45 protein-coding genes and 1 other RNA gene (2 of these 46 cut by a window edge) are annotated in these 57,671 nt (G+C 34.8%); 21 read left to right on the top strand and 25 right to left on the bottom strand.

Going from position 1 to position 57,671, the window contains the following annotated elements; translation table 11 throughout:
* The 6 genes from traM to H1R17_RS09725 all read left to right on the top strand — a co-directional run.
* Positions 1 to 505 carry the end of a conjugative transposon protein TraM gene (traM, locus tag H1R17_RS09750; RefSeq protein ID WP_163432650.1) on the top strand. The gene continues 839 nt to the left of window position 1, outside the view, so only the last 505 of its 1,344 coding nucleotides appear in the window; the start codon falls outside the window, past its left edge; it ends in the stop codon at positions 503 to 505.
* Positions 506 to 532: 27 nt separating this feature from the next.
* A complete protein-coding gene (gene traN, locus H1R17_RS09745) occupies positions 533 to 1,426 on the top strand; it encodes a conjugative transposon protein TraN (RefSeq protein WP_163432649.1) in 894 nt (297 codons plus the stop codon).
* 11 nt (positions 1,427 to 1,437) lie between these two features.
* Positions 1,438 to 1,998, top strand: coding sequence for a conjugal transfer protein TraO (locus H1R17_RS09740; protein WP_163432648.1), 561 nt, complete (start codon positions 1,438 to 1,440; stop codon positions 1,996 to 1,998).
* 12 nt (positions 1,999 to 2,010) lie between these two features.
* Positions 2,011 to 2,454 carry a DUF3872 domain-containing protein gene (locus H1R17_RS09735; RefSeq protein WP_163432647.1) on the top strand — a complete coding sequence of 148 codons (444 nt, stop codon included), beginning with the start codon at positions 2,011 to 2,013 and terminating at the stop codon, positions 2,452 to 2,454.
* 351 nt (positions 2,455 to 2,805) lie between these two features.
* Positions 2,806 to 7,692, top strand: coding sequence for a PKD domain-containing protein (locus tag H1R17_RS09730; RefSeq protein WP_163432646.1), 4,887 nt, complete (start codon positions 2,806 to 2,808; stop codon positions 7,690 to 7,692).
* Between the two features lie 329 nt (positions 7,693 to 8,021).
* Positions 8,022 to 9,854, top strand: a complete 1,833-nt coding sequence (locus tag H1R17_RS09725; protein ID WP_163432645.1) for a T9SS type A sorting domain-containing protein — start codon at positions 8,022 to 8,024, stop codon at positions 9,852 to 9,854.
* 212 nt (positions 9,855 to 10,066) lie between these two features.
* Here H1R17_RS09725 and H1R17_RS09720 read toward each other — a convergent pair whose 3' ends face one another.
* The 6 genes from H1R17_RS09720 to H1R17_RS09695 all read right to left on the bottom strand — a co-directional run bounded on the left by H1R17_RS09720 (position 10,067) and on the right by H1R17_RS09695 (position 14,236).
* A complete protein-coding gene (locus H1R17_RS09720) occupies positions 10,067 to 10,882 on the bottom strand; it encodes a PRTRC system ThiF family protein (RefSeq protein WP_163432644.1) in 816 nt (271 codons plus the stop codon).
* Positions 10,882 to 11,604 carry a PRTRC system protein B gene (locus H1R17_RS09715; protein WP_163432643.1) on the bottom strand — a complete coding sequence of 241 codons (723 nt, stop codon included), beginning with the start codon at positions 11,602 to 11,604 and terminating at the stop codon, positions 10,882 to 10,884. The genes H1R17_RS09720 and H1R17_RS09715 overlap by 1 nt, the downstream gene beginning before the upstream one ends.
* A gap of 10 nt (positions 11,605 to 11,614) precedes the next feature.
* Positions 11,615 to 12,769, bottom strand: a complete 1,155-nt coding sequence (locus H1R17_RS09710; protein WP_163432642.1) for a hypothetical protein — start codon at positions 12,767 to 12,769, stop codon at positions 11,615 to 11,617.
* 18 nt (positions 12,770 to 12,787) lie between these two features.
* Entirely contained in the window at positions 12,788 to 13,006 is a 219-nt protein-coding gene (locus H1R17_RS09705) for a PRTRC system protein C (protein ID WP_163432641.1), read from the bottom strand.
* A gap of 21 nt (positions 13,007 to 13,027) precedes the next feature.
* Positions 13,028 to 13,645, bottom strand: coding sequence for a PRTRC system protein E (locus tag H1R17_RS09700; protein WP_163432640.1), 618 nt, complete (start codon positions 13,643 to 13,645; stop codon positions 13,028 to 13,030).
* Positions 13,646 to 13,846: 201 nt separating this feature from the next.
* A complete protein-coding gene (locus H1R17_RS09695; RefSeq protein ID WP_163432639.1) occupies positions 13,847 to 14,236 on the bottom strand; it encodes a single-stranded DNA-binding protein in 390 nt (129 codons plus the stop codon).
* Between the two features lie 535 nt (positions 14,237 to 14,771).
* Here H1R17_RS09695 and H1R17_RS09690 point away from each other — a divergent pair.
* Positions 14,772 to 14,933 (top strand): hypothetical protein, encoded by a 162-nt coding sequence (locus H1R17_RS09690; RefSeq protein WP_163432638.1) that lies wholly within the window; start codon positions 14,772 to 14,774, stop codon positions 14,931 to 14,933.
* Between the two features lie 18 nt (positions 14,934 to 14,951).
* Positions 14,952 to 16,529 (top strand): recombinase family protein, encoded by a 1,578-nt coding sequence (locus tag H1R17_RS09685; RefSeq protein WP_163432637.1) that lies wholly within the window; start codon positions 14,952 to 14,954, stop codon positions 16,527 to 16,529.
* Here the strand turns inward: H1R17_RS09685 and ssrA are convergent.
* The 10 genes from ssrA to ychF form a co-directional block, all read right to left on the bottom strand.
* Positions 16,480 to 16,876, bottom strand: a transfer-messenger RNA (tmRNA) gene (gene ssrA, locus H1R17_RS09680). The two genes, H1R17_RS09685 and ssrA, sit on opposite strands and share 50 nt — an antisense overlap.
* Positions 16,877 to 17,164: 288 nt before the next feature.
* Positions 17,165 to 17,812 (bottom strand): response regulator, encoded by a 648-nt coding sequence (locus H1R17_RS09675; RefSeq protein WP_163432636.1) that lies wholly within the window; start codon positions 17,810 to 17,812, stop codon positions 17,165 to 17,167.
* A 121-nt stretch (positions 17,813 to 17,933) separates the two neighbouring features.
* A complete protein-coding gene (locus H1R17_RS09670; RefSeq protein ID WP_163432635.1) occupies positions 17,934 to 20,585 on the bottom strand; it encodes a DNA gyrase/topoisomerase IV subunit A in 2,652 nt (883 codons plus the stop codon).
* Positions 20,586 to 20,595: 10 nt separating this feature from the next.
* Entirely contained in the window at positions 20,596 to 22,449 is a 1,854-nt protein-coding gene (locus tag H1R17_RS09665; RefSeq protein WP_163432634.1) for a DNA topoisomerase IV subunit B, read from the bottom strand.
* A gap of 55 nt (positions 22,450 to 22,504) precedes the next feature.
* Positions 22,505 to 23,464: a YihY/virulence factor BrkB family protein gene (locus H1R17_RS09660; RefSeq protein ID WP_163432633.1), complete on the bottom strand. Its 960-nt coding sequence runs from the start codon at positions 23,462 to 23,464 to the stop codon at positions 22,505 to 22,507.
* 2 nt (positions 23,465 to 23,466) lie between these two features.
* A complete protein-coding gene (locus H1R17_RS09655; RefSeq protein ID WP_163432632.1) occupies positions 23,467 to 24,144 on the bottom strand; it encodes a TIGR02117 family protein in 678 nt (225 codons plus the stop codon).
* Between the two features lie 51 nt (positions 24,145 to 24,195).
* Complete coding sequence (locus tag H1R17_RS09650; RefSeq protein WP_163432631.1) at positions 24,196 to 24,729, bottom strand: hypothetical protein; 534 nt, start codon at positions 24,727 to 24,729, stop codon at positions 24,196 to 24,198.
* 1 nt (position 24,730) lies between these two features.
* Positions 24,731 to 25,825: a hypothetical protein gene (locus H1R17_RS09645; protein WP_163432630.1), complete on the bottom strand. Its 1,095-nt coding sequence runs from the start codon at positions 25,823 to 25,825 to the stop codon at positions 24,731 to 24,733.
* A gap of 8 nt (positions 25,826 to 25,833) precedes the next feature.
* A complete protein-coding gene (locus H1R17_RS09640; RefSeq protein WP_163432629.1) occupies positions 25,834 to 26,925 on the bottom strand; it encodes a hypothetical protein in 1,092 nt (363 codons plus the stop codon).
* Positions 26,926 to 26,998: 73 nt separating this feature from the next.
* Positions 26,999 to 28,093 (bottom strand): redox-regulated ATPase YchF, encoded by a 1,095-nt coding sequence (gene ychF, locus H1R17_RS09635; RefSeq protein WP_163432628.1) that lies wholly within the window; start codon positions 28,091 to 28,093, stop codon positions 26,999 to 27,001.
* A gap of 126 nt (positions 28,094 to 28,219) precedes the next feature.
* Between ychF and H1R17_RS09630 the strand changes: the two genes are divergently transcribed.
* Positions 28,220 to 28,864, top strand: coding sequence for a hypothetical protein (locus H1R17_RS09630; RefSeq protein WP_163432627.1), 645 nt, complete (start codon positions 28,220 to 28,222; stop codon positions 28,862 to 28,864).
* A gap of 3 nt (positions 28,865 to 28,867) precedes the next feature.
* On the opposite strand, the gene H1R17_RS09625 is transcribed toward H1R17_RS09630, so the two are convergent.
* The 4 genes from H1R17_RS09625 to H1R17_RS09610 all read right to left on the bottom strand — a co-directional run bounded on the left by H1R17_RS09625 (position 28,868) and on the right by H1R17_RS09610 (position 31,463).
* Positions 28,868 to 29,071, bottom strand: coding sequence for a (4Fe-4S)-binding protein (locus tag H1R17_RS09625; protein ID WP_163432626.1), 204 nt, complete (start codon positions 29,069 to 29,071; stop codon positions 28,868 to 28,870).
* A gap of 203 nt (positions 29,072 to 29,274) precedes the next feature.
* Positions 29,275 to 29,532, bottom strand: a complete 258-nt coding sequence (locus tag H1R17_RS09620) for a hypothetical protein (RefSeq protein WP_163432625.1) — start codon at positions 29,530 to 29,532, stop codon at positions 29,275 to 29,277.
* Between the two features lie 365 nt (positions 29,533 to 29,897).
* Positions 29,898 to 31,058, bottom strand: a complete 1,161-nt coding sequence (locus tag H1R17_RS09615) for a PQQ-binding-like beta-propeller repeat protein (RefSeq protein WP_163432624.1) — start codon at positions 31,056 to 31,058, stop codon at positions 29,898 to 29,900.
* Positions 31,059 to 31,085: 27 nt separating this feature from the next.
* Positions 31,086 to 31,463 carry a hypothetical protein gene (locus H1R17_RS09610; protein WP_163432623.1) on the bottom strand — a complete coding sequence of 126 codons (378 nt, stop codon included), beginning with the start codon at positions 31,461 to 31,463 and terminating at the stop codon, positions 31,086 to 31,088.
* 97 nt (positions 31,464 to 31,560) lie between these two features.
* On the opposite strand from H1R17_RS09610, the gene H1R17_RS09605 reads away from it, so the two are divergent.
* The 10 genes from H1R17_RS09605 (at position 31,561) to H1R17_RS09560 (ending at position 51,151) form a co-directional block, all read left to right on the top strand.
* Positions 31,561 to 32,001, top strand: a complete 441-nt coding sequence (locus H1R17_RS09605) for a hypothetical protein (RefSeq protein WP_163432622.1) — start codon at positions 31,561 to 31,563, stop codon at positions 31,999 to 32,001.
* 11 nt (positions 32,002 to 32,012) lie between these two features.
* The gene (locus H1R17_RS09600; protein ID WP_163432621.1) at positions 32,013 to 32,603 is read left to right on the top strand and encodes a T9SS type A sorting domain-containing protein; all 591 of its coding nucleotides are present in this window, start codon (positions 32,013 to 32,015) and stop codon (positions 32,601 to 32,603) included.
* Between the two features lie 529 nt (positions 32,604 to 33,132).
* Positions 33,133 to 33,915: a hypothetical protein gene (locus tag H1R17_RS09595; protein WP_163432620.1), complete on the top strand. Its 783-nt coding sequence runs from the start codon at positions 33,133 to 33,135 to the stop codon at positions 33,913 to 33,915.
* A complete protein-coding gene (locus H1R17_RS09590; protein ID WP_163432619.1) occupies positions 33,912 to 34,937 on the top strand; it encodes a hypothetical protein in 1,026 nt (341 codons plus the stop codon). The genes H1R17_RS09595 and H1R17_RS09590 overlap by 4 nt, the downstream gene beginning before the upstream one ends.
* A 5-nt stretch (positions 34,938 to 34,942) precedes the next feature.
* A complete protein-coding gene (locus H1R17_RS09585; RefSeq protein ID WP_163432618.1) occupies positions 34,943 to 37,003 on the top strand; it encodes a hypothetical protein in 2,061 nt (686 codons plus the stop codon).
* Positions 37,000 to 40,512, top strand: coding sequence for a DUF6603 domain-containing protein (locus H1R17_RS09580; protein WP_163432617.1), 3,513 nt, complete (start codon positions 37,000 to 37,002; stop codon positions 40,510 to 40,512). Before H1R17_RS09585 ends, H1R17_RS09580 begins: the two co-directional genes overlap by 4 nt.
* 40 nt (positions 40,513 to 40,552) lie before the next feature.
* A complete protein-coding gene (locus H1R17_RS09575; protein WP_163432616.1) occupies positions 40,553 to 43,519 on the top strand; it encodes a hypothetical protein in 2,967 nt (988 codons plus the stop codon).
* 25 nt (positions 43,520 to 43,544) lie between these two features.
* Positions 43,545 to 48,317 carry a hypothetical protein gene (locus H1R17_RS09570; protein ID WP_163432615.1) on the top strand — a complete coding sequence of 1,591 codons (4,773 nt, stop codon included), beginning with the start codon at positions 43,545 to 43,547 and terminating at the stop codon, positions 48,315 to 48,317.
* A 4-nt stretch (positions 48,318 to 48,321) separates the two neighbouring features.
* A complete protein-coding gene (locus tag H1R17_RS09565) occupies positions 48,322 to 50,136 on the top strand; it encodes a hypothetical protein (protein WP_163432614.1) in 1,815 nt (604 codons plus the stop codon).
* A gap of 235 nt (positions 50,137 to 50,371) precedes the next feature.
* Positions 50,372 to 51,151 carry a hypothetical protein gene (locus H1R17_RS09560; RefSeq protein ID WP_240453364.1) on the top strand — a complete coding sequence of 260 codons (780 nt, stop codon included), beginning with the start codon at positions 50,372 to 50,374 and terminating at the stop codon, positions 51,149 to 51,151.
* Positions 51,152 to 51,326: 175 nt separating this feature from the next.
* On the opposite strand, the gene H1R17_RS09555 is transcribed toward H1R17_RS09560, so the two are convergent.
* From H1R17_RS09555 to H1R17_RS09545, 3 genes are all read right to left on the bottom strand, one after another.
* Positions 51,327 to 51,746: a hypothetical protein gene (locus H1R17_RS09555; RefSeq protein ID WP_163432612.1), complete on the bottom strand. Its 420-nt coding sequence runs from the start codon at positions 51,744 to 51,746 to the stop codon at positions 51,327 to 51,329.
* Positions 51,747 to 51,841: 95 nt separating this feature from the next.
* Positions 51,842 to 52,816, bottom strand: coding sequence for a DUF5712 family protein (locus tag H1R17_RS09550; RefSeq protein WP_163432611.1), 975 nt, complete (start codon positions 52,814 to 52,816; stop codon positions 51,842 to 51,844).
* Between the two features lie 4 nt (positions 52,817 to 52,820).
* Positions 52,821 to 53,369 (bottom strand): BfmA/BtgA family mobilization protein, encoded by a 549-nt coding sequence (locus tag H1R17_RS09545; RefSeq protein ID WP_163432610.1) that lies wholly within the window; start codon positions 53,367 to 53,369, stop codon positions 52,821 to 52,823.
* A 1,327-nt stretch (positions 53,370 to 54,696) separates the two neighbouring features.
* Here H1R17_RS09545 and H1R17_RS09540 point away from each other — a divergent pair.
* Together H1R17_RS09540 and H1R17_RS09535 are read left to right on the top strand one after the other, a co-directional pair.
* On the top strand, positions 54,697 to 54,993 hold the full coding sequence (locus H1R17_RS09540; protein ID WP_163432609.1) for a helix-turn-helix domain-containing protein: 297 nt from the start codon (positions 54,697 to 54,699) through the stop codon (positions 54,991 to 54,993).
* Positions 54,990 to 55,271, top strand: coding sequence for a helix-turn-helix domain-containing protein (locus H1R17_RS09535; RefSeq protein WP_034979496.1), 282 nt, complete (start codon positions 54,990 to 54,992; stop codon positions 55,269 to 55,271). The genes H1R17_RS09540 and H1R17_RS09535 overlap by 4 nt, the downstream gene beginning before the upstream one ends.
* Positions 55,272 to 55,369: 98 nt before the next feature.
* Here H1R17_RS09535 and H1R17_RS09530 read toward each other — a convergent pair whose 3' ends face one another.
* On the bottom strand, positions 55,370 to 56,620 hold the full coding sequence (locus tag H1R17_RS09530; RefSeq protein ID WP_163432608.1) for a site-specific integrase: 1,251 nt from the start codon (positions 56,618 to 56,620) through the stop codon (positions 55,370 to 55,372).
* A gap of 314 nt (positions 56,621 to 56,934) precedes the next feature.
* On the bottom strand, positions 56,935 to 57,671 hold the 3' portion of the coding sequence (locus H1R17_RS09525; protein WP_163432607.1) for an aminoacyl-histidine dipeptidase. Its footprint extends 730 nt past the window's final position; only the last 737 of its 1,467 coding nucleotides appear in the window; its start codon lies off the right edge, out of view; the stop codon is at positions 56,935 to 56,937.

Genomic DNA, 57,671 nt, shown 5'->3' with positions numbered 1-57,671 from the left:
TGGGATAGATGATTCCTTAAAATCTGTACAACCTAAAAACAGTATTAACGCTTGCATACATGTTACACAAACAGTAATCGATCATTCAAGTGTTCAGTTGAGACTATTAGAAGATGCACAAATAGCCAGTCACATCATTCCAAAAGGCAGCCTTTTAACAGCTATCACAAAATTTCAAGAAGGGAGATTACAATTAAAAGTCAACACCTTTGAAATAAACGGTACGATTATCCCTGTAGAGCTAACCATTTATGATTTAGACGGACAAGCAGGTTTATTGATACCCTTTTCTCTAGAACGAAATGCTGCAACAGATATTATAGCAAATATGGGTAATGTTACAGGATCTAGTTTTAGTATGAGCTCCTCCACAGGTCAACAACTTACTTCTGACTTAAGCAAAAGTGCCCTCCAAGGTATTTCAGGATACTTTGCGAAAAAAGTCCGTACACCAAAGATTACCCTAAAAGCAGGACATCAGGTATTTCTTGTATCAAAAAAATAATACCGTAACATTTTAAAAATCAAAACTATGCAAAACATCATTAAAACCTTCTGGGCATTTGTCATTACACTGCTATTTTCAACAGCTTCATATGCTCAAGATACTCTTAACTTTCCACTCATTCTAGGTAAAATTGAGCCCTATAAATTAGAAGTGACTTATGATAAAACCACACATCTCATCTTTCCCTCCTCAATTCGCTATGTTGATTTAGGCAGTGAATATCTTATTGCCAGTAAAGCAGAAGATGCAGAAAACGTATTGCGAATAAAAGCCACTACAAGAGATTTTGAAGCAGAAACCAATTTCTCAGTCATTACAAAAGAAGGTTGCTTTTATAATTTCAATGTTATTTACAACGATGAACCAGAAGCCTTGAGTTATGATTTAAATAAGTTGCAAAAAACAAAAGATAAAACGGAAAACAATCCCATTTTGTTTGAAGAATTAGGTACCAATTCCCCTTCTTTAGTTCATTTACTATTAGAAACCATTTACAAAAATAACAAACGCACCATTAAGCACTTAGGTTCTAAAAGCTTTGGCATTCAATTTACAATGAAAGGATTATACATACACAACGGAAACTACTATGTTCATTTAGAAAGTAAAAACAAAACCAGTGTACCATTTCAAATTGACTTTATGACATTTAAAAAAGTAGATAAAAAAATAGCCAAACGAACTGCAATACAAGAAAAAACAATCATCCCAAAAACCATCTACAAGCCGCTAACAGAAATACCTTCACAAAGTATTGATCGAAATATTTTTCTATTGGAAGCATTTACGATTGCAGATGACAAAGTATTAATTATAGAGCTCTTTGAGAAAAATGGTGGTCGTCATCAATCTTTTCAAGTAGAAAATACAGATTTAGCAAAAGCGACATTAATTGATCAAATGCACTTAATATTATAAAACGATTACATATGAACTATTATATTTTCACACTATTATTGCTCATCTTAAACACCCCTAAATTACATGCTCAACGTCTGTTACCCAATCAAAAAGGATTAGAAATAAAGACAGGCATAACAGACAAAGGCAAAATAGAAAACAGCTATTTCATCAACCTTGCCATAACAGTAAACACTAAAAATGGTAACTATCATATTTGGGGAATTGAATACACCTATAAAAACCATTTCTACAATAACATTCGTATTCCACAAGAAACCTATACCGCTGAAGGAGGCTATAGTTTTTTTCTCTTAGGCGATACTCAAAGAAACATTACGTTGAATTTTGGAATAACAGGAGTTGGAGGATACGAAAGTATTAACCGAGGTAAAGACCAACTGCAAGATGGAGTAAAATTAATAAGCAAAGATCATTTCATCTATGGAGTTGGAGGACGACTAACATTTGAAACCTATTTATCAGACCGGTTGGTATTCTTGCTTCAAGGAAGATCAAAAATCTTATGGGGAACTGATTTACAACAAATTCGTCCATCAGCTGGCTTAGGATTAAGAATTAACTTTTAAAGAAAAAAACCAATGAATATACCATATGCTCAATCTACGATAAGATCATTTTCAAGATCTTTAATTTTATTACTACTAATAATCTTTTGTACTTCTTGTAATAAAGAGGATCAACTTGAAATACAAGACAATTTCCCATTTGAAGTTCAAGTACTGCCTGTACCCAAAGACATAGCCAATGGAAAAACAGTAGAAATACGCCTAACAATACAACCGAGTGGTTTGTATCAAAATACCAGCTACTACCTCCGTTATTTTCAATTTGATGGACAGGGTACTTTGCAGTATTACGATGAACCACCCTATGTTCCTAATGACTTATACCCACTACCAGAAAAGCAATTTAGACTGTATTACACCTCAACCTCTTCCGTCACACAAGCTTTTGAGATTTGGATTGTAGATCATTTTGGAAATGAAAAGCATCTAAAATTTAAATTTAACACTACCAATTAAAAAAGTAAGGCTGTTTTAAAAAAGCCTTACTTTTTACAATTCAAACACTTTCTGTTTTCCAAAATCATACTCAAACTTTAACTTTTTGGGTAGCGTTGCTACAGCAATCATTTGTTAACGTTTACTTAATTTAGTAAAATAACTAATTAAAGTTCACTTTAATTAACATCTAACCTTAATTTTTAACTAATATTCAAGTTTTTTTTAAAAAAAAAACTTACAACAAAATCTATACTCTATATAATGATAGGGAAATAAGATAACAAAAAATCAATTACTAACCTTTAAACTATCGGTTTAGGTATCGGTAGCATACTATCAATAAATTTTATTAATTTAAATTTTAAATGTATGAAAAACATTACCAGACCGCCCATTAGGGCATTGGGCATTATACTAATGCTCCTGTGGTCTTTAGGATTAAAGGCCCAAACTGCAAACAATCCTGTACTTACCTGGGATCAGGAAGTAGGTTGTATTGAGTACGACGACAAAGGAGAACGAGACTATGTGAACCTTATCGAGTACATTGAAGCAGGTGCCTGTTTACGTTTTTGTGAAGGCACTACAGTAAATTATAGTTTTACAGCCAACAATGTACAAAATGTTGCTTGGAATGCCCCAGGAGGCACCGTTCAAAGTAGCAGCAATACTGGTGCAGCCATAACATGGGGTGCCAGTGGTAGTGGTGCTATTACATTAACAATAACCTATACCAATAATACGGTAGAATCGCTGACTATTTGTGTAGAAAAAATTATAAGCCCTAAAGCAGCATTCCAAATTGATGGTCTTGACCCTTGGCAAAAAGAGTTTTGTACCAATATGCCGATTTCTTTTGATAATCTTTCTACAGAAAATAACGGAACAGCTATTGTTAATTACTTATGGGACTTTGGCGATGGAACCACTTCTAGCACCTTTGAACCTACGCATACATACACAACCGAAGGAGCTTATACTGTAAAACTAACAGTTACCAACAGTTGTAATTGTGCTTCGGTATACGAAATGGATATATACGTAAAAGATGCAAAAGCTTTTGAAATTACCTGTGCAAGCATTACCTGTGAAAACAGCCGTGAAACCTACAGCGTAAACGATGGTTGTGGTGGCGAGTGGAAAGTTATTGGCGGAGATATTGTGGCTAATAACGGAACATGGATTGAAGTAGAATGGAACCAAGTAGACCCTTCAGATGGTTTTGGTTACGTTAGTTATCGCTCTAATTGTTCTTGTCCTTTCTGGACAACAGTTAAAATACCTGTTATATTACGAAATGCTAAAATTAAAGGACCTGAAGTAGTTTGCCAAAATGCTCAAGGCAGATATATCTTACCGCAATGGCCAACAACCGAATTTGAATGGATGATTGACGGAGATCCTAATCACCCAATGTTGGTGAAAACAGAATTCCGCAATGAAATTGTAGTAGATGGAAGTAACCCAGGAACCTATACCCTAAGTGTGCGTTACCGCAACACGCTTATTGATTTTGGTAAATGTGAAGGATATGCTGAAATGAAATTTTCGGTAGAAGAACGTCCGCAGATTATAACCGACCCTGAATTAACCATTTGTCCAAATACAAGCAAAACATTCAGTACCCACAACGGTGTAGCTGTACAGTGGCAAATATTGTTAGGTGGTACAGTAGTTCACTCTGCTTATAGCAGTAGCACTAATTATAACTTCCCTAATCCAGGGTCTTATATTGTAACAGGAGATTACAACGGATGTATTACAGATCCTGTAGTAGTAGATGTTATAGCAAAACCGGTATTAACAGGTACCATTAGTGGTACGGTTAACGTGTGCCCTAATACACCTTATGTATACACCTTAAGTGAAAACGAAGCTGGTTTTATATATGTTTGGAGTGCCACTGGTGGTACTATTTCGGGTAACAATACCGGGCAACAAGTAACCGCAATTTTTACAGGCTCTGGTAGTGTTAGTGTGGTAAAACAAGCTGTTAAAAATGGTAAAATATGCAGTTCAGATCCTGTATCTTTTGCTGTAACACAAATTGTAAACAATCCAGTTATTATAAACAACAGTGGTTTAACCCAATTTTGCCCAAGTAGTACGACAACATTTTCAGTAAGCACACCTGGTTTTACACCAGATCATATTGAATGGAGTATTGCAAGCAGTACTACAGGTAACACCAATTTTGGTAGTATTATTAATGGTATTAACAGCGCTACTGTTACTGTTGGTTTTAATGAAATAAGCAGCTCTGCAACAGGTATTTTAACGGTAAAAGTGACCAAATGTGGTAAAACAGAAACTAAAACGTTCACTATAAATTTAATACCACAACCCGTACTTACGCTGGCACCATTAGCAGGCATTTGCCCTGGTAATACAAATATCACTTTAAATATATCAAGCTCTGTTTCATTACCAAGCGGGCAGCAAATAAAGGTAAGTTTTAACGGTGCTACACCAGTAGGCCCTTATACTGTAACAGGTAGCGGTACCAATGTATCGGCTAACATACCTAATGCCTTTGTAAACAATACCAGCGGTAATGTTTCACAAACCATTACAGTTTATTTACAAGGCTTGTGTAACTACAGTGCCAATGCATCGCAAACAGTTACGGTATATCCTTTAACAAAAGTTAGCATTACACCTGGTTATGCTTTTGTAGTTTGCCCAAGCAGCTACGCGCCTATTACGTTAAATGCCACCGTATCAACAGGTATTACAGCCTCTACCACTTTTGCATGGTATAAGGTTGGTAATCCAATGTCTATAGGAAATTTATCTTCATACAGCATAACGGGACCAAACCCAGGTGGCGAGTATTATGTAGAAGTGAGCGATTTAAACACCTGCTTGGTACAATCGCAAAAAGTAGTGGTGGTAGAAAATTGTGGCGGTAGCACCGGCTGTACCATTACACCTACGCCTACTATAACCATTAACGGTAACTGGGATCCTACCAACTGCACAAGAATAAATGCCAATGTTACCTATACCGGCAGTCCGGTTATTACATGGCAGGGTAGCCAGCATCTTACTATAGATCCCCTTACCATAAATACGCCTAATGCCGTATTTACTACTACGGTACCTGGGGTACATATTGCTACGGTATATTTAAACTACAACGGTTGTGTAGTAATAAGAAGTGTAGAAATAGAGAAATACTACGAACCTATACTAAAAACTGCCATTACCTGTAATGCCAATAATACGTACAACATAACGCTGTTAAACAATTCGCGCATACATGGTAACGTGCCTATTACCTATACCTATGCGGGGCCAGGTGTTCCTGCAAATACAACAGGGCAAAGCTTTACTGTTACCAATATGGCACCGGGCACGTACAGCTATACCTTAACGTTAAGCTCACCAGGGTACCCTGATTGCCAAGTTACCATACCAGTAACCTTAGACCCAATACCAAACCCTAATTTTGCGCTTACACCACTTATTTATTGTGCAGACGAGGCAATTACTTTAAACGTACCAGGTTACAACCCTGCGTATGAGTACTGGTGGGGCTTTAACAACACTTGGTATATAGCCAACGGGCCTGTTACACAAATCCAGTTTCAGGATGCCGGTGATTACCCTATTAAGCTAAGAATAGAGACCCCTTATGGTTGTTCTTATGAATCTAATAATGTGACTGTAAAAATTAACAAAGCTAACTTTAATCCGGGAACTATCAGCCCTAATCCTGCCGATTTCTGTGTAGGCAGTACAGTGCCTTTAACGTATAATCCAGCGGGTGGAACCAGTACTTTAAGTGGTTTAATATGGATGAAAGACAACGTACAGGTAGGTACAGGCAGCAGCTATTTACCAACCCAAAGCGGCAGTTACTGGCCGGTATTGGTAGATGGTAACGGCTGTAAAAGCTATATAATGGCAGGATTTGCACGCAGTTATGTATTGCGCCAACCACCTTTTGCCAGCATTAGCGGCACTACCAGCTTGTGTTACGGAGACAGCGGTATACTTTACGGCATAACAACCGACCCAAGCCCTGCCTTACAACATAGATGGACAGGTAGTGGCTTACCAGCAGGGTACAACAACTGGGTAAGTGGCAACGCTAATATGGTTTTAAACCTGAACAGTTTAACACCTGGTACCTATAATTACACCTTTGAAACCCGTTTAACCAGCGACCCTACTTGTACAGGTAGCTTTACTGCAACAGTAACCGTACACCCACAGGTAACAGCACCAAGTGTAAGTTACAGCGTATACAGTTGCAATCCGTACACGTTACAGTTAACAGCAAGCGGCCCAACTACGGGTACTTATAACTGGAGTAACGGTGCAACAGGGCAAACCATTTATGTAACACACGGTGGGGCATATAGCGTTACCTATACAGAAACTACTGGCTGTAGTGCTACTGGTTATATACAAGCACCGCACAACCCAGAACGTGCTTTATGGATAGTACCAAGTGGCTGTTACACGGTTTGTAAAGATTCGTATTTATTAGGACCTTTAGGTATGTACCAAAATTATGAATGGCAAATAAACGGTACAACCTCGCAAAGTGGTGGTGGTATGGTACCTAACCAACCAATAATAGCAGGTGGTACTTACCAATTGTTCTTAACCCAAATGGGCTGTACTTTTGGCAGCAACATACCTAATATTGTACCTGATATTAAAAACTGCCCACCAAATCCATGTAAATTTAAAGTAAGTTTTAAATTGGCAGAAACAGTACAAGGAGGCTTTATGTATTATGTAACCATAGTAAATCCTTTATCGGTTCCACAAGCAATAAGCTTAAGTAGTTTTTACGGATACGGTACTTTTTCACCTGCTACACATATATTAAACCCAGGTACTAATACCTTTATGGTGTACTTTTACGTTAACGGTACGTTTACCCCTGGTGCAAACGATATATTTGTAATAACAGGTACAAATTGTGCAGATACAGTAACTGTTCAATTAGGCGAAGTTTATTGGGGCAAACCAGCGGTAGTACAAGCACCTACCTTAGAAGCAGCACCAAACCCTGCAATTGAAACCACAGTGGTAAGCTATACTATTGGTGCTGAGTACCAAAATGCACAAAGCATTACCGTTTATGATTTAACAGGTATACAACGTTACCAACAAAAAGTAAACGGTACTAAAGGTGAAGTTACCTTTAACGTAAGCCATTTGGCACCGGGCACTTATGTAATAAGCCTACAAGCCGATGGACAGCTTATTGCCACACAAAAATTAATTAAAAAATAACCTTATAGTTGTAAGCTTTAAGCAGTAAGCTATAAGCAAACTCCAACAGTGTTTAAGACACTGTTGGAGTTATTTTCATTTATTTTCACTATTTTTATAATAACCAACAACTTAACAACAACCTAAAACCAAAAATTATGAAAAATAAACTACACACCACAACATGTCATCCCGTACAGAAGTATAAAGTAAATACCGTCACATCGAGCCTGTCGAGATGCCAACATAAAGTTTTCGACAAACTCGGGTCAGTATCTCATCCAGTTTGTCACTCCGTAGGAGTCTCAATAAACAAAATACTTACTTTCCAAATTTCCAAATTTCTAAATTTGCAAATTCTATCTATTCTCTTTTTTCTTTCCTCTTTCTTCTCACAAGCCCAAACCTACAACTGGAAATGGGCTATGAAAGGCGGTGGTAGTATAGGTGGAACAGACGAAGAACAAATTTACGATGTAAAAGTAGGTACCGATGGCAACTATTATTTTATAGGTACCATGATAGGCAACCAAAGCCCACAATTAAACGGACAAACAGTAACTGTTTATAATTCATCAATGGGAGGTAATGATATCTTTTTATTCTCAACCACCTGCGATGGTACCATACGTTGGAGCCAAGCAATTGGTGGTGAACATGATGACCGAGCTTATAATTTAGTATTAGATAGTAACAATAATGTATATGTAGGGGCTTACATAACCAGTGACAGCAATTATAATATTCATTTTAGCCCTAATCCCGCAGACGATATTATGCCGCTACCTGCTAATCCAGACGCACATAAGCGTATTTATTTGGTTAAATATGACAGCAATGGTGTGTTTCAAGGTAAAAAAGCATTGCAGGGAACGGTCAGTTCAACAAATCGGGAAGCACAAATATTAGACCTTGTGATGGACAGCCAGAATAAATTACACTTTATTGTAGGTTTATTAAACGGTACGCATTTAGATAATCAGGTAACTGTACCATCGCAATATGTGTATGATCCAAGTACGTGGACGTATCACTTTCAGTATCTTTTGGTACAATACAATACCAATTTAAACTATGTTAACAGTATGGTATTGCCCATTAGCGATACATCGGTAATTGAAAATGGTAAAACTCGTTTTGCCTATGATAAAACTTTAAACAGGTATTATTTAGCAGGCGAAGTACAGAATTCTGGGCAAATTGTATATAATAGCAAAGCTACCGTAAACAAATCGTTTATTTTAGCACTAAACGGCAGTAATGGTAACGAAGTATGGCGTAGAGAACTTTATTCTAACCCTTTATACAATCAGTTAGCAAATAACCGTTTTAATTCTTTAAAAACAGATACAAATTCGGATATTTATATTGGTGGTAATTTATGGATCGATTCTAATGATCAAAATGTAAAGTTCTACGACCCTACCAATACAAACGTACAACCCTATTTATTTACACCTGGTGCAGATTATACCATACCAATGATAGTTAAACTTAACAGCAGCGGTACCGTACAGTGGGTACAGGCAACTTCAGCAAGTAGTCCAGGTGCTCCCCCTCCAGGTCCAAGACAAGGAAAAGGCATTGCGTTAAACGGAAACGAGGTTGCTTTTGGTGCACAAGGAGCCAATGAATTTTGGGATGCCATAGAAATAGTACGTCCATTAACAGGTTTTCAACCTGACCCCATTTTAGTACGATTTAACAAACAAACAGGTAATGTAATAGCAGTACACGATATTTATGGCGACTCGGGTGGCAACCAAAGAATGACTGCCGTAGCTACTGATAACGATGGTAACTATATAACTGCTGGTACTTTTCAGGCGAATTTATTTATGAACAACACACTGGGCATTACCCCTTTAGTAAGCACTGGGCAAGCAGATTTCTTTGTGGCCAAATTAGCTGCAAGTGCGTGTGGCTCTGGAGCAAGTACCCAAGATTTTACCAAACTTAACCTTAAGGTTTACCCCAACCCAACCAATGATATCATAAATATAGAAACCCAAGAAACCTTGCAAAGCTATGAGGTATACAATGTATTAGGGCAACAACTACAAAAAGGTTTATTTAACAGCAACAACCAAATAAACCTACACGGTGTAACCGCAGGTACGTATTTTATTAAAGTAACCACCCAACAAGGTAGTAGCGCAACAGTTAAAGTTGTTAAACTCTAAATACAATAGTAATTGCTTTCTTTGCTACTTTCTTTCCCGTTTAACTCTTGAAAGAAAGTAGGAGTAGTAAAAAAGGGATACCGAATATCCCGCACAAATTCTAGTAACTTCTTTGACAAAATAGGATTTATCCTTTGTCAAAATAGTTACACCTTATCTGAGGCAAAAATGCGTTTCCGACCACAGGAAGGAATTGCATTTTTGCCTCATTTTTATGCTTCCTCCACTTTAATAGGTTGCATTCTACAATTTTTGAGATTAATAAAAAAACCTCTGGTTTCAGTCATTCCATTGCGAAACATATTCCACAACAATGAACAACCTATTTGAGCCAATGTTCCATTAATGTACAAATCTTGTTTTTCCAATGCTTCAGCCAAACTACAACTTGGCGTATAATCTATTTTCTCTGACTCTTTTAACAATTCTTCAAATTCCTCGGTAACAAAAGGCAAACTTGCAACCGTTTGATATTTTTCTGATTTAGGTTGCTTAATTTCCCCGATAGTTGATAATAATACTTGACCTGTATATTGGCTATTACCAAAATCCAACCAATATTTTGGTTTATCTCTACCATAATTTCTTTGATTATTTAGCTCTTCTAAAATTTCAGCAACATCAAACCTTGCTTTCACATTGTCTACACATGTAATGGTTATTGTTGCGTTTGCATTAGGAGGTAATTTACCCAAACAGTCTTTCTCAAATTTTTGTATCTCTGCTTTCCAATTAGTTCCCATAAATCGATTCACTCGGTTTATCAAAGCTACTGATTTAAACAAGCCTATTTCACTTGGTGCAAAACGCTGTCTACCCAAATTGGCGTTTGTAATAACATCATCATCCCACAAACGCACTAGCAATCCTGGATGACCTAATTCTTGTAAACTATGGCTCATTTCCATTAAAGCAGTAAGTACTTTTGAACCTGTTCCCCCCGCTCCTATTATATTTACTTCAATAGGGTTTGGTGGATTCAAAAAAGAATTATCCGTAAAATGTACTTTGGTTTTATCTGTATTCATTACAATAAATTTTTAAGGGTTTTATCATTTTCTTTTAAAATGGATTTTGGAAAAGGTTTAGCAGTATCAACAAGGTCTTTCCAAAGACTTTCAATATTTGTTTTGGTTACGTTTTCGCATAATGAATGACTGAAATAACTATTAAAAAAATAGTCTTCCCAAGCATGAATAAATTCTTCAACCGAAGCAGATTTCTTTATATCAATACTTACGGTTCCCATGCAGACTTTTCCATCTTCATACACATTAAAAAATGGAGCATGATACAGTTTGGTTTTATCGTTAGGTCTTCTTTCACTCATAAGGGCAAAAATGTTGAGGGTGTTTTTTGTTGCTTTCCAAACCATTGGTGGTACACAAGCTTCGCCGTTTGATATTTCCAGTGCATCTACAAAAAACAACTTCTTTTGCTGTGCTTTGGTGTACCAAATTACCGTGCCTTTTTCACTGCTTGGGTTAATGTATAAAATGTTTGTTGGCAAAATTCCACTTGATTTTAGAAAAGCTTTATCTATTTCGTTTTCAATACGCAGTGCCTTTGTCAAAGCTTTTGCTTCTCGTACGGTTAAAGGATGAGCGTTGATAGGATTACCATTCTTATCTATATCAAAATGCTCCACATATACGTCTTTTATTTGTCCTTTAGTTTCATAAAACACCAAAGCAGATTTAGGATAATACAATGTTCCAAAATCTTGTGTTATGTCATTTATCGTTTCCATACTCTTATATTTATAATTGATTCAAAATATTGCTTAGTTTCTGTAGCAGTTCAAATAGCTTATTTTCAAAGCATAAATTGTTGTTAGAAATATCAGTACCGTCAAATCGCTTACTTATAGTAGGCTCTTCAATTATAGAGCATTCTTGAAACTCGCTATTGACCGATTGAATAAGCATTTCATTGAGCCAGCCTTTATGATCGGCGTAAAATGAAATATATTTTTCCATTCCTATCATATTTTCTAAATCCTCTTCGCATACCTCTTCTTGGATTTTCGCATTTCTAAATACGTTTTCATTAGGGTATGTTTGATACAAAGCAAAGGCTTCTTTTGCTATAGTTAAACATTCACTATCAAAATCATTCTTAATTTTGAACTTGGAAATACGCATTTCAAAGACATTTAAATTGATATAATTGTAAATACGTTGCTCCATAAAATCCCCAATAAACTCAGCTTGCTTTAACTCAGATAAATGCCTTTTCGTTTCTTCTGAATAATCGTCTTGTTCAAGCCAATCATTCATCATTTCGTAAATCCAATAGAGGTAGCTTGTTTCACTTCTGTAATATGGAATGTTAACTATGTGATATAAATAAGTGCATACAGACAGTAATAAATGTGCATTCTTTTTTCTCTTTTTATCACATAAAAGGCGATATAAGGGCACAATAGGAATGTAAAAAAGTGTTGCTCCTGTATTATAGTGTTCATTACTTAAAATATAGATTTTTCTATTGGTTTGAATCAAACGGATTTGGTTCCAATTCAAAACCTTATTCTTCAACTTTTCTTCTACATCATTCAGCGCAAGCATCATATTATAAGGAAAAGAAAATTCGTTGGATGGTAATGGCTCAATATTATAATACTTAGATAGTTCGGAAAGAGATTGAAAAAAATCCCTTTCCGTTTTATTCAATTTTCTGCGAGTTTGTACAAATTTCGTTTCTTGCAACTTAGGTAAAAATGTGCTTTTTAGAAAACCATTGGTAGCATCTGAATTGGTACAGAATTGCGTTTGTCTTTTAAAACCTCGCTTGTATCTTTCGGCTTTTGCATCCAATTGGCGAACTCGTTTAACTGACGGTGCAACTGCCTTTGTTGTTGCTGTTCGGGTATCGTGATAATTCCCGATAGAATATGTTTGTTCATAATTCATCTCATTTAACTATTTAGTTTAACCTTTCGTTCCCATTACACTTTCAAATCTGTACTCCACAGCATCATCCTTTATCAGTGGACCAGATACTTTAGCTGTTGTAAGTATCGGATACATATTAGCATAAAAATTCATTACGGCTTCTATGCTCCAACGTGGTTCTGGGTCGGTCAGTCTAATTTCTTGTCCTTTATCTTTGAGTACGAATACTCGTTCTAATTGTGTTGTTACTAACATATCTCTTCTTTTTTAGGGTTACTATTCTTGTTCTTCTTCATTATCTAATTCCAAATCATCATTTGGATGCGTTGGGTATAAAGCTTTACTATTAGAATGTTTTTCTTCAGTTGTTTCAGACGTTTCAAAAAGACTTGGTGTTTCAAACTTTGCAGATAATGCCGTTTTACGTTTGCGTATCTCGTCTGCTTTTTCGGGAAACTCAGTAATATCAGGTACTTTCATCCATGCATCACGGAACTTTCCCTCTTTCTCTAATTCATCAGCTTTTGTCATACCGTCTTTAAACTTTTTGTCTTTGGTTTCCTTCTCCTTTTTAGCCTTTTCCGTTTTATCTTTTTCAATCGCTGATTGTTTTTTGGCTTCTTCCAATTGTTTCATAAAAGCTTCCATATCTACCATTAAACCCGATGCAGTTTGTATAGGCATGGCTATCTGCTGAAAAAATTCCTCGTCAAGTTCATCTGATGTTCCTCGTAGATTAAGAGGTGGAATAAGGTTTTTAGCAGTATCTCCGCAACCTTCGTTTTGTAGAATAACCGATACGATAAGGTTGTCTTTGGTTCCTTTGACAATACTCAGTTGCAGTACTCCCGTAATGCTTAACTTTGCTATTTGATTAAAAAAATTAGTATTCATTATTCAAGAATTTTAATTTATTGATTGTGATTTTTGATTGCTTTAAGTTTCTCGTACATATCTGACCAATACGCATTTTGCCTTCCATCAAACTCCGATAAGTTTTTTTTCTTATGCCTATATCCTTTATACATTTTAGCAATTTTGATGGCTTCATTCAAATTGGTTATTTCAATTTCGCACCCATGTAAATCCGTTACTTTAAAAAGGCAAATCATCTTCTTTTTGTTCATGGTTACTATTCTTATTTTCTGAAATGGCATTTGATTGGTTATAGTTATTTTTACCACTACTGTGCAATTTGATTTGTGAGGTATGAAAATTAAGACCCGCTCTTGCTTCGCCATCCTTGTTTACCCACGCCCTTGTGCTTACCCTCCCTATAAGTTCCACCAAAGTACCTTTTGTAAGTAAACTAGCTACCCTTGTAGAAATCCAATAACTACAATCAAAATAAGTTGTCTGTTCTACTCGCTCTCCAAGTTTATTTTTAAAGTACTCATTAGTAGCAATTGAAAAATTCACTACCTGTTTTTCATTAGACAAAGTGCGTACTTCCGCATTCTTTGTCAATCTTCCAATAATGTTCATAATAGTATTGTTTAAATGATTAAAACTCTGCTCGTATTTCAATTCTCACTTTTTATTTTTTTTTGAAATATTTCCAAAAGAAAAACCGGAAAAAAGAAAGCAGATAAACAAAGTGGTCTATGAAGAACAACCAAAAGGAAACGGAATAATTGGAGGGTTACCTTTTAGGGTGGAAACCGTTTATGCCGTAGTCTTTTGGTTAGGAAGTGGCAAGGGAAGACCACTATAAATTAGCTGCCTTTTTATCGGTTGATTTTGAAATATTACTTCAACTATTTCATAAAAAACAAGAGGCTTTGAAAGCCTATGGCAGATATTTGAAAATGACAGAATAGGGAATTTTCAATTTTCTGTTATAAAGTAATAAAAGTTTTTTTACAAAAAACGATAGTTAGAGTAAAAATGCTTGCATTACATTAGTTACTTACAAATTCTCAGCAACTTTTAAAGTTTAAAAATGGACAAAGAGCGTCCTATAATGTCAGTAACAAAATCTTGATAATCATCAATTATAAGTTTGTCTTAAAACTATAATATGAGAGATACTAAATATAAAGAACTTACACCAGAAAGAATTAAAGTTCTGCTACAAAAAAAAGGATCAACTGTGACAATAAATGAAGCCGCAATTATATCAAAATTTATTAACAAAATTGCGCAGCTAGCAGTTATTCAATACCTTAGCAAAAGATTTTAATACTAAAACTTTTGACTTATGAGACAAGCAGACTTGTATATCAGGGTTTCAACAGAAGAACAAGCTGATAAAGGATATTCACAAAGAGATCAGGAAGAAAGACTGCGCAAATACTGCGAATTAAAGGAAATTTCTGTTAGATATATATTTATAGAAGATCACTCAGCCAAATCTTTTAATAGACCACAATGGCAAAAATACCTTTCTACCTTAAGAAAGATAAAAAACAATAAAAATTCGACTATACTTCTTTTCACAAAATGGGACAGATTTAGCCGAAATGCAGGTGATGCTTATCAAATGCTTAATATTCTAAGAAGTTTTGGAGTTGAACCTGGGGCGATAGAACAACCCCTCGACTTATCTATACCTGAAAATAAAATTATGCTTGCATTCTATCTTGCTTCTCCTGAAGTAGAGAATGATAGACGTGCATTAAATATTTTTCATGGAATGAGACGAGCAAAAAAAGAAGGTAGATATATGGGGACAGCACCTTTAGGCTATGTTAACCGTATAACAGAAGATAAGAAAAAATATATTGGTATAGATGCTTATGAAGGTCCATTATTAAAATGGGCATTTGAACAGATACTTGCAAATAATTTTAATACTGATCAAATTTGGAAACAATTATGGCAAAAATGTAAAGGAAAAGGTAGATTTAGTAAAAATAATTTCTGGATAGCATTAAGAAATCCTTTATACTGTGGAAAAATCTTCATACCACCATACAAAGAAGAAGAAGGTTTTTTTGTATTAGGTCAACATGAACCACTAATTAGTGTTCATGACTTTAATGAAGTTCAATCAATTTTAGATGGAAGAAAAAAACAAATAAAACCAAAAATAGTATCCGCAGAAAATCTTCCCTTACGAGGTTTTTTGAAATGTCCCAATTGTAACAGAATGTTAACTGGAAGCTCATCAAAAGGAAAAATGGGTGTATATTATAATTACTACCATTGCTCTACAGATTGTGGGGTTAGATATAAAGCAGAACTAGTAAATGAAACATTTACCAGCCAGCTAAAAGAACTTTCCCCTAGAAAGGAAATGATTGATATTTTTCTTGACTCTTTCATTTACAATTATGAAGTAGAAACAAAAACTCAGAATAGAGAAAGAAAAAACATATTAGAAAAAATTAGGCAACTAAATGATCGCCATACAAAAGCATTAATTAAAAATGCAGATGGTATTATGGATGATCAAGATTTTTTAGAACTAAAAAAAATAACAAAAAAAAGCATTGAAAAATTAGAAGACGAACTTAACAACCTCTCAAATGTAGATGTAGAAATAAAAGACTTGATGAAAACAAGTTTTAATAAGATATCAAATCTATCAGAACGCTATGAAAATGGTACCATTGAAGAAAAGAGAATTATAATAAGTTCGATGTTTCCCGAAAATTTGGAGTTTGACGGAACCCAACATCGAACTCAAAGACTAAACGAAGCAATTACACTTATATACCAGAATAGCAACAAGTTAAGAGGCAAAAAAAAGGGGACAAATCTATCTTTTTTAGATTTGTCCCCAAAGGTGGAGCCGCAGGGAATCGAACCCTGGTCCAAACAAGCAATCCAATAGCTTTCTACATGTTTAGTTTTTGATTAAATTTTCGATAAAAAGCTAGGTCAAAAACAACCACTTTTTACTTAACCTCTTAGTTTTCAAATAATATCCGAGATACTAATTATTCTAGGTTTATTTTTACGGTTCCCCTTAACAAAACGCCATAAACCAAGGCTTTTTAGAGGAATCTAGCTTTCCTATCTAATAGGAACTAGGCAATCTTACTATAATTCAGATTAAGCAGCTAAAGCGTAGTTATTTTCGCCGTGTAAAAAGTTTGAATCATGATATTAACGAGCTGTGTTCCAGCGCTCGACGTGCTTACTATTCAATTCCACCTGCTGTCAAAACCGATCGGCCCCAAAAAGTGAATGCAAATGTAATAAAAAAATCCTGCATATAAAAGCAGGACTTTCTATATATAATCTCATTTGAACCTTAAGTAATCAACAAAACAACAAATACGTTTCAAACTAAATAATCTAACCTATAAACTAAAAACGTACAACCTTAATATTCCCTAATTATTTTTGCCCAATAATTTTAAAATAGTTGTTCAAATGCTTTACAAATGTATGCTAGGTTTTAAATATTTCCTAAATTGATGTAAAAACTTAACAAAATATGAGCAAAATGCTTACTCTATTATTTTACGAAAGATAACCTCTTTCTATTGCAGCTTTTACAAGTCCTTTATCATCTTGTACATCCATCATTTGCTTCATTTTTGCAATACGTTTTTGAATAGCACTATAAGATATTGGAATAATTTTATTTAACTCTATAATTTTATATCCTTTTGATAAAAGATACAAAATTTGTCGGTTATAATCATCAATTAATGATTTATCATCTAAAGAATCATTTAGTGTTGATTTTACATAATCGCTGTAATATTTATCATTATTTACCACATTCTCAATTATCATCTTAAGACTATCAGGAGTAACCTCACCTTTAGTAGCAAAACCATTTGGCTTGGCATTTTTAATAATATCAAGTATAAAAATTTTCTCTGTATGGGCAGTTAATAAAATTACTTTACAATAAGGAATTACTTTGCGAACCAAATTACAAAGATCAATACCATTTTTTAAATTTTCTTCATCAAAAGAGGGAATATTATAATCAATAATAGCAACATCAGTCTTTTTTGATTCAGATGTATTCACAAAATAATCAAAAGTATCTTTACACGAAGTTAATTTTTTTATTTTACTTTCGGGATAATATTGACATATAACATTACCATACCCTTCTAAAATGAAAGGATGGTCATCAATAAGGACAAAATTCATAGGTTTTTTGTTGTTTTGTTTTATTTTCAGTTCAGGTATTTTGCATTTGAACAGAACTGATAAACAAAAATACATAAAAAAAACAATTGTTAAAACAAATACTAGATTTGTATTAGCAAAACTACTCTAAATTAAACCCAATTTGCCCGTCTTCTTCAACAGTTAAAGAGTTTTCATCTACTGTGTCAATAAAATCCTTAGGTGTTTCTTCTTGCTCAATTAAATCATCATAAGGCAACGATTCTAACAAATTAATCATTTTGATTTTATCGCTGGTTAACTGATTTCCTTGTGCTTTTATGCCTTTTACCGAAATAAACTCTTCAAAATTTAACGTAATAGGTTCTTTTTCAATGCCTTTATTTTTAGCAAACAAAATTTCAGCCATTGGTCGATAATCTGTTGAAACTATTTCTAATTTTGAATGTGGATGTTCTGAAATGAACGATTCTTCTTTTGTTACAGATTCAATTAAAAAGCGCTTTACAAAATATTTATCTTTTTCTGGATCAAAATAAATGGCAGAAATAGGTTTTGTTGTAATCCATTTTTCTAAAACAATAATATCATCCTCAAAATGCGTGGTTAATTCAGGTATAATTGTTTTAGCTCTTCCGCTTTGTGTGATAATTAACAAACGATCTTCGGGCTTAAATTCACCTAACAACTCACCTCTTCCATCAACATTTAAACGATGTACCGTATCATCGAACCAAATTTTTCGAGGACGTAAGGTTGATATTCCTTTCTCTTTTAATTCAATTTTTTTGATTGGATATTTTGTTACGATATTACCTTTAGAAACACGTCCTTTGATTAAAAGTTCGGCAAAATCTAAGTCGAATTTTAGTTTCTTTATATTGCTTAGCTGTCGCAGTAAAATGGTTACAACTTCGGCTTCTCCGTTAGGATTACTTGAAAAATAAAGAACTTGCGAACCTGGTTTTTCTTGTGTTAAATCGTACACTTTATCACGTGTAACACCCGAAACATTAAAACGTTTTACATAAGAGCTTCCCGCTTTTCCGTCTCGATAAATCATATTGTAAATGGTACGTTTATCATTTTTGTTAAAAATGGCAACATGAATAATGTCTTTGCCCACAAATTTCTTTTCTTCAATTTTAGAAACAATCATGCTTCCATCTCGTAGAAAAACAATAACATCGTCAATATCAGAACAATCGCCCACGTATTCATCTTTACGCAAACTGGTACCAATAAAGCCTTCTTCTTTGTTTACATATAATTTTTGATTACGTAAAACTACCTTTGTAGCTTCGATATTATCAAAATTTCGTAACTCAGTTTTACGCTCTCTACCTTTACCGTACTTCTCTTTTAAAGTGGTAAAAAACGAAATAGTAAAATCAATTATATGCTCAATATTATATTTAACTTTCTCAATATCACCTTCTAAAGCATCTAACTTTTCTTGTGCTTTATCTAAATCGAAACGAGAAATACGTTTAATTTTAATTTCAGTTAAACGTACAATATCATCCGTAGTTACTGCGCGTTTTAAATGTTTAGTGAATGGTTTTAAACCTTCGTCAATAGCTTTTATAACTCCTTCCCAAGTTTCTTCTTCCTCAATTCTACGATAGATGCGATTTTCGATAAAAATTCGTTCTAAAGATGAAAAATGCCATTGTTCTTCTAACTCACCAAGTTCAATAATAAGCTCTTGTTTTAACAAATCAACAGTACGATCTGTTGATTGTTTTAACATATCAGAAACCCCTGTAAACAAAGGTTTGTTATTTTGAATAACACAGCCTAAAGGCGCAATAGAAACCTCGCAATTTGTGAAAGCGTATAAAGCATCAATGGTTTTATCTGGCGAAACACCTGGTGGTAAATGAATTAAAATTTCAACATCAGAAGATGTATTATCTTCTACCTTTTTAATTTTAATTTTACCTTTTTCGTTTGCTTTTAAAATACTGTCAATCAAATTAGTAGTTGTGGTTGAGAAAGGTATTTCTTTAACTACTAAAGTGTTTTTATCGAGTTGAGAAATTCTTGCACGAACACGAACTCTACCACCACGAGCACCATCGTTATAATTAGATACATCTGCAATTCCGGCTGTTGCAAAATCGGGATATAAGATAAACGTTTTTCCTTTTAAAATTTTGATGGATGCATCAATTAACTCTAAAAAATTATGCGGTAAAATTTTAGTCGATAATCCTACAGCAATACCTTCGCCACCTTGCGCTAATAAAATAGGAAATTTTGCAGGTAAATTAATCGGTTCGTTTCTACGTCCATCATATGAAAGCTGCCAAGGTGTAATTTTTGGAGAATACAAAACATCCAAGGCAAATTTACTTAAACGTGCTTCAATATAACGCGAAGCTGCTGCTTCATCACCCGTTAAAATATTTCCCCAGTTACCTTGTGTGTCAATTAGCAAATCTTTCTGTCCAACTTGCACCATAGCATCGCCAATACTGGCATCACCATGCGGATGATACTGCATAGTGTGCCCCACAATGTTTGCTACTTTGTTGTAACGTCCATCGTCTAACTCTTTCATGGAGTGCATAATTCTACGTTGAACTGGTTTAAAACCATCTTCAATTGCAGGTACCGCACGTTCTAAAATAACGTAGGAAGCATATTCTAAAAACCAATCCTCGTACATTCCAGAAACCTTTTTAATTGTTTCGGCTTCTGTACTTTCTAAATGATCGTGATCTAATTCTGGTTCGTGATTGTTTAATTCAGAATCTTCGTTCAAATTATTTAATTCTTCTTCTGTCATTATTAAAAAGCTATGCTTCTACTTTATCCAATTCAACTTTTAAATTATCTATGATAAACTCTTGCCTATCTGGTGTATTTTTACCCATATAAAACTCTAACAATTTTTCTATAGACGATGCTTTATCTAACATTACAGGCTCTAAACGAATGTCTTGGCCAATAAAATTTTTAAACTCGTCTGGTGAAATTTCACCCAAACCTTTAAATCGGGTAATTTCAGGTTTTGGTTTTAACTCTTCAATGGCGTCAATTCTTTCCTGATCGGTATAACAATAAATGGTTTTCTTTTTATTACGCACACGAAACAAGGGTGTTTGCAAAATATACAAATGTCCTTCTTTAATTAATTCGGGGAAAAATTGTAAGAAAAACGTAATCATTAGCAAACGAATGTGCATACCATCAACATCAGCATCGGTTGCTAAAACAATGTTGTTGTAACGTAAATCTTCATAATCTTCTTCGATGTTTAAAGCAGCTTGCAGTAAGTTAAACTCCTCATTTTCGTATACAATTTTTTTGGTCATTCCATACGTATTCAAAGGTTTTCCTCGTAAGCTAAAAACGGCTTGCGTATTAACATCGCGTGATTTGGTAATAGACCCCGAAGCCGAATTACCCTCTGTAATAAACAAGGTACTTTCTAAACTGCGCGGATTTTTAGCATCGGTTAAGTGCACACGGCAATCACGTAATTTTTTATTGTGTAAAGATGCTTTTTTAGCACGATCTTTAGCTAATTTCCTGATACCAGAAAGTTCTTTACGCTCGCGTTCGGCTTGAAGAATTTTACGTAATAAAGCATCGGCTACTTCTGGGTTTTTATGCAAGAAATTATCAAGTTTTGTTTTGATAAAATCATTTACAAAAGTACGCACTGTAGGCAAATTAGGTCCCATATCAGTTGATCCTAACTTGGTTTTGGTTTGCGACTCAAAAACAGGTTCTTCAACCTTTAACGAAATTGCAGAAACAATGGATTTACGAATATCAGATGCTTCGAAATTTTTATTATAAAACTCTTTTAAAGTACGTACAACCGCCTCTTTAAAAGCTGCTAAATGTGTACCCCCTTGCGTTGTATTTTGACCGTTAACAAACGAATAATACTCTTCAGAATACTGTGATTTGCTATGTGTTAAAGCAATTTCGATATCATTTCCTTCCAAATGAATAATTGGGTAAATCATATCATCTTCGGTAATGGTTTCTTGAAGTAAATCTTTTAATCCGTTTTCAGAGAAAAACTTTTCACCGTTATAAATAATGGTTAATCCTTTATTTAAATAACAGTAGTTTTTAAGCATCCGAACAATATAATCGTTACGGAATTTATAGTTTTTAAAGATGGTATCATCAGCAGTGAAAGTAACTTTTGTTCCTTTACGCTTTGTGGTCTCAACTAAATCTTCTTCTAAAGTTAAATTACCCGCACTAAATTCGGCTGCTTTTTGCTGATTATCACGTACAGATTCTACACGAAAAAAAGACGATAACGCATTAACGGCTTTTGTACCTACCCCATTTAAACCTACTGATTTTTTAAAGGCTTTTGAATCGTACTTACCACCGGTATTCATTCTTGACACTACTTCAACAACTTTACCCAAAGGAATACCACGACCGTAATCGCGTACTGATACAGTGCGATCTTTCACAGTAACTTCGATGGTTTTTCCAGCTCCCATTACAAATTCGTCGATACAGTTATCCAGTACCTCTTTTATAAGAATGTAAATACCATCATCGGGCGATGATCCATCACCTAATTTACCAATATACATTCCAGGGCGTGTACGAATATGTTCTTTCCAATCGAGTGATCGGATATTATCTTCAGTATACTGAGATTCTTGTTGCATAAAAAAGTAGTGATTTTCTGTAAAAATACAGATTTTTAAGCAGATTTAAAAGTATTTACTTTTGATTTGAAGCTAATTTCTCATTAATTTCTTGATCGGTTTTAGCAAACTTTACTTCTTCTTCTTTAAAAATAACTCGCATTGTATACGCATTGGGTTGAATAGGTTTTCCGTACATTTCGGAGTAATTTTTGGTAAAAACCGCACCAAAATAAAGAATAATGGCAGAATAATACACCCAAACCAAAATTATTAAGATAGAACCCGCAGCACCGTATAAATCCATTTTATCAGAATTACCTAAATACAAACCAATTCCCCATTTACCAATCATAAATAAAATAGCAGTAAAGCTAGAACCTACAATAGTTTCTTTCCAACCTAATTTACCATCGGGTAACGTTTTAAAAATAAATCCAAAAATAACAGTAATAATTAATGCCACAATGCCTGTATTTATCCACGAAGCTAGAGCTACTGTATCGCTGTGAAACAATCCACTTAAATAATCGTATAAATAATCAATTACCGTATTTACAATTAAACTGACTAAAAGGATAAATCCTAAGGCACCAACCATTGAAAAAGAAAGCAATCTATTAACAATAAAACGAATGAATCCTTTTTTAGGTTTGGGCTTAAGCTCCCAAATATAATTGATTGAACTTTGTATTTCGGCAAAAATTCCTGATGCTGAAAATAACAAAGTTATAACCCCAATAATAGTTGCAATGCTTAAATTATTAGATAGTTTGATGTTTTTAATGGCTTCTTGAATTTGAAATGCAGCTTTATCACCAACTAAATTTTGAATTTGACCAAAAAACTCGCCAGTCACCGCCTCTTCTCCAAAAAAATAACCTGCTAACGAAATAATTAAAATAGCTAATGGCGGTATAGAAAATATGGTATAATAAGAAAGTGAAGCACTTAATTTCATACAGTTATCATCGATAAACTCGTTTACCGAAACCTTAAATAAATTAAATATGCCTTTAAATTTATCTTTTACCATAATTATTTCTTGTATTGATAAAAAATTCCTTTATCCCAAAGTGTGAATAAACTTGCCTTTAATCCTGCAGATTTTAAGGCTCCGTTTGCCCAAGAATTACAAGTATAAAACAAACTGTACTTACCTTTTGCTTCGTAAAAAACATCATTTAAACCATAATTTTGGTCTGTATTTATCATTACAAATTTATCATTCTTTTGATCAAAACGTTCTAAAATAAAATTGCATAAAGCTTTGTACTGATCTTTGTTCAGTTTAATTTCTACACAATCTTCACCTGCAATTAATTTATCATGATAAGTAACATGCATGGCAGATTCACTCAAACCAAAAGCAGCATTAAAAGCAACAGACGCTTTTAAATCTTTCCATTCAGGTGTTTGTAAATAAAAGCCTTTATCGCCCCAACCAAAACCAACCCATTCAGCAGAAGTTCTTTTCCCAGGAGTTAAAGAAGTATCTAAATAAGTACGCCAATCATACGTTTCGTTAAAATACGGAACCACAATATCTGTATGCACTCCATTTGTTAAAATATAAATTGAAGTATTTTGATCCTTATTATCAGATTGATCTGAATTTACGGGAACATAAGACAACAGCGTAGCAATAATGGCATAAACTACCAAAACACCAAGCCCTATAAAAAGATAACCAATAATTTTCTTAACTATTTTCACAATTCTATTTTTATTTAAAAATACGAAATTTGATAAGAAAAGTACCTTTTTTTACTTTTTTATGGCAATATATTCTTGTTTTATTTGAAGAAAACTTTTTTTAGTTTGAATTAACTGATAGATAAAATGTTGCTGTACTACTTGATAATCATCAAATAACAAATGTTTAGCCCAAGATTCATCGGTTAAAATTTCACTTATTTTTTTTAAAACTCTAGCCGTTTCTGTTGCAGATCTTACAGTTACATTTGCTTTATCTGTGTTATTTATATGATTATAAGAAAATTTATCGGCACCTACATTTTCAATAAAAAATAAAGCTTCAGAATCATTGTTCTTATAAAAATTGGTCCAAGGGCAATATCCCCAAAAAGAGGTTTGCTGTTTAAAATCAATCCCATTTAAGCGCCATCTACAATTTCCTACTCTGCCCCAATGATTTGAATAACGATAAACTCCGTTAGTAGTAAAAAAATATTGACTGCCATGCTTGCTTATATATTGTGCTTTTTCGAAATTATCAGGTGCCGCAACCTTATTAAAAATGGCAAAAGTATGTTTGTAAAAATTAAAACGATTGTACATATTAAAATTTTATGCGGTAATCAAAGCCTAAAACATGTTCATAATTAAAACCACTTCCTGTTTGTCTAGTACTGTAAATAGATGGATTATAACGAATACCAACAAACATAACTGATGTTAATTGATAATGAAACAATGTAGAAAACCCAAACGTTTGATAATTTGTATAGAATTTAGTTGAATAATCATCATCGTCAGAAAACATAGGTACAACATTACCATAGTTTGGTTGTCTAAATACCTTGTAATTATACTCAGAATAAGTAAAAGAGGCGCCATAACTAACCTCAAATCGTTTCCAACGATGCCCATTACGCAAAGAAACATCATATTTATAAGACTCTCTATCGTTTGATGTCCACCACATAATATCGAAAACATTTCCTTTTACCGAAGTTTCAAAAGAGAAAAAGCGGTCATTTTTATAATAATAATCAAAACCTAAACCTAAACCAACACCCCCTACTGTATTAGTAAAACGATTTATTTTTTGATTTTCTTTAGATAAACCTATTAAAAATAAAGTAGGTGGCTGTAAATTAAACCTAAGAGTACCTTCGGTAGGATTAAATTTCTTAAATTCTTTGGCTTCACTAATTTTTCTTTTAGCATCGGCAGCAAAGAAACTAGTTTTAAATTTCTGATGTACAGAGTCTTTTTGAGCTTCGTCAACAATATTGCGTTTTGCTAAATATCGTTCAGCATTTAACTCATAAGTTTGCAAACTATCTTTATCGTTAAAAAAAATGTTTTTCTTATATCTAAAGCGCTTATGATTGGTTAAATCTACAATATAGCCAGCACCAAAAGCAGGTGCGTTTAAAACATTTCCTAAAACAAACAAAGCGCCGTGTCTTGCCTTTAATAAGGTATCAACTTGTTTTGTATTGGATTGATAAGACATTTTTAAAGGATTTTTACTACGCTTTACATAAATGTTGGCAGGCAAATTATAAACAGAATCATTTACGGTTACTTGAGCTGATTCTGCATTAGAAAAAACATACAATCGTTGATTTTTTGTTCCTAAAATAGTGCTGCATGATGTAAAAATAAGCGCACATAAAATAATGCAAGCTGTAAAAAAGTGTTTCATTTTGGTTTTTATTGGTTGAATTTTTTAGAAGATTTTGCTTTGAAACGAAAATCGATACCAAAGATATGATCAACACCTGTATTATTACTAGAACTACTGAATTTTAACAAAGAAGGTTGATAAAACGCACCAACATACAATCTTCTATTTAATTGATAAGCCGTTTTAATTTTTGGACTCAGGGTAAAATAACCTTCTTTGATATTAGGCTTTTGTTCTGTGATCAAATCTCCTGCAAATTCAGGTCTCTCACTACTACATCCTATACATCTAACAGACGTAAAATAAAAGAAATATTGGAAAGACAATCCATAACCTACTTCAAAACGATTCAATCTGTGATTATTTGTAATACTTAATTCTGGATTAGCAATCCTCGTTTTTAAAAAAATTGTTGAAAAAATTGGATCAAAAAAATTAGTTTTCAAAATAACATCGGCATTTACAAACATGTTATCCTTATAAAGATAATCCATTCCGTATCCTACTTTCATTAATCCTGCGGTATTCATTTTAGGTCCTTCTGGTCTAGCATTAAAAACAGTTAAACCTGGCAAAATGTAATTATGAATAATATCTCCTTTGGTTCTTAACTTATTTTTTTCAAAAGCTTTTGCGCGCTCTTCTCTACGAAGTTCTTGCGCATAATCTTCCATATAATCTTCATTCTCTGTAAAATATTTATGACGCGCCGCTCTCATTTCCTTTACCGTTAAGTTTTCATCAAAATAATTAAGATGAATGATCGATGGATATTCAAATCGTTTTTCATTGGTTACATCAATCAATAAACCAACGGGAGCAGCTATAGTCATAGGTAAATTTCCCCACACAAAAGCACCCTTACTTTTAGATTTTATAAGAAACTCTTTTGAAAGATTTAAACTATCGCTTTTTAATGTAAACTTTAAAGGTTTATTATCGCGTTTTACTTTTATAGATGCTGGTGAAGTATACAAACTATCGTTTAAAATAATAGTAGCATTTTTTATATTTGAGTAAACGGTTACATGCTTGTAATTATCATTTAAAAAAGTAGCACAAGACGTGATACTCAATAAAATACAAAGCATTGAGCTAAAGAATAATAGTTTTTTCATGTTTTTTGGTTTTTACCAAAAGTAGAAAAAAAAAGGATAAAAAAAAGTCGAATTTTAAAATTCGACTTTTTATTTAAACGTTAAAACGGAAATGCATTACATCACCATCTTTCACTATATATTCTTTACCTTCAACACGAAGTTTTCCTGCTTCTTTCACTTTAGCTTCAGATCCGTAAGATTCGTAATCATTAAAAGCAATTACTTCAGCACGAATAAATCCTTTTTCAAAATCGGTATGAATAACGCCTGCCGCTTTAGGTGCTGTATCACCTACATTAATGGTCCACGCACGCACTTCTTTTACACCTGCTGTAAAATATGTTTGCAAGTTAAGTAACTTATAAGCTGCACGAATTAAAACAGCCGACCCTGGTTCTGATAATCCCATATCTTCTAAGAAAACCTGACGTTCTTCATAACTTTCCAACTCAGTAATATCAGCCTCTGCACCAACCGATAAAATAATTACTTCAGCATCTTCATCCTTAACCAATTCTTTTACTTTATCAACATAAACGTTTCCATTTACTGCTGCATCCTCATTTACATTACAAACATAAAGAACAGGTTTTGCAGTAATTAATTGAAAAGCATCAAATAAAGCTTCTTCTTCTTGACTTTGAGGAGTAATAGTACGTGCTGATTTTGCTTGTAATAAAGCTTCGCGAATACGCTCTAACAAAGCTGCCTCAACTTGTGCTTCTTTGTTTCCTGTTTTTGCTGCTTTTTTTACTTTTTCTAAGCGCTTTTCAACCGTTTCTAAATCTTTTAATTGTAATTCAATATCAATGGTTTCTTTATCGCGAATAGGATCAACACTACCATCAACGTGCACAATATTATCATTATCAAAACAACGCAAAACGTGAATAATAGCGTTACACTCGCGTATATTTCCTAAAAATTGATTTCCTAAACCTTCGCCTTTACTTGCACCTTTAACCAAACCAGCAATATCAACTATTTCAACAGTTGCCATTTGCACGCGCTCTGGTTTTACCAATTCTTCTAACTTATTGATTCTTGGATCGGGTACATTTACCACACCAACATTAGGTTCTATAGTACAAAACGGAAAGTTAGCACTTTGCGCTTTAGCATTTGATAAACAGTTAAATAACGTTGATTTTCCTACATTTGGTAATCCTACAATTCCTGCTTTCATATATATGTATTATTATGTCGATTTTTGAAGTTGCAAATATATCTTTTTTTATTGAATTTTTTCGATATTACTTAACAGTTTGATTTATACATTTTAAAAAGTATATTTATAAAAAAATAACCTCTTATGAAAAAAACAGTTCTTTTGTTACTTACTTTTTTGCCTTTATTAGCAACATCTCAAACTCAGAAAAAATATTTCAATTTTGATGGAAAAGAAATTAGCTATAGTAAATTCAACGAAATTCAAAGCAAAGGTGTTTTGGTTGGACAAAATGAAGAAGGAACTACCTTTAAACTTATTAAAGAACGTGAAAGTAAAGGAAAAATTAAAGATTATAAAGAACTAATAAATAGCTTAAACGGTTCATTATCTACAAATTTAAGTTCCGAAAAACCGTTGTTTATTTATTATTATCCAGGACCTGATGCAGCAAATACTTCTAAAAACCCAAATCCTAATGGTCCTAAAATTTTCAAAGAAGAAACCGATGCTTTTGAAGATAAGTTGAACAAAACAATAGAAGGACAAACTTTATTTTTGTACAAAAAAGAATCTAGGAACGTGTATAAAAATCATGAATACATGCCATGGAAAAAAGATCCAAAAGGGGAAATAGAAAAACGTTTTTTTGCTGAATATCATTATTGGTATGCCAGCTTTGTAATTATTTTTCCTAATGGAGATTACAATACCTATTATGGTGAATTTTCATACAATAAAGTGTTTGATTATATTAAACAGTGGAAGAAAAACAATAAAGTAAAATAGTTGTTATTTTATACTTAAAGCACCACTAGGACATTTATTTACTTGCTCTATTATTTGATTTGAGGTTGCATTTTCAGGAACTATCCAAGGTCTATTTTTTGGATTGTAAACGTTAGGCAACATTTTTACACAAACACCTGCGTGTGCGCATAAATTTGGTTTCCATAAAATAGTAACTTCTCCGTTTGTATATTCGTGTACTTCCATTTTTATTTTAAAGTTTTCAGGAAAAAGCTGTATCGTCTGAATACTAAGCTTTTATAAAGATTATCAAAAAAGTCAGGTAACGATTTGGTAACGGTGCTTATTGCTTTGCTTTTCAATACGTTTCCGTTCGCTCAATAGCAAATATACTAAAAACCGTTCAAATTCACTTAGGTAATTATGAGTAGATCAAAAGTATTGTTTTTTTAACCTAATGTATCGCTGGTAAAAACTCCAACATCGGCGAACCGTCTGGATTGGTTACCACGGTCATCGCCAGATAGGTAGATATAGTATAAACGAGGTGTCAATGATAATGTTTTCCAATCGATATTTGACTGTGAAGCCACTTTAAATACAAACCTTTCGCCATTTTCTACCGTTTGGGGCAAGGTAAAATCCTGATCTACGGCTTTTGTAGTCGCAAAAGTGTCCTGCCATACAGCTGTCATATTTCCGTTCATATCGATTTTTATAATGCTTACGTACACTGTGCGAAGTAATCGGTTTTAGGAAACAGCCATCTATTTTCACCGTTCCGTTAAGTGGCGTTCCTACGGTTTGCTGGGCAGAAACCATAAATCCATTGAAAAAGGGAACAGCCTGCCATCGACAGAAAGATTCTTCTTTCCATTACCCCACAAGAACAAGAGGGGAAATGGAAAAGAAGATGTTATCGAAGATGCAGTCGTCCTATGCGATTCGCCTAAACCATTAGATGTGACGTTCAGATATAAATAAAGAATGACAATTAAACAAAAACAAATGAGGGATTTAAAAATCCTTAACTTTAATAAACTATAAATAATACATTATTCTACATTGTTTACTATTTTACGAAATAGAGATGATCTGTAGAATTGCCAAAATCACCACTCTCTACGGGAGGTAATTCTGTCCCTGTATATAGGATAACATCTTCCACCGCAACAATTCCTTGTGTAAAGGACGAATTTGTTTCCATCTTCCATATTTCTTTGCCATTTTTTGCTTCTAATGCATACAATGTTCCAGAAAAAGTCATTGAGTCTGAAACTTTTGTATTCCCAAAAATTAGGACATCATTAGCCACAATTAAGTTACTTGCAGCACCTTTAAATTGGCTCTTCCATTTTTCTTTTCCCGTTTCTATATCAACTCCATAAATATTAAGAACATCACCGGACTCCAAACTGGCAACATACACATATTCTTTTGCAACTACAGGAGAATATCCAACACTTTCTATTTTAAAAGTCCAAATATCCTTGCCATTTTCAAGATCAAGAGCGTGCAAAGAACCATCAACGTCTGATATAAAAACTTTACCTGCTCCAATGCTTGGATTTCCCGTAATTCCTTTGGCTACTTTCCAAACTTCTGTACCTGTTTTAGCGTCCAAAGCATAAAAGTAAGATTTATTGCCGCCAATGTACACTTTGTTATTATATATGGCTGGTAGACCTAGAAAGTTTTCTCCTTTTCCGCTCAGCAGTGTTGCTTTAAAATTCCAAAGTAAATTTCCATACTTGGTATCATAAGCAGAAAGTGTGTTGCCACCCACATAAATAATACCTTTATCAATTGTGATTCCAGAAACCAGGTTTGGTGGGGTCTCAATTTGCCATATTTTCTTTTGAGTTGTGACATTAACTGCTGTTAAATTTTTAGATCCTGCCAGATATAAAATATCACCATCAATAGCCAATTTGTTAACATGGAAGTCAATATCCAAACTCCATAGATCTTTTTCTTTTGCAATATCAAAGGCATATATGGTCCCTGCTCCTTCAAAATAGTATGCAATTCCTTTTGCGACAACAGGATAATATAAAGCCTGTTTCTTCACTTTAATCTCTGGCTTGTTTTTCATTACTTTTGCATTAACATACCCACTTCGCTGATTATTATTTGCTACTGTCCTCCAATTGCTTGATGCTTCGTTTGACTGTCCTAAGCAAGATGAAAAAACGAAAAATAATGATAGCAAGCAAATTTTTAATAACGTCATCTTGCAATTTTTTATTATAAACATAATCTATGGACGGTAAATCATTGTAAACATTAGCGAACCTGTTACCTCGATATTTCCCTGATCATCCGAGATCACTTTGATTGTATTGCTTGTTTCCGGATATTTTGCGTACCCTGGTATAGGTGTCGGATATATAAGTACGATATCTAATCTATGTCTAAAGCAGAGGGCACATTGGGAACCATAATAGTTTATGACTTCTTCTTTAATACCGTTTAAATATGCTTTCTGCAGTGGATTCAAGTTAAAGTTAGTTTCCATCCAACCTACAAAATCAAGTTCAATGGAGTCAGCCTCAATTAGCAACAGTTCATTTTCAAGATTGTAAAGTGATTCTAATTTATCTTCAACACCTTTTGGAGTAAATCGATATAAAGTCATAATTATATAATTTATATGGTTAGGATTTCGAACGTATTTGTTTCAAAAATTAAATATATTTTTTTATTTTTAGAAATCCAATAATATACACCATGTTATGAAAAAAACATATGTGCTTGATAACAGGGGGCTTAAACTCTTTATTTCTGTTGTTGGCTCACTCTATATTGTATTTCACGGCAGAAACGTTAATTTGCTCCACTCCCTGCAAGACCCAAATTTTTATATTGCATTTACTGTTAGTTTTCTCGAAGCACTTCTTCTTGTCAATGTAATTGACTATATCCATCATTGGCTTGATAAGAAATACGATTGGGCTCAAGAGAGTCTAAAACGTTCCATTGCCCAATTCACATTTGGGGTGGTATTTCCACTTATGATCGATTTCATTCTGATCTCTGTTTACTTTTATTTTTTAAACACGAATATTTTTGACAGCGGATTCTTACGCCACGATTTCCCGGTCATCGTACTCTTCGTCGTGGTGATCAATATGTACTATATCCTGACCTCCCTCTTTGCAGAAAAGGAAGTTTAGCGAAAATTATCATGGACAAGCAATTAGATATTGAAGATGTTCCAACGCAAGATTCTGTTCAAGATGAACCAGAAGGAACAGGTGGCAGAGTATCACTGTCAGCAAATGACAATATTGTAGCGATTAGTGCACAGAACAACGATGCAAACGGAATGAGCTCCAGTTATGTGAGGGTATTTAGGAATAATTCTGGAGTATGGACACAAATTGGGCAAAGTGTCAACGGAGAAGCGGCCTCAGATCAGTTTGGCGGAAGTATCTCTTTGTCAGCAGACGGGAGTAAATTGGCTGTAGGAACTGCTACTTTGAACAATTCTAATAAAGGTTACACAAAAGTGTATGATTTAGTAACTGTATTATCGTCTGACAGTTTCATAAAAGCTAGTTTTAATGTTTATCCCAACCCTGCATCAGAAATATTAAACATTACGTTAGAAAACGAATTGTTTTTGGAAAAAGTAATCATTTACAATAATTTGGGACAAATCGTAAAAACTACAAAAGGCAAAACAATTAACATTAGTTCATTTGCAAAAAGCTTATACCATGTTGAGGTTATAAGCAATAAAGGGAAAGCTTCTAAGAAAGTTATACTGAAATAAAACCATCACATTAGTTAAACAATATTTATATATACAACGGCAGAACCAATAATTCTGCCATTTTTTAATAAAAAATATCTAATTGTACTATAAAATACTGAATATTAGTTATTATATCGAATTTTTATTTTAAAAAAAATTAGTTAACCTGCTGTTTTTTTTGAAGATTATTTAAAGAAAACAGGGGTTTTCTTTTTTTTTCATAAAAATTAAAAAATTATCTATTTTTTATAGCAGTTAAACTTTTTAAAAGAGTATTTTTATAATGTCATTTATCTGAGGAAGAGAATTTTAATGGTGACATGACTCCGAAACTACATTGAACAGTAAATTCATTTCTCTTTCGTAGATAACCAAATCCGGTATTGTAGCAATGCTGGCAAATAAACACTAAAAGCAAGGCTTTTATCATATTTATATTAGTGCGTGTTTTACATGTGCTAGGGATTGTATTTTCTTTCTTGAAAGGAATTAGACACGTATACCTGTAGATGGTGAGATTTAAAATCAACAAGTAAAAATGTAAAATATGACGCTTTATGTACCTTATCTAATCTTCATTGGCATTAGTCTTTTTTCATTTATTACAGCCTTTATTGTAAGAAAAGTAAAGAATAACAAAAAAACAGTTGGGCGTCATGAAAAACTAATTAGAAATATCATACTATTTGCAGTTGGATATTATTTAATAAAGTTCATATTCGGGTGGCAATTAAATTGGTGTTTTGAGGCAGTTTTAGTACTCATTTTATGCATCTGTTTTGATTATGTAATAATTGTTAAAGAGCAATATTCACATAGATTACAAAATATATATTATCCTGTGAGGCTTTTGTTAATAGGAGTACCAATTGCATCCTTCGTTATTATTTTTTTTCTTGGAGGAATAACCTTAGGTTTTGGTTATGGACTTGGTTGTTTTGTTTTTCCAAAGGATCGTGCTTATGGGGAACAACATGTATATAAGAATTTATATATCTATAAAAGTGAAGACTGTAGAGAAGCTTTTGTGTTTAAAAAGAAATTACTATGTTTCGAAAAAGACGTTGCAAATATAGGTAGTTACTACGGTACAACATTTGGAGAAAATCGTAGTGAAGAGGATCCTATAACAGGATATATCAGCCGTAATAAAGATACTATATTTATTACTGGTAAAGATATTGAACCCCGCAGTCCTTTTCATATTAGAATAACGATATTAAATAATCAGAAAGTACAAATTGAGGATATATCTCCTATAAGCTATCCAATTTCAGAAGGAGAAACATTACAATTAGAATCTCACGGAAAAAAAATCATTCGATTATGAAAGAACTCATCCAAATACAGACAGATATCTTTAGAGCATCTTACGCCAATTCCCGCAGCCTTATTTTTTTAGCGGAAGGGTATAGCGAATCTGACGAATCTTTGTTTTATAGAGACGTATATGATCTTCTAAATAAATTGGAGAATTCATTTCCATTTTCCTGCCTGAAAGGAAATGGTAACCGTTATATGTTTTCTGTGTTTGTTTCTTTTTCCCCCAGTGTCCAATATGGATATGCAAACTCTCAGCAGGAAGCAGTTGGTAGAACGGTTTTTGAAACCTATTTTGAAAATGGAAAATTACATGTAAACCATACCAAAATAAACAGTTACATTGATGACCTTATATATACAGGTAGTCAAGGGAATGCCCCCTTTTTCGTTAAAAATTCTATACCGAAAGGAATAACTTTTCAAGTCGAAGGGCTACCAACCTTTGAGCAAAATAAGTTAGTTTTTATCCTATTACCAGAAGCAAACCGAACAGATATTGAGCTAGAGGTTGACGATATTGATACTTATTACTCCATTCTTACTTCAGTAGATAATCATTCGGAACAAATAATCCAGAAAGCTACGGGGCGAATTTTAGGCCTCGCAGATGAATTTGACCTTCCAGGTGCTGACTATTTGAAACCGGTCGATATACAGGGGGATTTTATTCTATCAAGATTTCCAAATTTATTTTACGCTCCAAATATTACTATTGGACCTAATCCAACTATTAATGATGATTTTCCCTGGAGATGGGGCTTTGATAAAAACTATAATTCGTCTATCCCTATTTTTAAAAATACGGCACCTGCTAATGTTAATAGGGATCTTCCTTTGTATAATGTCAGCTACACGGATATAGAACTCTGGGAAGGCGGTGGAGGTTTCCGAACAGATGTATATCGTTCAGCACCTGATTGTATAATGCGAAGAAAAATTGGAGATAATACATTGCCTCTTAAGGATCATAAAGTTGCATTTTGTCCTATTTGCAGAGAGTTACTGAGTAGTTTTTTAATAATAAAATGATTGTTATGGCTGAAAAAAATTTATTTCAAGATGATGTTGATTATATGGGAAGAGAAGAATCCTTATATAATAAAGTTTCGTGGAGTAATACTACCCCTTTATCTCCTAATGAACAGATCAAAGTTGTTCAGCTTTATAAACCTATGATTTTTGATTTTGAAGACAGAATAGTAGATCATACAATGAGACCCGGCAATAATTATTTCCATACATTAAACGCAAACAGTAGAAAATTATCTGTTATGTATAGGAATGAATATGGTGAGGATATACCTGTACAAAAGCCTCATTGGGATGGAACTCTAAATGTTACACATAACAATTTTTTGGCTATAGATAATTTGAACCTACTGACAAATATGTTAGGTGTAACACATAAACATACTGTACTTAAAAATATTTCATTCCAAGATATAGAACTCAAACTCGTTTTTAACAGAAATGATGGATCCACCTACAATCACTTTATACCATTAAATGCCCCCACCAATTACAGTGCTTGTATAGGAACCGAAGGAACTATAGGAGGAAATAAAAATGATTATCAAATGGGACTTGCGCAGCTCTTCTATTACTATTTGAAAATTGGTAACAGATATATCGGAGTCAAAGTTCAAATATCAATTGTTTTATTGTACCATGGAAATGATTTTGAACCGATGGGAGTCATCGATGCGGTTAAATTTTTCCCTCAAATAAAGTTTTCTTTCGATTCTAAACGAAAAGATGATCCTGATCTCCTGCCTAATTTTAATGCTTTTGTAGTTTATCCAGAAAATGACAACCGTTTTAACCTGCTCACTTTATCAGGATTACCGGCAGATATAGACATAGATAGTTGTAATGTTGACGGTTACAAAGCACGTGTCAAAATGACTGCAAATAATAATAGTATGCATCATGTCGACGTAAGAGATGATGGCTCAGGGAATAATATCGACTATAATCATTTTAGATATGCAAGAGATGAAGGGATCTCAATACCGAAGTTATTCGAAAAGTATTTTGATCTTTCTTTGCTAACTTCTAATATGCCAAGTTTTTTTACAGACAGTAACGGTTCGGAAGATGATGATAAATATAATATAAGAAAATTTCCGTTTTATCATCTATATGGCGCCGTAGCTCCGCCTACCTGGGCTTATATTTTTGATTACTTGAAGCCTAACTTAACAGAAGAACACGAGATTCAGGCAGTATATGGTATGCAAGATCGAGTATTGAAACCAGAAGTTTTTGAGAATGCAAGAAAAAAGACATATGGATGGCCCCAAAATTCAAATCCTGGCAACAAAACGATTACATTAATTAAAAAGGCAAGACAAGCGGAATATGACAATATTCATTTTCACGGTTATATGGGGAAATATGCGGATAATAATCAACCTGTCATCCATGCTCCAATTTGTGGATATTGTTGCTTTCATTTACACTGGCGTTGGTCGCAACTAAATTATAACTTAAATGCAATGAGTATGACAAGACTAGCTACTGCTGGAGGAAGCCCTAATAGGTTTAACGGTTGGGAAACATCAGGTAAAAAAAAAGGAGATGGATATGGTTTACCGTTGATTCCGCCTAATCAGTCTTTGAAGATAGCTGTAACAAATGAAAATAAAACACCTTTTGGCAGAGATTCAGTGTTGAATCCTACGGCTACTCCGGAAGAGCTGAACAGCAATATCAAAACAGTATGGTATTCTGTTGATTTGCTTGATTATCCTATTAGAAGTCAAACAGGACATTTAGTATTTGAACAAGGTGCCGGTTATGCGTTTAGATATAATCCACAAGCGGAAAGAATTTACAAAACCGTTAGAACGATAATAAACGTCATGAGGTATCAAGCTACTGTTTTCCCACCAGGCGTACCTCCGGTGATACCACCAGTAGTAGTTAACTTTTTAGCAGAAGTTTTAAATCATATGGAAACACCCGATATGTTTGAAGTTGTTTATCGATTAATGAGATTTTTTAATTGGGAGCCTCAACTTTCTGATGTTAATCAAGTTCCTAACGGGAATTACCACCCAAGTGTAACTGAACCTTCAATGGAAAAATTATGATAGCAGCATTTAAACCCATCATATTTGTAGCAGGAAGAATTATTGATGATTTTGAGCAATCACTTAATAATATAGATGATTTTCAGTACCTATTAAATAAAAATGGTTGGGTAGTGGATAACATCTCTGTATCACAATTAGAGTTAGTCCGAAATACTATTAATATTTCTGATTCTGTTCAGCAAATAAAGGATCTATTGGCACAAATTAAGTCAAGTAAGGATAATTTTAACAATTTGTGGGATCAGATATTTCCAATTATTCAAAATACTTATCAAATAATTGATAATATTGTTAATGTTTCTTCCAATTCATTTTCATTTTTTCCATTTAATCAGCCTAATTTTTGGACTGAGTTTGGGGCGAATTTGTTTGATACTTTTTTTTCGAAGTATTTAAAAATAGAATCTAAAGTTTTATTTTCTGTTCTTTATTTATCAGATATAATTACTGAAACTACATATTATCCTGTAGGTGACAAACGTATACCGTATATAAAATATAAGATTAACTGGTCTCAATTAGGGATACTTGTTACCAAACCCCAAAATCTAATAAATACAGCATACAATTGGGACGATCCTTCAGGACTAAACTATGATAAAGTGTTTTCGAAACTGAATACCGCCATAAATCTTTTTGGTGGCAATTCGGAGAGAATATTAATTGATAAAAGTAACCATGAACGTTTTTATTTACATAATACCCACTTATCGGATTTTGGTGTTGAGCAATTAAATATAAATATTTTACAATATTGGGAACCATTCATTAACAACTACAAAGAACTAAAGTTAAATATTATCCCCGTTCCTAAAAGTGATTTAAGCCAAACTATTGATGGTCTTGCATTGCAATTAGCAAGAGCAGGAGCTTACGAAAGCACTTTTATGTTATCTCCTTCATTTTACACATCGATTGATAGTAAGTTAGGTAAATCCGACTATTTGTTACTTAAAGTTCTGCCTGATAGTACTCAATTTTTAACAAATTTCTCAGCGTTAGATTTTAACACGGAGTTTAACTTTACCTACCTTCCACAGCCGTCAGTATTATTGTTCGGAACAAGAGCTACAAGCAGGTTAGAGTTTATGGGAGTTGATTTTTCGCTCTCAGTATTAGGAGAATATAATAATCCTGAGTTTATCATTAAAATTGGTAACGGAAAACATGTCAATGTTCCTTTTTTAAATTTCACATTTGAACCGAGTAACGCAGATAATTTCATTCAAAAGATTATTGGTGCAAATCCTTTTTCATTGGCTCTTGGTGGCGCACTACGATGGTCTTCTAAATTTGGTTTTGGATTTGAAGGAAATACAAGTTTTTCAATTGAGATACCTCTAAAAGATCAACGAAAAAATAAAGATTCTTCAACTCCAATACAATTGGAAACATTACGAATAGCATTTGCTACAAATGGAGAGAACACTGATTTAAATTTGGGTCTTGATTTTAATCTTAATCTTTCTGTTGTAAAAGCAAGTGTACGAAACATAGGATTAAAGTTACGTTTGAGTGATAAAGAAGGCTCTAACGGAAAAGGAATTTTTAATAATCTGGATTTTAATTTAGGTTTCAAATTTCCCGATGGCGTAGCTTTAGAGATCGATGCCCCACCGGTAAAAGGCGGTGGTTTCTTGAACTATGATCAGGCAACATCCACCTATACAGGAGGATTGGAATTGCAATTCTCCAAAATATCATTCTCCGCAATAGGTATTATCAGTACTAAATTACCAGGAGGTGAAAAAGGTTACTCCTTACTGGTTATAGTATCTGTCGAGTTCACACCTCTACAAATCGGTATGGGATTCACCATCAACGGTATTGGTGGATTGCTCGGATTACACCGAACATCAAACCCCGATGTTCTTCGTGCGGGAATCAGATACAATACGTTGGATCATATCCTTTTTCCAAAAAATATTGTTCAAAACGCGAATACCATTATCAGTAATTTAGGTCAGGCATTTCCTGCTCGCAAAGATCAGTTTATGCTTGGACCAATGGCTAAAATAGGTTGGGGTACACCAACTTTGCTTACCATTGACATAGGAATTGTGATTGAACTTCCTGATCCTGTTCGCTTAATTATTTTAGGAATACTTCGAGCTCAATTGCCAAGTGCACAAAATCCTATTTTACAGATACAGGTTAATTTCTTGGGTATTATAGATTTTAAAGAAAAGTATTTGTCGTTTGATGCCACATTGTATGACTCCAAGATTCTTACGTTTGGTCTTTTTGGAGATATGGCACTGCGCCTGAATTGGGGAGACCGACCAAATTTCTTATTGTCGGTTGGAGGATTCCACCCATCTTATACGCCACCACCATTAAATCTTCCTTCAATGCAGCGTTTAACCATTGTATTGGCAGATGAGAAGAACTTAAAAATATCAGTGGAGTCTTATTTTGCCGTTACATCCAACTCAGCACAGTTTGGAGCCCGAGTCTATGCAATGGCAAAAGCCTGGAAGATAATTGCGGAGGGGGAACTTTGGTTTAATGTACTGTTTCAGTTCTCTCCTTTCTATTTTGCCGCGGATATGGGAGTTAAGTTTGCTATTAAAATGGGAAGCAAAACCTTACTAGGGATCTATGTTGCATTGATGCTGGAAGGTCCGGATCCTTGGCGTGCGCAAGGTCAGGCTGCATTCAAGATATTGCTTGTTAAAGTTAAAGTTCGTTTCGATGCGACCTTTGGTCGCCAGCGTGCAGAAGCTATCGAGGCAGTAAAAGTAGATGATAAGATTAAAGAAGCATTAATGTTGCAGGATAATTGGGAAGCATTACTTCCCTATCAAAATAACCAGATGGTTGCCTGGCGAAAAGAAGCAGAAACTGAAGTACAGTCTGTTGACCCATCAGGTGCTATTAAGATCAGCCAGCGCGTGATGCCACTTAATACCGTAATGCATAAATTTGGCTCTGCCGCGATCAGCGACTTTAACCAGTATAAAATCAATACTACTAGCGTTAGGATAGAAAACATGATTGTACCTGCTGAGAGGGTACAAGATTATTTTGCCAGAAGTGAGTTCAGTAATATGACTGACGAAGAAAAATTGTCACGTGATGGTTACGAACTATTTGATAGCGGTGTACTTGTAGGCTCGAATGAGAATCAGTCTTCTCAATATGCTGTCCACAAACATAGTACTTTTGAAGAAATCACCATGGATAGCGGATACCGACGTAAGGAAGATACCAAATTCGCAATAAGCGAAGAAAGACTGAAAATTGACAGTTTCCGTGGTTATACAACCCGTACAGGTCTTTCAAGAGCAAGGCTTCGTACCACAAGCGTTGGTCCGGCAAAGATTAAGCTTTCTATAAAAGAGGGTGAGTTTGTACTGGCAAACCGTAACAACCTGCAGCAGGTAGGTGGAGGAATTTCTTTTGCAAACTCAATGGACGCAGAAAGATATTTGCAGCAGCAGAAAGTACTGTCGCCTTCAACCGTAGAGCATTGGATTATTGCCAACCGATACGAACTGGCTTGATAACTATTAAACATTTTATGAACGATATATTCTGTAAACTATGAACGCATACTATTCTTTTTTACCATATATAAGAAACGGACTAAGCAACTTTCTTACTGTTGACGATTTACCTAACGGCAACTCGCCTACACAGCGCAGCAGTTTTAGCTTAAGTATCGGTTTAGAGGCGACAGCTGTAAGTGGAGGAACCCAGAATACCACTATATCTAAAGATTTTGCCCTTAAGGGGCCAGGTGATGTAATCGGAATCAATAAAAACGAAATCGTTAAAGTAAGTCCAGAAAACTGGGTAACTAATTTTGAACCGAACTATCTCCCGTTTATAGAATTTTACGATGAAGATTTCTGTTGGAGGTATACTCCTGCAAAGTTTCGTAAAGATGGAACTTCATCTCAGTTTGAATACCGTTTGCGTCCCTGGATGACCTTGGTTGTACTGATGGATGACGAGTTCGAGTTGCTTACAACTCCTGAAGGGAAACCGTACATTAAAATAAAGAAACCCGCAAGCGATTTATTTCCATCTCAAGAAAGTTTGTGGGCGTGGGCACATGTTCACGTAAATGAAAATTTAGCGGTTGGTGACGGAGCAATTGGAAATAACGATGCTGCTATTGCACAAGCTGTAGCGAAGCTTAAAAATACTGTTTTAAAACGAAATCCTGAAAAGGTAATTTCTCGATTAGTATCACCTCGCCGATTGATGCCTGATACAGGATATACTGCATTCGTAATCCCAACTTTTGAAACGGGTAGACGAGTAGGAATGGGTATGGATCCTTTCAGTGGTTCGAGCGTACAGGAACAGCAAGGTGCTTGGAATGCCAGCACACCCGTTGATACGGAATTCCCGGTTTATCATCATTGGTATTTTAAAACCGGAGGGTCGGGTGATTTCGAAACACTGGTGCGTCTTGTTAAGCCGCGCATCTTACCACAAAGCGTAGGTACAAGGGAAGTTGACTTGCAAAAAAGCAACAATCCCCGACTGGAAAGTGTGGAAGCACCAATACCTGTTATTAAAATGAGAGGTATTGTAGAACCACTTAATGCTAACACTGTTGAACCTTGGGATCTCAGCGACAACAACTTGTATACTAAAGAATTGAGAGGTATTATTAATGAGCCTACCAAAATTCTTAAAAAGGAACAGATTGGTGACCCGATTATAGCTCCGCCAATTTATGGCAGATGGCATGCTGCACAGGATGAAGTACCAGAAGTTGGTTCCTCAGATGCCAACTGGCTTCAAGAAGTCAACCTTGATCCGAGGTATCGAATATTTGCGGGTGCGGGTGTGGAAACAATAAGACGGAATCAGGAAGATTACATGAATACGGCTTGGGAACAGATCGGTGATGTACTGGAAGCAAACCGTAAAATGAACCAGCTGAAACTAACTAAAATTACAAATCAGGCAATCTATGACCGACATTTGGTGTCTTTAAGAGATGAATTACTTTTGAACATCTCAGCACCTGCTCATACCAGAATGATCAATATGCCGAGACAGTTGACAGTTTTTGGAGAAGTTGATAACAGTAGAATTCCCGTTTCGGTATTATCTGGGGCTTTTAGAAGAATTACAAGAGCAAATAGTACCCTGACAAGAGCTGTCTCACTAACAAGCGGTGAAATAGGGACAGCAGAACTTATCAGTGAAATCAATAACGGAAATGTGCAAATTGCTATGCCTTATCAGGCACCGGCGGGGCAGATACCTTATAACATATGGTCTCCTGCACAGTTGACACCCGCATTTACATTTTCTCTTCCGCAAAATGCAGGATTCCAGTTTTCAAATCCTGGAACCATTATTTCAAACCCTGCTCCAGGACCAATTTCGCAACCTGTAAGGACTATGGTAGAATCTATAGCATCTCTTCATGACATCATACAGCAGCTTCCGGATTATAGTTTTCCACAAAGTCCGATGTTGTCGATGAATCAGATGAGAAATATTATCCTTACAAGAACAGAACCTATATCTAATGCGCTGGCTATTGCAAATAACTTCATCAAACTAAATGATGTTCAAGGTATTCCCGTACAGATATTGAATACAAACACTATAATGGCAGCACCTAAAATTAGTACACCCATGTATAAAGAGTTGGCAAAACTGTCACCGGATTGGATTATGCCCGGATTGGGAAGTATTGAAATGAATTCTATCAACTTATTGAATGTAAATCAGAAATATTTAGAAGCCTATATGCTTGGCTTAAATTATGAAATGGGACGTGAACTGATGTGGCGAGGATATCCGACGGATCAAAGGGGTACATATTTTTCTTTTTTCTGGGGATATGACAGTTCTATCAAGAATCTTCAAATAACGAATGATAACGAACAGATATACAACCTGAATAATTACAGGGATATAGAAGACATACATAAATGGCGTGTAGATCCAAACTTTATTACTTCTCCACTTACCAAACTGGGGTCAAACAGTGCGAGAACTGCGGGACCTCCGTTATTGGTTATGACAATCCGTGCAGAGCTTCTTCGCAAGTATCCAGGAACGATCATTTATCTGCAAAAAGCACAGTATCTTGGACCGGATCAACCTCGAAAAGCAATGCCAGGAACAGAAGTTTATCCTTTGTTTTCAGGAAAAATAGAGCCGGATATCGTGCTATTAGGATTTCCTATTAACGGCGATGATATTAAGGGCACCGGCTATGGAACAGGAAATGAAGGTTATTTTGTAGTGTTTCAGGAAAGATCAACAGAAATACGTTTTGGTGCCGACGAATCGGATGCACCTGTCAGTACAAACATATCGACTTGGGATGAACTAAGTTGGAAAGATATTAAGGATAATCCTAATAGTGACGGGTTTATTAATCTTGCAAAACAAATAACCAGTTCTGCCAACCCGGATGGAATTGTGTGGAACTGGAACGGAGCAACCATTGCTTATGCCCTTCATCAGTCACCAGTTAAACTCAATGTCCATGCACAGGATCTGGTGCCAGACAATCAAAGTATACAATAAATAACCTTATAAACACGATACAGATATGCCAAAAGAATATAGTACGATAGTTCGTGAGATTACAGATTTAAGAACAAAGAAAGCCGAGTTGGAAAAGGAGCTGCTTTCGGGAAAACAGCAACTTAAAAAAGCCGGTAGAAATATACAGCAAGTAACCCAAAAAAAACTCAAAAATGATGCAACAGGTCATTTTCTTAATTTAAAGAAAAGTACTAATTCGCTGGAACAGCAGCTTATAGATATCAGAAACAAGGAATCAGAAATACTTTCTGAGGTAGCATCGTCATCTGGTGGTTTTGCGCGCTTGGCTGAGAATATGAATGACCGCTATCCCATCCTGTTTTTTCCAGTAAGAATTGAAACTGTGTTTAATGAAGAACCTAAACAGTTATGGATTAGAATATTTCCTGATGAAATAGCAGTTGATACACATGAGGAAACATTGAGTGAAACTGAATTTGATGAAGGAAAAAATTATTGGATTCAGTTTACAGACAGCATAAATGAGGAAGAAAACATACATGCGTGGGATTTGCTTTGCCGTAGTTTCAGTGCACCGAGAGCAGCTTACATTGCTTTAATGACTACACCTACAAACCTTGGATCAGTTTCTAGCAGCGAACAATTAGAATTTCCATCTTTAGATACGCAAATTGACACTTGGAGTAAACAACCGCACACCTATGTTATGCCGGATTCATTTACAGTACAGGCGTATGGTAATGATGGAAGCAGACTTACTTATGAACTGAAGCCGGTTCCCGATGATCTAAAGATGGGGATTGATCCTACTATTGGACCAGATGAAGATAATCCTAATCAAATGGGTTCATTTGACCAAAGAGAAGTAAATGGGTTCCAGAATGAGATTATCGCAGACGAAACCGTGAACTGGATGGTCGATTTTGATGCAGCAATTGGTCAGGGCATGGCAGCTAGAATAGATATAACACACGGACAGTATGAACAAGGATTTAAAAGAATCATGGTAGTCGGTGTAAAATCTACCTTATCTATTGAGAGATCTCAAGACAGGGTAGAGCAACTTTTGAGTAATCACCGTTTTACTGATGGTTTCAGTATTTTAAAGCAAGGCAGCAACACAAATAACACAGATGAAGAATATTCAGGTTTTCAATCTATCGAATTTGGAAATAAGGTTACGTATCAAACAGAACGACTAGATCCTTTATTCAATCCTACTCCGATAAACAAAGATAAAACCGACGGCCAGTTCCTGTGTGAGGCTCTGGGTATAAATTATGATTCCATGTTCCACATTTACAGAAGTAATGGAACTGACATCAAGGATGTTATTAATTACAATAGTGCAAATTTTCAGTCAATGTTGGGATATACAGTGACAGAACTACTTCCGTTTTTTGGAAACAGGGTGACAATTAACAGCAAGTTCAGATCGTTTGCAGCGAACTATATGAGAAGTCGTGGCGCCTTGCCTTCCATAAGGAGCGGAAACCAACCATATGGAATATTACCTACAAGCGTATTTTCAAGACTTGACTGGAAAAGTCATCCAGATAACGAACTTTTTAGTAATATCCAGCAGTACAGTAATTCTCTTGACTTGCAATGGACGAAAGTCATGGATCACTATGACACGATACAGAAGCCTGGACAAAAACTTACCGATGTATTGTCAAAGAATGCAGTTTCAACCGAATATATACAGCGCGTAGGTGTCGGAGCCGGATATGTCTGGAACAATATAGAATATGCCGCCTTGGAATATCCCCACTACCGTGAATGGCAAAATATGCAGATGGGCAGGATGGATAATACTATCGGGGAACTGGGATTGCCATTAGAATATAATTATAAAGGATTGCAGATTAATTATCTAGAGAAACAGTCAAACATGGATATTGCTACAGTTATCGAAGGAGTGAATGAAGAAGAACCTCTTCCGAAATTGAGCGACGTCGGAAACATGTTGGATATCATGGCTACAGCTAGTTTTGATCAGTTGCGTGATGAAGATTACGAAAAGTTGGGCGTACCACAGGAAATTGTAGATAAGGAATTTAATTCAAGTATTTTATATCGATTTTCAAGACAATCGATTATGTTAGAATACTTCGAAGCAGCATGTGATATCTTGCAAATCCGTCCTGAACTTCGTGGTGAGAACGAATTTATCAATCAGGGAGGTGAACGTCCACCAGAAATTCCAAACGTAGGACCTATGGGTAATTTAAGTATAGGACCAAGTCGTTTAGCGATTATGAATACGCCTTTTCGAGGTCGTACGATAAGCCAGGTACTAAGTTCAGAGGAAGTTCATGAGTTTCCAGAGGCCGAAAACCTTATTCAATCAAAAATATCTCTAAGAGATCTAGCACATGTGAAAGTTAAAGACCTTTCACTGTTGATACGTGAAGGAATTGACGGAGTTACTTTCCGTTTGGATACTTGGAGGCTTTCTTTGGTTAATCAGCGTATGAATGATTTAAGGGGTATCCAAAATGGTAGTCTTGATCGGACAATGGGATTATACCTTGGTGCGTACGGTTGGGTTGAAAACCTTACCCGACGTAGGGATATTGAAAGAGTGGATCCTCCAACTGAAGATGGACAGTTTCCACAAGAAGTATGGCATACGAAAACAAATAAGGGGTATATCCATGCTCCATCCATGAATCAGGCTGTTACAGGTGCAGTAATGCTGAGTGGTTATTCACAACGTGCACAAAAGGAGACAGAAGATCCGTTATCAGTGAACCTTTCCTCTGAAAGAGTTCGTGGAGCCCTTGATCTAATGGAGGGGGTCCGAAACGGTCAAAATCTGGGAGTATTATTGGGTTATGAATTTGAGAGAAAATTTAGAGAGATAACAAATAATCAATTTTATGTAAATCAGCCGATATATAACTTAAGAAAATCTTATCCACTAGATAAGTTCGTTGTAGAGGTTTCTCCAGATCCAGAAACAGTTGAAAAAATATCTTCAAGGAGTGTAGTCAATGGTGACAAACTAATTGAACTTATGAAGAAGGGCAAAATTCAGGAAATTATAATTTCAAGTGGAGTTAAAGATGATTTAAGGGAAGCATTAGTTAAAGCTGTAAATTGGATATGGAATCTCGCAGATGCAGTTGCTGATATAAGTATTACAGAAGGAATTTTTCAGATTGTTCAAGGTAATACAATTAAAGGAGGATCTAGTGCTAATGCAGTTGCAAAGGGGCGATTTCTAAATGAACCAGATGTTGTACCTTCAATCAAAAACGGACTTGAAATACCGCAGCGTTTTACCATGCATTTCGAAACGAATGAGCCTTTAGATGTTGCTAATGGCTGGAATATAATAGATAATGTTTCAAACAGGATTTATGCAGAACCATATATTAATAAATGGCTGGCATCTATTTTGCCTGATCCTACCATGATAACCTGTTACGTTCAGATTAGAAATACTGGAACGGGATACTGGTTTAATATGGCTCAACTTAATCTACATCCGATAGACCTGCTCTACCTAATCGGTGAGGAGCTTAAAGACGGAGATGACTTACTATCATTGAATATTAAAAAATACATACGTACGTTGTACGGTTTTGACCGATCGGTTGATCTGGCGGTTGAATATCATGAAAAAGACAGTGAAGAAACGTATTCAATTTTAGAAATACATCCCGTTTTATTGTATGCTCAAAAAATATTGAATAGTTCGCGCCATTTGAACACGCATGATTATATGCGTTCAAGTGATATTGAGGGGTATATCAAACAGTATGATCTCGAAAATATTTCCTTACGTCACGATAATGCAGAAAATGCACTTTTAGCAGCAATAAATAATTTGGAACAAGTTATTAGTATAATTCCTTACAATAAAGATTCTATTGTTAATGCCCTGTTTGCCCTAAGTTTTTTTGGCATCGAACAAACTGTTTACGAATATACTGTCGCGCCAGAACTGAATGAAGAGCAGCTTTTGAAACAGCAGGCTGATTTAGTAATACAAGTTGCGAATGAAAAACTTTCAAAAGCGCAAATGACAGAACCATTTCCAAGTGCTGGGACCGATCCTACAAAATATATAGATCAGATATTGGAGTCGTTCAAGAAAATATTTGATCCTAATTTTTCAGCAGTTCCATTATTTGGAATCAGAGTTGACGACTTAGATGCGATTGAATCTATGGTGCACGGTAAAACTAAACTAACTGAAGATCATATCGAGAATCAACTTCTGACAGAAGAATGGGTTACATCAATTGCTAAGGTAAGAAAAAATGCTTCAAACTACGAAATTCTATCTATACTTACAGATGTTATTAATCCTACTTCTACCTTGAGAAGATCTGTTATTCCTATGCAGCTTCCTTATCAAAATGACGGGGCAGAAAGATGGTTGGGAGCTTCTGTGTCCGATCCGCAAAACATAAAGGAAGGGAGAACTGTGATAGGTGCATCTGTTGCTGAAAAATATTCGGTATACGAGCCTCAGGCAGGTTTAATGATAGAAGAATGGATTGATGTAATACCCTCTAAAGAAGTAGCTTCAGGTATAGGTTTTCAATATGACCAACCCAATGCAAAGGCACCTCAGTGTCTGATATTGGGAATATCCCCTCAGATTACTGGTAGATGGAGATGGCAGGACATAACAGATATGTTAGAAGAAACACTAGATCTCGCTAAAAAACGTGGAATTGATTATGAAGTCATATCAAAGACTGCGGTTGGTCAACTACCAGGAATGATAATGCCATTCACTAAAACAGGGAATGCCATTGGACTTTCAGAAAAACATGTCTTAAATTCAAAAAACTAATCTTATGCCATTAATTAATATAAATCAACCAGATATAATTAGCTACCTACGTGTAGAACCAAGGACGGTTACAAAAGACTTAAAGCCAACAATTAAAGCTGCTGTGCATGATGCTGTATGGATACTTACTCAGCAGTTCCGTGTTGGAGAATTTTTGGCTGAAGATGCAGGTTCACCAATGAAGGCCAGAATTCAGACGCAGTCTAATAAACTTAACAGATTTCAAAGTAGGTATGGAGAAGTAGAATTGTTAAATGACGAGGTGCCCTTGGAGGCAAAAATAGAAAGATTACCATTGAAAGAAGATCTAGGAACTCGTTTAGAGTTTGGACGTATTTGGATTAAACTTGCCTCTAAAATTTATGCTGATGATTTAAATGAAATACTTTTATTAACATTAGAAAATTTTCAGATAGATGCAGTAGGAGACGATCCTGCTAGAAATAGTAATCTAATGGGTATGCGAATTAGAAATTTAGTAACTAGACGAGCAGTTGACGGTATAAGATTATATAAATACTTTAAGACAGGTGGTTTTGCTTCAGATTTTTTGCCTAGTTTTCCGCAAATGGATGATCAGATGGTTCATTTTTTGAAATGGGTAGAAAATACTTATTTTCTTCCAGAAACAACAAAGCAAAATTCTTGGTCTGAAGAAGTCTTGGAATATCAATGTAGTGTATCAGCACCGCTTAATCTCAATCAGGAAAGTAATCAAAATGTTTTCAGTGCTGATAGATATAAACGTGGAGATCTTGACTGGTACTCTTTTGACTTAGAGTCTGATCCTTCTTTTAAGCTGAAAGAAGAGGGTATTGAGATAGATGATTCCCGTGCACTTCTAGAACCAGAAACCTATTCCTATATTCCTACAAATATAGAATTTAAAGGCATGCCTAAAAATAAATGGTGGGAATTTGAAGATCGTAATACAGATTTTTCTAAAATGCTAACTCAACAAGGTGATATATCTAAAATGGTCGTTATGGAGTTTGGTCTGATCTATTCAAATGATTGGTTTATAATTCCACATTCTATTCCAGATAGCTCAGTAACTGCGATTAATGGTTTGGTCGTGACGGATGTTTTCGGTCGTAATTTTTCAATAAATAGAGCCGGTACCAATAAGGAACAAGAGTGGTATCGTTGGGATATGTATAATATTAGTAAAAAGCAAAGCGAAGTTAGAGAAACTTTTGGAAAGCTAGTTTCAATTCCGAGAATTAAAAACAGGATGGAGAGTGAGCCGATTGAAAAAGTAATGTTTTTACGCGATGAGATGGCAAATATGATATGGGGGGTAGAAGAAGTTGTACCAGATGAGCTTTTTAGAGGTATGGATGGGAAAAATACTTATCTACAACTATTAGCTTACTTAAACGATACATTACCACAAGCAGTTACTTCACCAGAGTACATTGCTAATAGTGCATTGCATAGATTTAGACTATCTAATTCGGTGCCTGAAAATTGGATTCCTTTTATTACAACTAAACAAAAAATTGATGATCATCAACGCAGAGACGTTCTTGTCCAACGTGGTGCGATGCTTCGTTATGTAGATGACAACTATACTAATGAGGTTATACGCCCAAGAACAGATATTTTATCTATAGGTGTGACTGAAAATCAACCATACTTCATTAATGAGGAAATAGTTGGTCGATCAGGATTTGTCATTACATCCAATTTTCAACGGGCACGCTGGTACGACGGAAAAGTATTTACGTGGCTTGGTAGAACCGTTAAAGGTGGTCGTGGTGAAGGCAACAGCGGACTGAAATTTGATATACTTGCCGATAAAGAATCTGATTTATAAGTAATAATAGATAGATTACATTTTTATTCACACATAGTTTTTGAACTATATAGAACAAAAGGGACATTTTATAGGTAAAAGATATTAATTTTTAACGTTAAAATTACGATAGTGAAATCATTGTTAAAGTTTTATATAGAGCATAAAAATGGCATAGTTTTACCGATAGACCAATACATCAAATTTTTATTAACCTATTATATATTAATTTTTTATGATTAAAAATTTCTTATTAATGGCATCAGTTGCGCTGATGCCTATTTGTTCGTTTGCGCAGGAAAATGATACCGATTATGAATTAAGAGCCAATGAAAAAGAAGGATGGATTATAGACAAAAAGGGAAACAAGATCGAAGGCGTGGTACGCCTGATGGGATCTGAAGATTCTCCATGGGTAAACCAGCAAAAAGTAAAATTCATTGCGAAGAAGGATATTGATATGAGTAAAAAGAAACAGAAATTCAAGGTACTTGATACAGACGATCTAAAAGGTTACGCAGCATATGACGGCGATGTACTGCGTGAATTTGAACTGATTAAATATACCAATGTCCGTGAATCTTCAGCTGCCAGTGGCGGACTTGGAGGGAATCTCAAGATGATAAAGAACTTATCGAACAGTAACTATATGGCAGAAACTATGATAAAGGGACCTATTACAGTATACCGTCTATATGGTTTACCTACTTCGGTTGCCGTCGGTAACAAACAGGTACAGGAGATGGAAGAAGACTTAAAACGTATCCGAACAAAACCACGAATTCTTGTATCTAAGAATGGCGGTAAAATTGAAGAACTGGACAGTAAGGATATGAAAAAATTAACGGAAGACTGTGAATTTGTTCGTTCCAAGATGCTTAACAAAGAATATGCAAGTTATAATCCTGAAAAAGAGGAAAAAGAACGTTCCAAAATGGGAAGCTTGCTGAAGAGTGAGATGGAGTTGAGTGGTGAAAAAGTTCAGAAAATGGCAATGGAAATATTAACGGATTACAACACCAATTGTGGTAAATAGATTATAATTTAACGATAAAAGAGGCTGTCTAAAAAGGTCAGCCTCTTACATTTTTTGTCATTTTTATTCGTACCCTCCCCCTACAGTCAAGGTACTCGAACATTCAATTCTCAGGCGACTCATCTACCTTTTTAGACACCTTCTTTTTTGTCTTAAATATTTATAACTGTAGCTTTTAATATGTTTTAAAGTTTAAATAAAAAACAAATCCTTCTACCCTTTCGTGGTCGATAAAAGTCATTCCGTAAATCCGTCCTTCATTATTACGTCTCACAACTGTATTAACGCCTTGCTGTACAAGTTGCTTTTTAAATTCCGTTTCACTGTTTGTGATATGTATTGCCAATTCAATTGCATTTTTAAGAATGGCTTTTGCTGGGTTATTTTTCATTCTCTCTTTAGAAATCTCAAAATGTTGTTGTAAACCGTTCAACCCTGAGTGTTTGCCAAACAGAGATGCTTTAAATGGATTGCTTACTTTTTCTTCTTTATCGTTCAAAGCAAAATATACCAATCTGTGTACAGGCTCTCCGTTACGTTCGCCTTTTATTTCTTCTAATGGCATTGCAGCAGATCGGAATAAATCCTGGTCCATAGAAAGTAAGTGGCCCGCTTTTGCGGACTACGGTAGATGGTCTCTGTCTATGAAAGGTAAATCTAATTATTTTTGACGGGATTGTAAATACATACTTATATTCCCCCAGGGCGTCTTTTTCTTTTTTTCTTCTTCTTAAAATGAGGAACCTGATCATCCGCATGCTCATATGCCAACGGTTCGGAAGAGAATAGAGTACCCAAAATACTTACCGTAGAATTACCAATGGTGTCTATGAGTTGGGCTAAATCCGTATTGTTATTTTGGTAAATATCCTTTGCAGTATCAGGAACGTTTTGCCTTTCTGTATCAGTCAATTTACTTTCAAGTTGCTCCAGCAAATGAATAGCTCTTTTTTGCTCGGCATTGCCATTTTTCATTGTGAGTGCATAGCTCACTGAATCTTTTAAAGAGCGGTTGTAATCGAACATCTGGTCAAAAAGTAATTCGCCTGATTCTTTAAAAGCTACTCGGTCAAACTGACCAAGCTTAGAAGAATGTTGCTCATTACGTCCCCGGGAATTATTCATCGGACTGAGTTTTATTTTATTTTTAATATCCTTTCTGCTGACAATAATCTGTACGTGCATTTGTTCACCTTCTTTAGGTTGTCCTGTTTTTACAGTACCTTTTTTTACTTCTTCATCGGTATGATGATAGTAACGGTGACGTTCTAATTTGCCGTACCACAATAAGTCTTTTCCACTTTCTATTCCTGAGCGTTTAAAATTACGTGCGTATGCATCCATTACACAGGTAGCATACTCTTTTAGCTTTTCTTCTGCTGTTTTCTCACCAAACTGTTCTTTGAGGTAAATGATTTCTTTTTCACTGGGGCTGATATTGATCAAAAAAAACTTTGCATCGTTCCTGCTTAATTTGGCGATGTTGTTATCAATTTTCACCCGTACTTCCTGCGGAGTGATATTCTTGTTCAGGTTATTGAACCATAGTTCATTTTCTCTGCTTTCTTCAAGTGCGGTACGTTTTTCTTTTTCTAGATAACCCACCAATTGTCCTGAGCTTGCTTTGTTATTTCCCGTCTCGGAATCCGTTATGTTTATAAACATGATTTTACAGATTTTTGAGCGATTGTCTTACATGGGCAATAAGCTCTTCTTTCTTTACTCCTAAGGTTGTCCAACCCATTTCTTCCCGTTGGTTGATGTAATAATCCAGCAATTGAGCAAACTGTTCCTTCAAAACCTCTTTTTCTTTCTGTTTTGAAACCAAGTGTTTCAATCCATTCAGGATCTGTTCACTGCGTTTGGCAACAATAGAAGTTTGCTCACTTTCGGTTAAAAGATGTTTTCCTATCCCTTCCAAAAAGTCCTTTTGTCTTAAAGAAATTTTTTTTAATACATCGGAATCTGTAAATAAAGGCAACAGAAAGTCCTTTTCCTGTTGGCGTATAAAGGACAAAATACGGTTAATACCTGAAGAAAGTTCTCGTTTTAGGATTTCATCGTTGGGGTCATCGGGATCTTTTTTGCTACGGTAAAAATAGTCCACCATCTGGCAAAATAGTTCTTTCTTGCTCCGTCCAAGACTGTTAGCCAGCTTTTCTATCTTATCATCCGTTTCTTTGGGGTAACGGATACTGTTGGTATCTCTCTGTTTCATAACCACTTGTTTTCTAAACGCACATCAATCTTTTTCTAAATGGTAGTATACCCTGTGGTATACCTTTTTTGCTTTTATATGCAGCCTGAATGGCTACAGGTATACCTCTGGTATACCAAAATCCTCTGCAACGCCAGTAAAGAGGCAAGCGAGTAGGGCTCTGCCCAACTCCCGCTTGCTTTTTTCCAAAACATTTGTATGTACCCTGAATATTCTCATTGTTCCTATATTTTATTTTTAAAAAAACCTCAAAATAACTTACTTCTCATAATAGTATCTTGCTCTGAACACGGGTTCAGAAAATCCGTTTTGCAGACGGGTTGGAATTAGCCGAAAAAAGCAGCCCGAAGCTGCTTCCGATTTTTATCTGTTCTTTGATGTTTTCATCAATGAACCACCTCATAAGTGTATCTGCAAAGTAAAGGAGTGTAACTCAAATTATTGTAATACAACACAGTGCCAAATACTACCTCTGAAAGCCAAATGCTACCACCTTATAAAATCCGAACGCATGGATCATGCGGGACAGGACGGATAAAACAGGGCGGAAAACTTGTAAAGCAAGTGGTAAGAAATGCGGTTGTAAAAGCATTAGGTTTTAAAAACTTAAAACAATAAAAGCGGTAAAATATAAAATCAGGTATATCTATTTGAATAAAATTTCCAAAGCAGAAAAAGACAAATTTTTAACACCTATAATTTAACAGATAAAGCGTCCTACAATAAGCGCCTGTCAGGAAAACAAGTAGTATCTACATCCTAACCCGATTCAATATCCGTTAAACTCCCTCTCAAAAAATATTTTCCAAAACAAAAAACAGAAAAAAAGAAAGCAGATAAACGGAAAGGACATTCCAATGCCAAAAGGAAATGGAATAAGTCCCGAAGGGTGAGAAATAAAAAAGAATTTAACGCTAGTTGTTCTTTTTTATTTTTCATTATGCCGTAAGCTTTTGGCTGGCTGGTGCGTGGGCTGTTCTTTCCAACTTAGCTGCCTTTTTATCTGTTTGATTTGGAAAACTGTTAATCCTAATACTTCCGCTTATGAAAAGCGGATTATTTACTTTTAAAACTCTTGTGGCTGACAGAGCCACAGAAAGGATATCGAAAATATTTACCAACAAAGTGTTGGATGTTTTTGTTATGCTTTCTCATATCCGTACAAAACTCTTTATGTGAAATGGTAATAGGTGCAGGGAAAATAAAGTGTTTTTAGGATTTAAAATTCCATTCATACCGCCAATGACCGCCAAACATAACCTTTGACGGCAACCCTACATTTATGTAAGACTTTGTCTTTTACTTTTAGGGCTCTTAATGACGTGATATGGAAATAACGGTTTTAGACATTCAGATTTTGAAAGCATTGCACAGGGAAGTAAAGGAAGTTTCTCTATTGATTGGGGAAATGACTGCACCCTACAAAGCATTGCAACAGGCAACGAAATGGCTTGACCAACAGGAAGCCTGCCAATTGCTTAATATCAGCAAAAGAACGTTGCAGACGTATAGGGCAAAAGGCATTCTTGGGGCAACGCAAATCAATCGGAAAACATATTTCAGATTATCCGAAGTGGTATCACTGATGCAGGGAAAGCGACCATTAAAAAAGCAAAAGAAATGAAACAGATTGGAAATTCAAACGAAGATATGCTTGCCCTGCTCGAAGCTGTGGTAGGTATCAAAAATGAACTGCTGTATATCAGGGAATATTTCCACCCACTTTTAAAAGGGGAAATCTACCTGTCAGGCGAACAGGTTTGCGAGATGCTACATATCAGCAAACGGACATTGCAACAGTACAGAGATGACGGACTGATACCTTTTATTAAACTCGAACGGAAAATTCTTTTTCGTGAAAGCGATATTATCAAGGTGTTGGAAGATAACTATCAACGTTAACCGTTTGTTTGAAACTGTAACCTTATCGATCAATTAAAGAAACAGTCCACCGTTTTAAGCAGTGGGCTGTATTGTTTTTAATGAATTGTTATATAATGTTAAAGGCTTGTCACAAAAGACTGCTCCATACCCTTAAATTTATGTGATACCTTTTGCATATCCTTTCCAACTTTTTCGTTAAGTATCTTGGCGTAAATCTGTGTAGTGGCAATATTTTTATGCCCTAACATTTTGCTTAAACTTTCCAATGGAACGCCCTCGCTTAAAAACAAAGTAGCAAAAGTGTGTCGAGCCAAATGAAAAGTTACTTTCTTTTCTTTAAGGCAGTCAATCTGTTGGGATATACGCATCAAACTGTCATTGCAGGTGGTGTTTGATGGTACAGGGAATACCTTATCCTGTTTTGCTATTCCTGCATATTTTTCAATAATCATATTTGGAATATCCAACAACATCACGTTTGACGATGTAGCCGTTTTCTTTCTGCGAACAATTATCCACTTGTTACCGTCAAAAAAGTCCTGAATATTACTATTTTTTAATCCTTTCATATCCGAATAAGACAGCCCTGTAAAGCAACTGAAAACAAACAGATCTTTGACCAATTCGTCTTTCTTTTTTTCGCAGTTGAATGTTACAAGCTGTTCCAACTCATTCCGTAACAGATAGCCACGATCTTTATCCTTTTTGGTGTTCTTATACTCGCTGAACGGATTAAATGCAAGATGCTTTCTGCTTATTGCTAATCGGCAGATTATGGTAAAACCGATCATATAAAGCCAGATCGTGTTATGTTCCAAGCTTTGTTCGTCACGAAGATAATAATCAAACTCCTGTACAAATTCGTAGGTTAGATCATTAAAATGTACATCAGAATAACCATATTTAGAAAGGGCAAAACCTTTTAGATGCGTAAATAAAATATTGTACTTACCCAGCGTTCCTTTGGAACGTAATCCGTTATCAACTTTCTTTTCAAAATCTAATAAAAACTTTTCACAGAACTTGAAAAAGGTCAGTTCTCCATTTCCTAACCCAAGATATACATTTTTTAATTTGATGCTATTCACGTTCCCCTCATTTTTCAGAATTTTGGAATAACATTCTTCCATATTCAAACGGATTTTGTCCAACTTACCGTTTATGTTTTGTGCTTCTCTACTTTTCCCTAAAACTCTTCCATATTTCAGATCCCAGTTTGATACCGAAATATCCAGTTTGGTACTGAAAGCAGATTGACTACCATTTATAGTAATTCTGCACATAATAGGTACCATTCCATTTTTTTTCGGTGCATTCTTTTTAAGATAGAATAATACCTTAAATGTTGATTTTTTTGTCGTTTCCATACTCACAATTCTTAATGATAAAATTAAACCTATGTGAGCTACGGAACAATATGAAAAATAATGCAAATAAGTGAATTACAGTGTATTAAAATATATTTTTTATATTTCCCAAGAGTAACGTTTTAGTAACCTTACTTTTGCCAAACCTCGCTTTTTACTGCTTTTTACCTCATTCAAAAAAAATCATAAAACGGTTGTAAAGTCTTTATTTACAACCGTTTTGCCTGTTTCTAATCTTTGATGTATTTTTACTGAATCTTTATTTTAAAGATACAAAAAAAGACTGATTAAAAATCAGTCTTTTTTATAATGAATTATTTTTTTAAAGGAATATTCTTTAAAATTTCTAAAACAAATTTCCAATATTTTTGAACAGATGTTATTGAAACGCGTTCCTCTGGAGAATGCGCTCCACGAATTGTTGGACCAAATGAAATCATTTCCATATCAGGGTAATTAGTTCCTAATATACCACATTCTAAACCTGCATGACAAGCAATAACATCAGCTTTATGACCATTCATTTTCTCATATAATCCAGAAAGTACTTCTAAAATCTCAGAATTAGGATTAGGAGTCCAGCCAGGATATGATCCTGAAAATTCAACTTCGCATCCCATTAATTCAAATGCAGATCTTAGAGCATTAGCTAAATCAAATTTTGATGATTCTACTGATGAACGCGTTAAGCATTGAATTTGTAATTTGCCGTTACCAACTGTTACTTTGGCAATATTATTTGAAGTTTCTACTAAATCTTCAAAATCAGCACTCATTTTGTACACTCCATTATGAGCTGCATACAAGGCGCGTACTAAATAAAATTGTGCCATTGGTGGCATTACTTTGGTAGGAAGTTGTTCTTTCTTTTCAAAAATAATCTCCAAATTAGGCTCTGTTGTTGCATATTCTGCTTTAATGTCTTTAACAATTTGCTGCATATCAAAAACAAAAGCTTCATCATATACATTTGCAATGATAACTTCTGCAACACTTTCACGAGGAATAGCATTACGTAAACTACCACCATTTATTGATGCTACTTGTAAAC

Origin of the sequence: Flavobacterium sp. xlx-214 (genome assembly GCF_013874595.1) — a bacterium.
Classification (GTDB): domain Bacteria; phylum Bacteroidota; class Bacteroidia; order Flavobacteriales; family Flavobacteriaceae; genus Flavobacterium.
The sequence above is the reverse complement of the archived record's forward strand: the minus strand, read 5'-3'. Positions and strand labels throughout refer to the sequence as shown.

Coding starts and splice junctions, on each gene's coding strand:
- traN (WP_163432649.1), top strand. CDS start 533: ATGCAAAACATCATTAAAACCTTCTGGGCATTTGTCATTACACTGCTA.
- H1R17_RS09740 (WP_163432648.1), top strand. CDS start 1,438: ATGAACTATTATATTTTCACACTATTATTGCTCATCTTAAACACCCCT.
- H1R17_RS09735 (WP_163432647.1), top strand. CDS start 2,011: ATGAATATACCATATGCTCAATCTACGATAAGATCATTTTCAAGATCT.
- H1R17_RS09730 (WP_163432646.1), top strand. CDS start 2,806: ATGAAAAACATTACCAGACCGCCCATTAGGGCATTGGGCATTATACTA.
- H1R17_RS09720 (WP_163432644.1), bottom strand. CDS start 10,882: ATGAATACAGATAAAACCAAAGTACATTTTACGGATAATTCTTTTTTG.
- H1R17_RS09715 (WP_163432643.1), bottom strand. CDS start 11,604: ATGGAAACGATAAATGACATAACACAAGATTTTGGAACATTGTATTAT.
- H1R17_RS09710 (WP_163432642.1), bottom strand. CDS start 12,769: ATGAATTATGAACAAACATATTCTATCGGGAATTATCACGATACCCGA.
- H1R17_RS09705 (WP_163432641.1), bottom strand. CDS start 13,006: ATGTTAGTAACAACACAATTAGAACGAGTATTCGTACTCAAAGATAAA.
- H1R17_RS09700 (WP_163432640.1), bottom strand. CDS start 13,645: ATGAATACTAATTTTTTTAATCAAATAGCAAAGTTAAGCATTACGGGA.
- H1R17_RS09695 (WP_163432639.1), bottom strand. CDS start 14,236: ATGAACATTATTGGAAGATTGACAAAGAATGCGGAAGTACGCACTTTG.
- H1R17_RS09690 (WP_163432638.1), top strand. CDS start 14,772: ATGAGAGATACTAAATATAAAGAACTTACACCAGAAAGAATTAAAGTT.
- H1R17_RS09685 (WP_163432637.1), top strand. CDS start 14,952: ATGAGACAAGCAGACTTGTATATCAGGGTTTCAACAGAAGAACAAGCT.
- H1R17_RS09675 (WP_163432636.1), bottom strand. CDS start 17,812: ATGAATTTTGTCCTTATTGATGACCATCCTTTCATTTTAGAAGGGTAT.
- H1R17_RS09670 (WP_163432635.1), bottom strand. CDS start 20,585: ATGACAGAAGAAGAATTAAATAATTTGAACGAAGATTCTGAATTAAAC.
- H1R17_RS09665 (WP_163432634.1), bottom strand. CDS start 22,449: ATGCAACAAGAATCTCAGTATACTGAAGATAATATCCGATCACTCGAT.
- H1R17_RS09660 (WP_163432633.1), bottom strand. CDS start 23,464: ATGGTAAAAGATAAATTTAAAGGCATATTTAATTTATTTAAGGTTTCG.
- H1R17_RS09650 (WP_163432631.1), bottom strand. CDS start 24,729: ATGTACAATCGTTTTAATTTTTACAAACATACTTTTGCCATTTTTAAT.
- H1R17_RS09645 (WP_163432630.1), bottom strand. CDS start 25,825: ATGAAACACTTTTTTACAGCTTGCATTATTTTATGTGCGCTTATTTTT.
- H1R17_RS09640 (WP_163432629.1), bottom strand. CDS start 26,925: ATGAAAAAACTATTATTCTTTAGCTCAATGCTTTGTATTTTATTGAGT.
- ychF (WP_163432628.1), bottom strand. CDS start 28,093: ATGAAAGCAGGAATTGTAGGATTACCAAATGTAGGAAAATCAACGTTA.
- H1R17_RS09630 (WP_163432627.1), top strand. CDS start 28,220: ATGAAAAAAACAGTTCTTTTGTTACTTACTTTTTTGCCTTTATTAGCA.
- H1R17_RS09625 (WP_163432626.1), bottom strand. CDS start 29,071: ATGGAAGTACACGAATATACAAACGGAGAAGTTACTATTTTATGGAAA.
- H1R17_RS09620 (WP_163432625.1), bottom strand. CDS start 29,532: ATGAACGGAAATATGACAGCTGTATGGCAGGACACTTTTGCGACTACA.
- H1R17_RS09615 (WP_163432624.1), bottom strand. CDS start 31,058: ATGACGTTATTAAAAATTTGCTTGCTATCATTATTTTTCGTTTTTTCA.
- H1R17_RS09610 (WP_163432623.1), bottom strand. CDS start 31,463: ATGACTTTATATCGATTTACTCCAAAAGGTGTTGAAGATAAATTAGAA.
- H1R17_RS09605 (WP_163432622.1), top strand. CDS start 31,561: ATGAAAAAAACATATGTGCTTGATAACAGGGGGCTTAAACTCTTTATT.
- H1R17_RS09600 (WP_163432621.1), top strand. CDS start 32,013: ATGGACAAGCAATTAGATATTGAAGATGTTCCAACGCAAGATTCTGTT.
- H1R17_RS09595 (WP_163432620.1), top strand. CDS start 33,133: ATGACGCTTTATGTACCTTATCTAATCTTCATTGGCATTAGTCTTTTT.
- H1R17_RS09590 (WP_163432619.1), top strand. CDS start 33,912: ATGAAAGAACTCATCCAAATACAGACAGATATCTTTAGAGCATCTTAC.
- H1R17_RS09585 (WP_163432618.1), top strand. CDS start 34,943: ATGGCTGAAAAAAATTTATTTCAAGATGATGTTGATTATATGGGAAGA.
- H1R17_RS09580 (WP_163432617.1), top strand. CDS start 37,000: ATGATAGCAGCATTTAAACCCATCATATTTGTAGCAGGAAGAATTATT.
- H1R17_RS09575 (WP_163432616.1), top strand. CDS start 40,553: ATGAACGCATACTATTCTTTTTTACCATATATAAGAAACGGACTAAGC.
- H1R17_RS09570 (WP_163432615.1), top strand. CDS start 43,545: ATGCCAAAAGAATATAGTACGATAGTTCGTGAGATTACAGATTTAAGA.
- H1R17_RS09565 (WP_163432614.1), top strand. CDS start 48,322: ATGCCATTAATTAATATAAATCAACCAGATATAATTAGCTACCTACGT.
- H1R17_RS09560 (WP_240453364.1), top strand. CDS start 50,372: ATGGCATCAGTTGCGCTGATGCCTATTTGTTCGTTTGCGCAGGAAAAT.
- H1R17_RS09555 (WP_163432612.1), bottom strand. CDS start 51,746: ATGGACCAGGATTTATTCCGATCTGCTGCAATGCCATTAGAAGAAATA.
- H1R17_RS09550 (WP_163432611.1), bottom strand. CDS start 52,816: ATGTTTATAAACATAACGGATTCCGAGACGGGAAATAACAAAGCAAGC.
- H1R17_RS09545 (WP_163432610.1), bottom strand. CDS start 53,369: ATGAAACAGAGAGATACCAACAGTATCCGTTACCCCAAAGAAACGGAT.
- H1R17_RS09540 (WP_163432609.1), top strand. CDS start 54,697: ATGGAAATAACGGTTTTAGACATTCAGATTTTGAAAGCATTGCACAGG.
- H1R17_RS09535 (WP_034979496.1), top strand. CDS start 54,990: ATGAAACAGATTGGAAATTCAAACGAAGATATGCTTGCCCTGCTCGAA.
- H1R17_RS09530 (WP_163432608.1), bottom strand. CDS start 56,620: ATGGAAACGACAAAAAAATCAACATTTAAGGTATTATTCTATCTTAAA.